The 57,671-nt window shown below is 70.6% G+C and carries 38 protein-coding genes, 1 tRNA gene, 3 rRNA genes and 1 pseudogene (2 of these 43 cut by a window edge); 14 read left to right on the top strand and 29 right to left on the bottom strand.

Annotated features, from left to right (window positions below; genetic code table 11):
• The 3 genes from ACLIN4_RS26075 to ACLIN4_RS26065 all read right to left on the bottom strand — a co-directional run.
• On the bottom strand, positions 1-942 hold the beginning of the coding sequence (locus ACLIN4_RS26075) for a DNA translocase FtsK (protein WP_382086450.1). 1,758 nt of this gene lie to the left of the window's left edge; only the first 942 of its 2,700 coding nucleotides appear in the window; the start codon lies at positions 940-942; its stop codon lies beyond the left edge, outside the window.
• A gap of 156 nt (positions 943-1,098) precedes the next feature.
• Positions 1,099-1,773: a response regulator gene (locus tag ACLIN4_RS26070; protein WP_107479812.1), complete on the bottom strand. Its 675-nt coding sequence runs from the start codon at positions 1,771-1,773 to the stop codon at positions 1,099-1,101.
• A 465-nt stretch (positions 1,774-2,238) separates the two neighbouring features.
• Complete coding sequence (locus ACLIN4_RS26065) at positions 2,239-7,710, bottom strand: HAMP domain-containing protein (RefSeq protein ID WP_289908795.1); 5,472 nt, start codon at positions 7,708-7,710, stop codon at positions 2,239-2,241.
• A 393-nt stretch (positions 7,711-8,103) separates the two neighbouring features.
• Here ACLIN4_RS26065 and ACLIN4_RS26060 point away from each other — a divergent pair, with 393 nt between their 5' ends.
• On the top strand, positions 8,104-10,857 hold the full coding sequence (locus tag ACLIN4_RS26060; protein WP_100045192.1) for a SpoIIE family protein phosphatase: 2,754 nt from the start codon (positions 8,104-8,106) through the stop codon (positions 10,855-10,857).
• A gap of 57 nt (positions 10,858-10,914) precedes the next feature.
• Here the strand turns inward: ACLIN4_RS26060 and ACLIN4_RS26055 are convergent.
• The 8 genes from ACLIN4_RS26055 to thyX form a co-directional block, all read right to left on the bottom strand.
• Positions 10,915-10,990 (bottom strand) — tRNA-Thr (locus ACLIN4_RS26055).
• A gap of 77 nt (positions 10,991-11,067) precedes the next feature.
• Positions 11,068-11,730, bottom strand: coding sequence for a DegT/DnrJ/EryC1/StrS family aminotransferase (locus ACLIN4_RS26050; RefSeq protein WP_257101846.1), 663 nt, complete (start codon positions 11,728-11,730; stop codon positions 11,068-11,070).
• A 114-nt stretch (positions 11,731-11,844) separates the two neighbouring features.
• A 5S ribosomal RNA gene (rrf, locus tag ACLIN4_RS26045) occupies positions 11,845-11,961 on the bottom strand.
• An 87-nt stretch (positions 11,962-12,048) separates the two neighbouring features.
• Positions 12,049-15,170: ribosomal RNA gene (locus ACLIN4_RS26040) — 23S ribosomal RNA — on the bottom strand.
• 307 nt (positions 15,171-15,477) lie between these two features.
• Positions 15,478-17,005 (bottom strand): 16S ribosomal RNA (locus ACLIN4_RS26035).
• The 16S, 23S and 5S rRNA genes sit together here, the layout of an rRNA operon.
• Positions 17,006-17,495: 490 nt before the next feature.
• Entirely contained in the window at positions 17,496-19,181 is a 1,686-nt protein-coding gene (locus tag ACLIN4_RS26030) for a ribonuclease J (protein WP_107480384.1), read from the bottom strand.
• A 153-nt stretch (positions 19,182-19,334) separates the two neighbouring features.
• Positions 19,335-20,234: a 4-hydroxy-tetrahydrodipicolinate synthase gene (gene dapA / locus ACLIN4_RS26025; RefSeq protein ID WP_100049675.1), complete on the bottom strand. Its 900-nt coding sequence runs from the start codon at positions 20,232-20,234 to the stop codon at positions 19,335-19,337.
• Between the two features lie 217 nt (positions 20,235-20,451).
• Complete coding sequence (gene thyX / locus ACLIN4_RS26020) at positions 20,452-21,192, bottom strand: FAD-dependent thymidylate synthase (protein ID WP_100049676.1); 741 nt, start codon at positions 21,190-21,192, stop codon at positions 20,452-20,454.
• A 186-nt stretch (positions 21,193-21,378) separates the two neighbouring features.
• Between thyX and ACLIN4_RS26015 the strand changes: the two genes are divergently transcribed.
• Together ACLIN4_RS26015 and ACLIN4_RS26010 are read left to right on the top strand one after the other, a co-directional pair.
• Positions 21,379-21,618 carry a hypothetical protein gene (locus ACLIN4_RS26015; protein WP_043379205.1) on the top strand — a complete coding sequence of 80 codons (240 nt, stop codon included), beginning with the start codon at positions 21,379-21,381 and terminating at the stop codon, positions 21,616-21,618.
• Between the two features lie 118 nt (positions 21,619-21,736).
• Positions 21,737-22,294, top strand: a complete 558-nt coding sequence (locus ACLIN4_RS26010; RefSeq protein WP_307652016.1) for a hypothetical protein — start codon at positions 21,737-21,739, stop codon at positions 22,292-22,294.
• 100 nt (positions 22,295-22,394) lie between these two features.
• Here ACLIN4_RS26010 and ACLIN4_RS26005 read toward each other — a convergent pair whose 3' ends face one another.
• The 7 genes from ACLIN4_RS26005 to ACLIN4_RS25975 form a co-directional block, all read right to left on the bottom strand.
• A complete protein-coding gene (locus tag ACLIN4_RS26005) occupies positions 22,395-22,850 on the bottom strand; it encodes a tetratricopeptide repeat protein (protein WP_100049786.1) in 456 nt (151 codons plus the stop codon).
• Positions 22,851-22,875: 25 nt separating this feature from the next.
• The gene (gene dapB, locus ACLIN4_RS26000; RefSeq protein ID WP_290014731.1) at positions 22,876-23,628 is read right to left on the bottom strand and encodes a 4-hydroxy-tetrahydrodipicolinate reductase; all 753 of its coding nucleotides are present in this window, start codon (positions 23,626-23,628) and stop codon (positions 22,876-22,878) included.
• Between the two features lie 25 nt (positions 23,629-23,653).
• Positions 23,654-25,033 carry a M16 family metallopeptidase gene (locus ACLIN4_RS25995; protein ID WP_107479006.1) on the bottom strand — a complete coding sequence of 460 codons (1,380 nt, stop codon included), beginning with the start codon at positions 25,031-25,033 and terminating at the stop codon, positions 23,654-23,656.
• Positions 25,030-27,249: a polyribonucleotide nucleotidyltransferase gene (locus ACLIN4_RS25990; RefSeq protein ID WP_290014754.1), complete on the bottom strand. Its 2,220-nt coding sequence runs from the start codon at positions 27,247-27,249 to the stop codon at positions 25,030-25,032. Before ACLIN4_RS25990 ends, ACLIN4_RS25995 begins: the two co-directional genes overlap by 4 nt.
• Before the next feature lie 323 nt (positions 27,250-27,572).
• Positions 27,573-27,860 (bottom strand): 30S ribosomal protein S15, encoded by a 288-nt coding sequence (gene rpsO / locus ACLIN4_RS25985; protein WP_003973291.1) that lies wholly within the window; start codon positions 27,858-27,860, stop codon positions 27,573-27,575.
• A gap of 226 nt (positions 27,861-28,086) precedes the next feature.
• The gene (locus ACLIN4_RS25980; RefSeq protein ID WP_290014734.1) at positions 28,087-28,359 is read right to left on the bottom strand and encodes a hypothetical protein; all 273 of its coding nucleotides are present in this window, start codon (positions 28,357-28,359) and stop codon (positions 28,087-28,089) included.
• Between the two features lie 90 nt (positions 28,360-28,449).
• Complete coding sequence (locus tag ACLIN4_RS25975; RefSeq protein ID WP_290014735.1) at positions 28,450-29,451, bottom strand: PQQ-binding-like beta-propeller repeat protein; 1,002 nt, start codon at positions 29,449-29,451, stop codon at positions 28,450-28,452.
• Between the two features lie 286 nt (positions 29,452-29,737).
• Between ACLIN4_RS25975 and ACLIN4_RS25970 the strand changes: the two genes are divergently transcribed.
• The gene (locus tag ACLIN4_RS25970; protein WP_107479008.1) at positions 29,738-30,034 is read left to right on the top strand and encodes a DUF397 domain-containing protein; all 297 of its coding nucleotides are present in this window, start codon (positions 29,738-29,740) and stop codon (positions 30,032-30,034) included.
• Positions 30,035-30,062: 28 nt separating this feature from the next.
• On the opposite strand, the gene ACLIN4_RS25965 is transcribed toward ACLIN4_RS25970, so the two are convergent.
• Positions 30,063-31,523 (bottom strand): PQQ-binding-like beta-propeller repeat protein, encoded by a 1,461-nt coding sequence (locus ACLIN4_RS25965; protein ID WP_290014737.1) that lies wholly within the window; start codon positions 31,521-31,523, stop codon positions 30,063-30,065.
• A 552-nt stretch (positions 31,524-32,075) separates the two neighbouring features.
• On the opposite strand from ACLIN4_RS25965, the pseudogene ACLIN4_RS25960 reads away from it, so the two are divergent.
• From ACLIN4_RS25960 to ACLIN4_RS25930, 7 genes and pseudogenes are all read left to right on the top strand, one after another.
• Positions 32,076-32,207 (top strand): annotated as a pseudogene (locus ACLIN4_RS25960) (SCO5717 family growth-regulating ATPase); the annotation flags it as partial.
• 600 nt (positions 32,208-32,807) lie between these two features.
• Positions 32,808-35,522, top strand: a complete 2,715-nt coding sequence (locus tag ACLIN4_RS25955; RefSeq protein ID WP_411576784.1) for a MinD/ParA family ATP-binding protein — start codon at positions 32,808-32,810, stop codon at positions 35,520-35,522.
• A gap of 377 nt (positions 35,523-35,899) precedes the next feature.
• Positions 35,900-37,768 carry an ABC transporter substrate-binding protein gene (locus ACLIN4_RS25950; protein WP_411576281.1) on the top strand — a complete coding sequence of 623 codons (1,869 nt, stop codon included), beginning with the start codon at positions 35,900-35,902 and terminating at the stop codon, positions 37,766-37,768.
• Positions 37,761-38,810, top strand: a complete 1,050-nt coding sequence (locus ACLIN4_RS25945; RefSeq protein ID WP_411576280.1) for an ABC transporter permease — start codon at positions 37,761-37,763, stop codon at positions 38,808-38,810. The genes ACLIN4_RS25950 and ACLIN4_RS25945 overlap by 8 nt, the downstream gene beginning before the upstream one ends.
• Positions 38,807-39,766, top strand: a complete 960-nt coding sequence (locus ACLIN4_RS25940; RefSeq protein ID WP_411576279.1) for an ABC transporter permease — start codon at positions 38,807-38,809, stop codon at positions 39,764-39,766. The genes ACLIN4_RS25945 and ACLIN4_RS25940 overlap by 4 nt, the downstream gene beginning before the upstream one ends.
• Complete coding sequence (locus ACLIN4_RS25935; protein WP_107479012.1) at positions 39,763-40,797, top strand: ABC transporter ATP-binding protein; 1,035 nt, start codon at positions 39,763-39,765, stop codon at positions 40,795-40,797. The genes ACLIN4_RS25940 and ACLIN4_RS25935 overlap by 4 nt, the downstream gene beginning before the upstream one ends.
• Positions 40,794-41,834, top strand: a complete 1,041-nt coding sequence (locus ACLIN4_RS25930; protein ID WP_290014742.1) for an ABC transporter ATP-binding protein — start codon at positions 40,794-40,796, stop codon at positions 41,832-41,834. The genes ACLIN4_RS25935 and ACLIN4_RS25930 overlap by 4 nt, the downstream gene beginning before the upstream one ends.
• A 173-nt stretch (positions 41,835-42,007) precedes the next feature.
• Here the strand turns inward: ACLIN4_RS25930 and ACLIN4_RS25925 are convergent, their stop codons facing one another.
• The 9 genes from ACLIN4_RS25925 to rimP all read right to left on the bottom strand — a co-directional run bounded on the left by ACLIN4_RS25925 (position 42,008) and on the right by rimP (position 54,233).
• Positions 42,008-42,964, bottom strand: coding sequence for a bifunctional riboflavin kinase/FAD synthetase (locus ACLIN4_RS25925; protein WP_100047836.1), 957 nt, complete (start codon positions 42,962-42,964; stop codon positions 42,008-42,010).
• Between the two features lie 158 nt (positions 42,965-43,122).
• A complete protein-coding gene (locus ACLIN4_RS25920; protein WP_411576278.1) occupies positions 43,123-46,935 on the bottom strand; it encodes a trypsin-like peptidase domain-containing protein in 3,813 nt (1,270 codons plus the stop codon).
• 254 nt (positions 46,936-47,189) lie between these two features.
• Positions 47,190-48,095 (bottom strand): tRNA pseudouridine(55) synthase TruB, encoded by a 906-nt coding sequence (gene truB, locus ACLIN4_RS25915; RefSeq protein WP_269956740.1) that lies wholly within the window; start codon positions 48,093-48,095, stop codon positions 47,190-47,192.
• The gene (rbfA, locus tag ACLIN4_RS25910; RefSeq protein ID WP_100047834.1) at positions 48,092-48,562 is read right to left on the bottom strand and encodes a 30S ribosome-binding factor RbfA; all 471 of its coding nucleotides are present in this window, start codon (positions 48,560-48,562) and stop codon (positions 48,092-48,094) included. Before rbfA ends, truB begins: the two co-directional genes overlap by 4 nt.
• 39 nt (positions 48,563-48,601) lie before the next feature.
• The gene (locus ACLIN4_RS25905; RefSeq protein ID WP_043379255.1) at positions 48,602-48,895 is read right to left on the bottom strand and encodes a DUF503 domain-containing protein; all 294 of its coding nucleotides are present in this window, start codon (positions 48,893-48,895) and stop codon (positions 48,602-48,604) included.
• Positions 48,896-49,047: 152 nt separating this feature from the next.
• A complete protein-coding gene (infB, locus tag ACLIN4_RS25900; RefSeq protein WP_100047833.1) occupies positions 49,048-52,122 on the bottom strand; it encodes a translation initiation factor IF-2 in 3,075 nt (1,024 codons plus the stop codon).
• Between the two features lie 174 nt (positions 52,123-52,296).
• On the bottom strand, positions 52,297-52,578 hold the full coding sequence (locus ACLIN4_RS25895; protein WP_100047832.1) for a YlxR family protein: 282 nt from the start codon (positions 52,576-52,578) through the stop codon (positions 52,297-52,299).
• A 102-nt stretch (positions 52,579-52,680) separates the two neighbouring features.
• Positions 52,681-53,691 carry a transcription termination factor NusA gene (nusA, locus tag ACLIN4_RS25890; RefSeq protein ID WP_100047831.1) on the bottom strand — a complete coding sequence of 337 codons (1,011 nt, stop codon included), beginning with the start codon at positions 53,689-53,691 and terminating at the stop codon, positions 52,681-52,683.
• Between the two features lie 2 nt (positions 53,692-53,693).
• Positions 53,694-54,233, bottom strand: a complete 540-nt coding sequence (rimP, locus tag ACLIN4_RS25885) for a ribosome maturation factor RimP (protein ID WP_411576277.1) — start codon at positions 54,231-54,233, stop codon at positions 53,694-53,696.
• Between the two features lie 253 nt (positions 54,234-54,486).
• Between rimP and ACLIN4_RS25880 the strand changes: the two genes are divergently transcribed.
• The 3 genes from ACLIN4_RS25880 to ACLIN4_RS25870 are packed head-to-tail and all read left to right on the top strand — an operon-like array spanning position 54,487 to position 56,450.
• Positions 54,487-55,020 (top strand): hypothetical protein, encoded by a 534-nt coding sequence (locus tag ACLIN4_RS25880; RefSeq protein ID WP_382088165.1) that lies wholly within the window; start codon positions 54,487-54,489, stop codon positions 55,018-55,020.
• Positions 55,017-55,508 (top strand): DUF4439 domain-containing protein, encoded by a 492-nt coding sequence (locus ACLIN4_RS25875; RefSeq protein ID WP_100047828.1) that lies wholly within the window; start codon positions 55,017-55,019, stop codon positions 55,506-55,508. The genes ACLIN4_RS25880 and ACLIN4_RS25875 overlap by 4 nt, the downstream gene beginning before the upstream one ends.
• Positions 55,509-55,547: 39 nt before the next feature.
• Positions 55,548-56,450, top strand: coding sequence for an aminoglycoside phosphotransferase family protein (locus tag ACLIN4_RS25870; RefSeq protein ID WP_107480405.1), 903 nt, complete (start codon positions 55,548-55,550; stop codon positions 56,448-56,450).
• A 664-nt stretch (positions 56,451-57,114) separates the two neighbouring features.
• Here ACLIN4_RS25870 and ACLIN4_RS25865 read toward each other — a convergent pair.
• On the bottom strand, positions 57,115-57,671 hold the end of the coding sequence (locus ACLIN4_RS25865; protein WP_100046239.1) for a proline--tRNA ligase. Its footprint extends 1,147 nt past the window's final position; 557 of the gene's 1,704 nt are visible here — the last part of the coding sequence; the start codon falls outside the window, past its right edge; its stop codon occupies positions 57,115-57,117.

The raw sequence follows: 57,671 nt of genomic DNA, 5'->3' as shown, positions 1-57,671 counted from the left end.
GTCCATCGGCCGGTTCATCTCGGGCTGCGGCACGGCGGACCGCCGGGGCCTGCGGCGCCGGGCGAGCGCCTCCTGCTCCGTCCCATCGGGGTCGTACGGCTCGGCGGCCGGCCCGCCCCGCTTGCGTGACCGCGCGGGCAGCGCCTCGCGCCACTGCTCGTCGTACCGCTCGTCGTCCTCCGGGAACCCGTCGGCCTCCGGGTCGCGTACGAGGCCGAGCCGCACGCCGAGCTGCCGCAGCCGCTGCGGAACGGCGTTGACCGGGGTGGCCGTGACGACCAGCAGCCCGAAGACGGTGAGCAGCACGAGCAGCGGCACGGCGAGGACGTCCGTCATCGTGTAGGACAGCGGCGTCGCCGCGCCCCAGCCGATGAGGCCGCCGGCGTCCCTTATGGCGTGCATGCCGTCGCCGCGGGCCGGCGAGCCGCAGGCGATGTGCACCTGGCCGAGGACGCCGACGACGAGCGCGGACAGACCGATCACGATCCGGCCGTTGGCCTCGGGTTTCTCCGGGTGCCGGATCAGGCGTACGGCGATGGCGCCGAGCAGGATCGGGACCAGCAGGTCCAGCCGGCCGAAGGCGCCGGTGACGAGGATCTCGACGAGGTCGCCGACGGGACCCTTGAGGTCGGCCCAGGTGCCCGCAGCCACGATCAGACAGATGCCGAGCAGCAGCAGGGCGACGCCGTCCTTGCGGTGCGCCGGGTCGAGGTTCTTCGCGCCCTGCCCTATGCCGCGGAAGACGGCACCGACGGCGTGCGCGATGCCCAGCCAGAGGGCGCGTACGACCCGGTAGACGCCTCCCGTCGGACTGGGCGCCGCTTTGGGGGCGGGCTTCTTCGCCGGGGCCTTCTTGGCAGGGGCCTTCTTCGCCGGACCCTTCGCGGGAGCGGCCGCCTTCTTCGCGGGCTGCTTCTTGGCTGCGGAGGGACGTGAGGCCATAGGTGTGAGGTTACCGGGGGAGGCGGCGGTCGACACGTGTGCCCACCGCTTCACCCGTTCGTGTCGCCTCCGCGTGAGAACGGAACTGACGCCTCCGGTATTGCCCCTGACGCGCCCTCATGGCTCGTGCTCCGCCGAGGGCGCCACCGGCCGCGCTCAGTTGACCGCGGCCTGCCCTCCGGACGAGCCGGGCTCCAGGGCGTCCAGCGCCCGCCGCAGTCCGGTGAGCTTGCGCTCCAGATGGGCCGCCGTCGCCACCGCCGCCGCGTCCGTCGACTCGTCACCCAGCTGCTTGGAGAGCGCCTCGGCCTGCTCCTCGACGGCCGCAAGCCGCGCCGACAGCTCGGCGAGCAGCCCTGCCGGCTCCTTGGCCTCGCCCGCCGTCTCCTTGCCGCCGCCCTCCAACTGGAGCCGCAGCAGCGCCGCCTGCTCGCGCAGCTGGCAGTTCTTCATGTAGAGCTCGACGAAGACGGAGACCTTCGCGCGCAGCACCCACGGGTCGAACGGCTTGGAGATGTAGTCCACCGCGCCCGCCGCGTACCCGCGGAAGGTGTGGTGCGGGCCGTGGTTGATCGCGGTGAGGAAGATGATCGGGATGTCCCGGGTCCGCTCCCGTCGCTTGATGTGGGCGGCGGTCTCGAAACCGTCCATGCCCGGCATCTGGACGTCCAGCAGAATGACCGCGAAGTCGTCCGTGAGCAGTGCTTTGAGCGCTTCCTCCCCGGACGATGCCCGCACCAGCGTCTGATCGAGCGCCGAGAGGATCGCCTCCAGCGCCAGCAGATTCTCCGGCCGGTCATCGACCAGGAGGATCTTGGCCTTCTGCACCATGGCCCGCCCTCCTCGCCCCGGCGTGGGGCCTCCCCTGTCCGCAGGACTTGGGGCAGCGCCGCCGGGGGCCACCCCAGGGGACGACTCCCTTGCGCCGCCCGTCCTTGTGCCGGTCATCGTAGCCGCACCCCGCCTGTCGCCACACCCTGTCACCGCGATGTCACTGTGCACGTAGCAGAAACGCGGCGGGGGACCAGAAGGTTCCCCGAATCCCGCGCTTCTACACGGCTCCGGGCACACTGAGTCAGCGACTCCGCGCGAACACCGAAGCTTCCCGCCACGTGCGTACACCCACGTTCGCACACCGTCCGAACGCGCCGTGCGGACGGTACCCGTTCACGCCGCGGCCCGTCCTGCGACACGCCTCCAAGAGGCCGCACTCCGGCCGACACCGGAGAGCGTGCCCGAACGTACCGCGGGCACGGTGCCCGGACGTACCGCTCCGTGCCCGCGGGGACCCGGCCCTCACTCCTCCCGCATCCACTGCTGCATCACCGTCAGCAGGTGATCGGGGTCGACCGGCTTCGTCACGTAGTCGGACGCTCCCGACTCGATGGCCTTCTCCCGGTCGCCCTTCATCGCCTTCGCGGTCAGCGCGATGATCGGCAGACCGGCGAACTGGGGCATCCGGCGGATCGCCGTGGTCGTCGCGTATCCATCCATCTCGGGCATCATGATGTCCATCAGGACGACCGCCACGTCCTCGTGCTGCTCCAGCACCTCGATGCCCTCGCGCCCGTTCTCGGCGTACAGCACGGACAGGCCGTGCTGCTCCAGCACGCTCGTGAGCGCGAAGACGTTGCGGATGTCGTCGTCGACGATCAGCACCTTCTGCCCGCCGAACCGGATGCCGCGGCTCGACTGCGGGGCCGCGTCCGACTCGACTGACGGCTGCTGCTGCGAGCCGGCCCCCTCCTCGGCCTCCGACGCGGCGCGGCGACGGCGCCGGAACAGCGCGGCGGCACCGTTCTGGGAGTCCTGGTACGACTGCACCTCGGCGGGCAGCTCGGTCTGCGCGCCCGGCAGCGCGACGTCTGCGCCCGGCGTGGCGAGCACCCCGCCGGGCTCCAGCGCCGGAAGGGGCTGCTGGTAGCCGTGCGCGGGCAGCTCGCTCGGGTGCAGCGGCAGGTACAGCGTGAACGTCGATCCTCGGCCCGGCTCGCTCTGCGCGTGGATCTCGCCGCCCAGCAGCTGCGCGATCTCCCGCGAGATGGACAGCCCTAGGCCCGTACCACCGTACTTGCGGCTGGTGGTGCCGTCGGCCTGCTTGAACGCCTCGAAGATCACCCGCATCTTGCTGGCCGCGATGCCGATGCCGGTGTCGCTCACCGAGAACGCGATGAGTTCCGCGTCGGGTTCGGTCATCGAACCGGCCTCCAGCAACTGCTCCCGGATGGCCTGCGGAACGTCGTCCCGGGCCGGCCTGATGACCAGCTCGACCGCTCCGGAGTCGGTGAACTTCACCGCGTTGGACAGCAGGTTGCGCAGCACCTGGAGCAGCCGCTGCTCGTCGGTGTGCAGCGTGGCGGGCAGCTCCGGCGACACCCGCACCGACAGGTCCAGGCCCTTCTCCGCGGTCAGCGGCCGGAAGGTGGCCTCCACATAGTCGACGAGCTGGACCAGCGCGATCCGCGTCGGGGAGACGTCCATCTTGCCCGCCTCGACCTTCGACAGGTCCAGGATGTCGTTGATGAGCTGGAGCAGGTCGGAGCCGGCCCCGTGGATCGTCTCGGCGAACTCGACCTGCTTCGGCGAGAGGTTGGCGTCCGCGTTGTCGGCGAGCAGCTTGGCCAGGATCAGCAGCGAGTTGAGCGGCGTACGCAGCTCGTGCGACATGTTGGCCAGGAACTCGCTCTTGTAGCGCATGGAGACCGCGAGTTGCTCCGCTCGCTCCTCCAGGACCTGCCGCGCCTCCTCGATCTCGGTGTTCTTCACCTCGATGTCGCGGTTCTGCTGCGCCAGCAGCTCGGCCTTCTCCTCCAGTTCGGCGTTGGACGACTGCAGCGCCTTCTGCCGCTGCTCCAGCTCCTCGGAACGCTCGCGCAGTTGCTCGGTCAGCTCCTGCGACTGCTTCAGCAGCACCTCCGTCTTGGTGTTGACGGAGATGGTGTTGACGCTGGTCGCGATCATCTCGGCGATCTGGTTGAGGAAGTCCTTCTGGATCTGCGTGAACGGGGTGAAGGAGGCCAGCTCGATGACGCCGAGCACCTGCCCCTCGAACAGCACCGGCAGGACGATCACCTGGGCGGGCGGGGCCTCACCGAGCCCGGAGGAGATCTTCAGGTAGCCGCTCGGCGCGTTCTCCACGAGGATCGTGCGCTTCTCCTGGGCGGCCGTGCCGACCAGCGCCTCACCCGGCCGGAACGAGGTGGGCATGGAGCCCATCGAGTAGCCGTACGACCCGAGCATGCGCAGTTCGTACTCGTCGCCCTCGGCGCCGGCGTGCTCCTGGCCGTCGGCGTGCGGCATCGCGAGGAAGAACGCGCCGTGCTGCGCGGAGACCACCGGGGTCAGCTCGCTCATGATCAGCGAGGCCACGTCCTGGAGGTCCCGGCGGCCCTGCATCAGGCCGGAGATGCGGGCCAGATTGCCCTTGAGCCAGTCCTGCTCCTTGTTGGCGATCGTGGTGTCGCGCAGGTTGGCGATCATCTTGTTGATGTAGTCCTGGAGTTCCTGGATCTCCCCGGACGCGTCCACATCGATCTTCAGGTTCAGGTCGCCGCGCGTCACCGCGGTCGCCACGCGCGCGATGGCACGCACCTGCCGGGTCAGGTTCCCGGCCATCTCGTTCACGGACTCCGTCAGGTCCCGCCAGGTGCCGTCGACGTCACGCACGCGTGCCTGACCGCCGAGCTGCCCCTCGGTGCCCACCTCGCGGGCCACGCGGGTGACCTCCTCGGCGAACGACGACAGCTGGTCGACCATCGTGTTGATGGTCGTCTTCAGCTCCAGGATCTCGCCGCGGGCGTCGATGTCGATCTTCTTGGTGAGGTCGCCCTTGGCGATGGCCGTCGTCACCATGGCGATGTTGCGCACCTGACCGGTCAGGTTGGACGCCATCTGGTTCACCGACTCGGTGAGATCCTTCCAGGTGCCCGCCACGCCCGGCACGTGCGCCTGACCGCCCAGGATGCCGTCCGTGCCCACCTCGCGGGCCACCTTGGTGACCTGGTCGGCGAACGAACTCAGCGTCTTGACCATGGTGTTGAAGGTGTCGGCGAGCTGCGCGACCTCACCGCGCGCCTCGATCGTCACCGTCCGCGTCAGGTCGCCGTTGGCGACGGCCGCGGCAACCTGGGAAATGTTCCTCACCTGAACGGTGAGGTTCTTCGCCATCAGGTTGACGTTGTCGCTGAGGTCCTTCCAGATGCCCACCACGCCGGGCACGTGCGCCTGGCCGCCGAGGATGCCCTCCGTACCCACCTCGCGGGCCACCCGCGTGACCTGCTCGGCGAACGACGACAGCTGGTCGACCATGGTGTTGACGGTGGTGACGAGTTCGAGGATCTCGCCCTTGGCGTCGACGGTGATCTTCTTCGACAGGTCGCCCTTGGCGACGGCCGTCGTCACCTCGGCGATGTTCCGCACCTGCATGGTCAGGTTGTTGGCCATGCCGTTCACGGACTGCGTGAGGTCCTTCCAGGTGCCGGAGACACCCTGTACCTCCGCCTGACCGCCGAGGATGCCCTCGGTGCCCACCTCGCGCGCGACGCGGGTGACCTCCTGGGCGAACGACGACAGCTGGTCCACCATCGTGTTCAGCGTGTTCTTCAGCTCCAGGATCTCCCCGCGCGCGTCCACGGTGATCTTCTGGGACAGGTCACCACGGGCCACCGCCGTCGCGACCTGCGCGATGTTGCGCACCTGCGCGGTCAGGTTCCCGGCCATGCCGTTCACCGAGTCGGTCAGGTCGCGCCACACACCGGCCACACCGGGCACCTGCGCCTGACCGCCCAGGCGGCCCTCCGTACCCACCTCGCGGGCCACCCGCGTGACCTGCTCCGCGAAGCTCGACAGCTGGTCCACCATCGTGTTGATGGTGTTCTTCAGCTCCAGGATCTCGCCGCGCGCGTCGACGTCGATCTTCTGGGACAGGTCACCCCGGGCGACCGCCGTCGTCACCTGGGCGATGTTCCTCACCTGTCCGGTGAGGTTGGACGCCATCGAGTTGACGGAGTCCGTCAGCTCCTTCCACGTGCCCGACACCCCGTCGACCCGCGCCTGACCGCCCAGGCGGCCCTCCGTGCCCACGTCCCGGGCCATCCGCGTCACCTGGTCGGCGAAGGACGACAGCTGGTCCACCATCGTGTTCACGGTGTTCTTCAGCTGGAGCATCTCGCCGGAGACGTCCACGGTGACCTTCTGCGACAGGTCACCGTTGGCCACCGCCGTCGTCACCTGGGCGATGTTCCTCACCTGACCGGTGAGGTTGCGGAACGCCGTGTTGACCGAGTCCGTCAGGTCCTTCCACGTCCCCGCCGCCCCGGGCACCTGCGCCTGGCCGCCCAGCTCACCCTCGACACCGACCTCCCGGGCCACCCGCGTGACCTCGGCACCGAAGGCGGACAGCTGGTCCACCATCGTGTTGACGGTGTTCTTCAGCTCCAGCATCTCGCCGGCCACGTCCACGGTGACCTTCTGCGACAGGTCACCGCTGGCCACCGCCGTCGTCACCGCGGCGATGTCCCGCACCTGAGTGGTCAGGTTCCGGAAGACCGTGTTGACCGAGTCCGTCAGGTCCTTCCAGATCCCCGCCGCACCCGGCACGTTCGCCTGACCGCCCAGCTGACCCTCGCCACCGGTCTCGTTGGCCACCCGCGTGACCTCGTCCGCGAAGATCCGCAGCGTCTCGGTCATCTGGTTGATCGTCTCGGCGAGCTGCGCGACCTCACCGCGCGCCGGAACCGTCACCTTCTTCGACAGGTCGCCGTTGGCGACCGCCGTCGTCACGTGGGAGATCTCCCGCACCTGGGCCGTCAGGTTCCCGGCCATGGTGTTGACGGAGTCGGTCAGCTCCTTCCACACCCCGGCCACGCCCGGCACCTGCGCCTGACCGCCCAGGGCGCCCTCGGTGCCCACCTCCCGGGCGACGCGCGTCACCTCGGAGGAGAACGCGGAGAGCTGGTCCACCATCGTGTTGACGGTGTTCTTCAGCTCCAGCATCTCGCCGGCCACGTGCACCGTGACCTTCCGGGACAGATCACCCTTGGCCACCGCCGTCGTCACCAGCGCGATGTCACGCACCTGAGCGGTGAGCCGGTACGCCATCGTGTTGACGGAGTCCGTGAGGTCCTTCCAGGAACCGGACATACCCCGCACCCGGGCCTGCCCGCCGAGCTTGCCCTCGGTGCCGACCTCGCTGGCGACCCGCGTGACCTCGTCCGTGAACGTCGACAACTGGTCGACCAGGTTGTTCACGGTCCGGCCGACCTTCAGGAACTCACCGCGCAGCGGCTGCCCGGTGCCCTCCGCCGTCTGCGTCCGCAGATCCATCCGCGGCGACAGATCACCGTCCGCCACCGCCGACAGCACCCGGCTGACCTCGGAGACCGGTCGTACGAGGTCGTCGACCAGCGCGTTCGAGTTGTCGATCGCGGCCGCCCAGGACCCCTCACAGGCGCCCGTCTCGAGCCGCTCCGTGAGTTTTCCCTCACGCCCGACCACGCGCCGCACCCGGGCCAGCTCACCCGTGAGGTGCAGATTGCGGTCGGCCACCTCGTTGAAGACCGCCGCGATCTCCGACATCACGCCGTCGCCGGACACCGTGAGCCGCTTGCGGAAGTTACCCTCCCGCATCGCCACCAGGGCCGCCAGCAACCGGTTCAGCGCGGCCGTGTCCACCGTCGTACTGCCACCCCGCGATTTGCCCTGGTTACTCAGGGACTGTCCGCCTTTCGCGCGCGCCTTAGTGCCCCGCGTCGCTGCGCCAGACTCCACTGTGTCCCTCCCGCAGGGGTCGACCGTTACTGCTGTGCCCGGCCGCCACCGCTCGGCGGACCGGTTACTGCCGCGTACTTCCTGTGCTGCCGGACGCGGTCCGCACGGATTCGCCGGACCGCTCCGAGGCTGCTGCCCGCCGCACAGGGTGCGCATTCAGCCTGCCCAGACCTTCACTGGAAGCCTGCCCAGTGTTTCACCCCGGCCGAACCAGGCCATAACAGTTCGGCAGCTTCGCACATCGTCCGCACACCCTCTGGGCGGAAACACTGCAGACCGGCATCCGCATGGACGGCGAAGGTAAGTAACCTTGCATGCGGCTGTCCAGCCACGCCGGTCCGTCCGGCCTGGGCGGTGGCACGGAGACGAGCGGGCATCGGAGGGGCGGCCGGAATGACCACCGGACTGATCCCGGGGGAGCAGCCCCCGGATCCCGGGCCGACGGGTGGACTGCCGCAGCAGCGGCGCGAGCCGGTCGGCCATGAGGCCGTGCACGGGGAGAGAGGGTCGAGGAGTTCTGTGATCACCGCGCGCGCGGCCGCCAGCTTCGAGCCCGTCGGACGATCGGTGGCGAGCGCCCGGTCCTTCGTCCGCGACACCCTGCAGGGCTGGGGCCATGCCGACATCGTCGACGACGCCGTGGTGCTCACCAGCGAGCTGGTGACCAACGCCGTGGTGCACGCCGGCACCACCGCCGACGTCGTGTGCCTGCGCAGCGACGACGGCGTCCGGATCGAGGTGGCCGACCACTACCCCGAGCGCGAGGTCCCGCTCCAGGGCTCCCCCGCCACCATGGGCAGCCTCGACCGCGAGGGCGGCCGCGGACTCCAGCTGTGCGCGGCCCTGGCCGACCGCTGGGGCGTCGAGTACACGCCCACGCTGAAGAACGTCTGGTTCCACCTCCACCTGCCCGAGCGCCCGGTCGGCACCCGCGCCGCCGGCCCCTCCCTCCCCGCCGACCTGCTCCCGCTCGCCGACGGCCGCGTCCGCGTCGCCGTCGTCCAGATCGACCGCACCGGCGCCGTCACGTCCTGGAACGAGGACGCCGAGGAGCTGTTCGGCTACGCCGCCGAGCAGGTCGTGGGCAAGCCGCTGACCGACCTCGCCGCCTGGCCGCACACCCCGGGCACCAGCACCGGCATCGCCGAGGCGCTCCAGCTGTCCCGCTGGGAGGGCAGCTACGGCATAAGGGGCGCCAACGGCCGCGTCACCCCGGTCTACGCCTCCCACCTCCGCGTCCGCGACGCGGGCGGCGAGCCCTCCACGGTCTGCCTCCTCGTCCGCGACCACGAACGCGCCGTCCTCCAGACCCCGTTGCGCGTACCGGCCTCCGACCCCGGAGCCTCCTCCGAGGGCCAGAGCACCGACCCCTTCGAGGTGTTCATCGGCTCCCCCGCCCCGGACGACCTCGACGGCCTCCTCCAGCGCACGGTCGAGCGCGCCCGCGACATGCTCGACGCCGACGCCGCCTTCCTGCTCCTGGCGACCGACGACGAGACGGAGTTGGAGGTCCGCGCCTCCACCGGCCTGCCCTCCGCCCGCCAGCGCTTCGCCCGCGTCCCCGTCGAAGCCGGCCCGGGCCGCTACGGCTCCGCGCGCATGCCCGCCGTCCACGACGACCTGGCCGCGGTCCCCGGCGCCGTCCCACTGCTCAACGGCACCGGCATGCGCTCGGTCGTCACCGTCCCGCTCAAGGTCGAAGGCCGCCTGACCGGCTCCCTCGGCGTCGCGGCCGAGGCCGCCGGCCGGTACTCCAACGAGGAGGCGCTGCGCCTCCAGTTCGCCGCCGACCGCATCGCACTGGCCGTCGAGTCCGCCCGCCTGGGCGAGCTGGAGCGCCTGCGCCGCGGCTCGCTGAGCTTCCTCGTCGAAGCCTCCGACCTCCTCGCCGGCACTCTGGACCGCGACCAGACCCTGGCCCTGATGGCCCAGATGACGGTCCCGACCCTGGCCACCTGGTGCGCCGTCTACACGATCGCCGACCAGGCCTCGGAGCCCTACCTCTCCTACGTCCTGCACGAGGACGAGGAACTCATCGACGGCATCAAGTCCCTGCTCTCGAAGATCGCCCCGCCCGACCCGGTGCCCACCCCCGGCGCCCGTGTCTGGTCGGCACCCGGCGAGCTGGCCCACCAGGCCGCACTCCGCACCTCCATGCGCGACCTGGGCCTCAACACCGGTACGACGCCCCAGTTGAACACCGGCATCGGCCCGACGCTGGCCACGGCGGCCGCGGTGGGCGGCGAGACCGTGGTCCTCCCCCTGGTCGCCCGCAACCGCGTCATCGGCATGCTCACGCTCGGCAAGCCGACCGACGAGCACTTCCGCCAGGAGATCCTGGAACTCGCCGAGGACCTGTCCCGCAGGGCCGCCCTGGCCCTGGACAACGCCCGCCTGTACTCGGAGCGCACGGCCATCAGCCAGTCCCTCCAGCGCAGCCTGCTGCCCCCGGAACTCCCCGTCATCGACGGCGTCGAGGTCGAGGTCATCTACCGCGCGGCCGGCGAGGGCAACGAGGTCGGCGGCGACTTCTACGACCTCTTCCCCATCAGCGACGACGCGTACGGCTTCGCCATCGGCGACGTCTGCGGTACGGGACCGAACGCGGCGGCCGTCACGGGCCTGGCCCGGCACGCGCTGCGCCTGCTCGCCCGTGAGGGCCTGAGCGGCCCGGCGGTCCTGGAGCGCCTCAACTCCGCGATCCTCGACGAGGGCGCCCGCAGCCGCTTCCTCACCCTCCTGTACGGCGAGTTGCGCCCGCAGGAGGACGGCGGCGCCGAGCTGAAGGTGGTCTGCGCCGGCCACCCCCTCCCCCTCCGCCTGCGCCAGGACGGCACGGTGGAGCCCGCCGCCGAGCCCCAGCCGCTCCTCGGCGTCATCGAGGACCTGGAACTCTACGAGCAGACGGTCACTCTCGACCCGGGCGACGTCCTGCTCTGCGTCACGGACGGCGTCACCGAACGTCGGGAGGGCACACGCATGCTGGGCGACGACGGCCTCGCCGACGTCCTCACCACCTGCACGGGGCTGACTGCGGGCGCGGTCGCGGCCCGCATCATGCGCGCGGTGGAACGCTTCGCGTCGGACGCTCCGTCCGACGACATGGCGATTCTGGCGATGCGCGTCCCGGAGCCGCACGCGGACTGACCCGCGCGTCCCCGGGCATGCGAAAGGCCCCGCCCAATCGGGCGGGGCCTTTCGCTGTGGAGCCCCCAAACGGAATCGAACCGTTGACCTTCTCCTTACCATGGAGACGCTCTGCCGACTGAGCTATAGGGGCCTGTCGCTTTCGAGGTTTCCCTCGCGGCAACGGAATAGATCATACCCCGAACAGACCGGTGCTCCCAACCACGCCTTTCAGAAGGCCGGCTGGAGCAGCCCACCCAAGGCATTGCAGGCGGACACGATCCGCTGCATGTCCCGCTTGGTCAACGCCGCGTCGACGGGCAGGGCGAGCGTCTCGTCGGCGGCCCGCTCGGTCTCCGGCAGCGACACGCACCGGCGGAAGCCAGGCATCCGGTGCACGGGCGTCTTCACCGGGACTCGACACTCGACTCCGCGCCCCCGCACGGCACGGGCGAAAGCGTCGCGGTCCGGCCGTCCGTTGCCCGGCACCCGCACGACGTACTGCTGATAGGTGTGCCCGTCCCCCCAGTCCGGCGTGCGCACCCCCTTCAGCTTTCCGTCCAGATAGGCCGCCCGCTGCCGACGCTGCGCTATCTCGTCGTACGGCGCCTCGGACTCGCCCTGCTCCAGCACCAGCAGTCCGTGCCGCTGACCGACCGCGTGCAGCGGCGCCATGTCCGCCGGCCGTCCGAATCGGTGCACCACGACGACGGCCGCGGTGCGGGGGGTCAGCGCCGCGTCCACCGCCGAGGCGTCCAGGCAGTACGTGGCGGGATCTATGTCGGCGAAGACCGGCAGAGCGCCGACCAGGGCGACGGCCTCGGCGACTTCCACATTCCCGAAGGCAGGTACGACGACCTCGTCGCCGACTCCTACGCCGGCGGCCCTGAGCATTGCTGCGGTACCCATACGGCCGATGCTCGTAGCGCAACGTGAACTTCAAGTGACGGACAACAAAAAAGGGTTGGACCCGGAACCGAAGTTCGGGGTCCAACCCTTCTAATAATTGTTCGGCGGCGTCCTACTCTCCCACAGGGTCCCCCCTGCAGTACCATCGGCGCTGTAAGGCTTAGCTTCCGGGTTCGGAATGTAACCGGGCGTTTCCCCTACGCTATGACCACCGAAACACTATGAAACTGACAACCGCACCGTCCGTGACCATGGACGGGGTCGTTCGTGGTTTCAGAACCAACACAGTGGACGCGAGCAACTGAGGACAAGCCCTCGGCCTATTAGTACCAGTCAACTCCACCGGTTACCCGGCTTCCATATCTGGCCTATCAACCCAGTCGTCTACTGGGAGCCTTACCCCATCAAGTGGGTGGGAGTCCTCATCTCGAAGCAGGCTTCCCGCTTAGATGCTTTCAGCGGTTATCCCTCCCGAACGTAGCCAACCAGCCATGCCCTTGGCAGAACAACTGGCACACCAGAGGTTCGTCCGTCCCGGTCCTCTCGTACTAGGGACAGCCCTTCTCAAGACTCCTACGCGCACAGCGGATAGGGACCGAACTGTCTCACGACGTTCTAAACCCAGCTCGCGTACCGCTTTAATGGGCGAACAGCCCAACCCTTGGGACCGACTCCAGCCCCAGGATGCGACGAGCCGACATCGAGGTGCCAAACCATCCCGTCGATATGGACTCTTGGGGAAGATCAGCCTGTTATCCCCGGGGTACCTTTTATCCGTTGAGCGACGGCGCTTCCACAAGCCACCGCCGGATCACTAGTCCCGACTTTCGTCCCTGCTCGACCCGTCGGTCTCACAGTCAAGCTCCCTTGTGCACTTACACTCAACACCTGATTGCCAACCAGGCTGAGGGAACCTTTGGGCGCCTCCGTTACTCTTTAGGAGGCAACCGCCCCAGTTAAACTACCCATCAGACACTGTCCCTGATCCGGATCACGGACCCAGGTTAGACATCCAGCACGACCAGACTGGTATTTCAACGACGACTCCACCCACACTGGCGTGCGAGCTTCAAAGTCTCCCAGCTATCCTACACAAGCCGAACCGAACACCAATATCAAACTGTAGTAAAGGTCCCGGGGTCTTTCCGTCCTGCTGCGCGAAACGAGCATCTATACTCGTAGTGCAATTTCACCGGGCCTATGGTTGAGACAGTCGAGAAGTCGTTACGCCATTCGTGCAGGTCGGAACTTACCCGACAAGGAATTTCGCTACCTTAGGATGGTTATAGTTACCACCGCCGTTTACTGGCGCTTAAGTTCTCAGCTTCGCCTGGACGAATCCAAGCTAACCGGTCCCCTTAACGTTCCAGCACCGGGCAGGCGTCAGTCCGTATACATCGCCTTACGGCTTCGCACGGACCTGTGTTTTTAGTAAACAGTCGCTTCTCGCTGGTCTCTGCGGCCACCCCCAGCTCACGGAGAAAATCCGATCACCAGACGTGGCCCCCCTTCTCCCGAAGTTACGGGGGCATTTTGCCGAGTTCCTTAACCATAGTTCACCCGAACGCCTCGGTATTCTCTACCTGACCACCTGAGTCGGTTTAGGGTACGGGCCGCCATGAAACTCGCTAGAGGCTTTTCTCGACAGCATAGGATCATCCACTTCACCACAATCGGCTCGGCATCAGGTCTCAGACTATTGCCAGGCGGATTTACCTACCTGACGTCCTACACCCTTACCCCGGGACAACCACCGCCCGGGATGGACTACCTTCCTGCGTCACCCCATCACTCACCTACTAACCGCTTGGTTCAGCGGCTCCACCACTCCCCTCAACTCCGAAGAGATCAGGGCGGCTTCACGGCCTTAGCATCACGATGCTCGATGTTTGACGCTTCACAGCGGGTACCGGAATATCAACCGGTTATCCATCGACTACGCCTGTCGGCCTCGCCTTAGGTCCCGACTTACCCTGGGCAGATCAGCTTGACCCAGGAACCCTTAGTCAATCGGCGCAAACGTTTCTCACGTTTGTATCGCTACTCATGCCTGCATTCTCACTCGTGAACCGTCCACAACTGCCTTCCGGCGCTGCTTCACCCGGCACACGACGCTCCCCTACCCATCACAGCCGGCGTTGGCCGTATTGCTGCAATGACACGACTTCGGCGGTACGCTTGAGCCCCGCTACATTGTCGGCGCGGAATCACTAGACCAGTGAGCTATTACGCACTCTTTCAAGGGTGGCTGCTTCTAAGCCAACCTCCTGGTTGTCTGTGCGACTCCACATCCTTTCCCACTTAGCGTACGCTTAGGGGCCTTAGTCGATGCTCTGGGCTGTTTCCCTCTCGACCATGGAGCTTATCCCCCACAGTCTCACTGCCGCGCTCTCACTTACCGGCATTCGGAGTTTGGCTAAGGTCAGTAACCCGGTAGGGCCCATCGCCTATCCAGTGCTCTACCTCCGGCAAGAAACACACGACGCTGCACCTAAATGCATTTCGGGGAGAACCAGCTATCACGGAGTTTGATTGGCCTTTCACCCCTAACCACAGGTCATCCCCCAGGTTTTCAACCCTGGTGGGTTCGGTCCTCCACGAAGTCTTACCTCCGCTTCAACCTGCCCATGGCTAGATCACTCCGCTTCGGGTCTTGAGCGTGCTACTAAAATCGCCCTGTTCGGACTCGCTTTCGCTACGGCTACCCCACCCGGGTTAACCTCGCAACACACCGCAAACTCGCAGGCTCATTCTTCAAAAGGCACGCAGTCACGAGGATGGAGCAAGCTCCATCCCGACGCTCCCACGGCTTGTAGGCACACGGTTTCAGGTACTATTTCACTCCGCTCCCGCGGTACTTTTCACCATTCCCTCACGGTACTATCCGCTATCGGTCACCAGGGAATATTTAGGCTTAGCGGGTGGTCCCGCCAGATTCACACGGGATTTCTCGGGCCCCGTGCTACTTGGGTGTCTCTCAAGCAAGCCGCTGACGTTTCGACTACGGGGGTCTTACCCTCTACGCCGGACCTTTCGCATGTCCTTCGCCTACATCAACGGTTTCTGACTCGCCCTACGGCCGGCAGACCGTAGAAGAGAGATCCCACAACCCCGCACACGCAACCCCTGCCGGGTCTCACACGTATACGGTTTGGCCTCATCCAGTTTCGCTCGCCACTACTCCCGGAATCACGGTTGTTTTCTCTTCCTGCGGGTACTGAGATGTTTCACTTCCCCGCGTTCCCTCCACACTGCCTATGTGTTCAGCAGCGGGTGACAGCCCATGACGACTGCCGGGTTTCCCCATTCGGAAACCCCCGGATCAAAGCCTGGTTGACGACTCCCCGGGGACTATCGTGGCCTCCCACGTCCTTCATCGGTTCCTGGTGCCAAGGCATCCACCGTGCGCCCTTAAAAACTTGGCCACAGATGCTCGCGTCCACTGTGCAGTTCTCAAACAACGACCAACCACCCATCACAACCCACCGAAGCAGATCTTTACCGGGGCCGGCACTGAAGGAAGTTCATTCCCTCAGACACCCAACAGCGTGCCCGGCCCAGTCCCGTCCGGTGATCATGCGTTCCACGCTCCGAAGAGCAGTACTAGCAGCCACCGGCCCGTGCCTGAACCGAGTAGTCAACGTTCCACCCATGAGCAACCAGTGCGAGACGTTCGCTCGCATGCTGGCCTCTGACCTCGCCCCGAAGGACTCGGTAAGAAGTGCTCCTTAGAAAGGAGGTGATCCAGCCGCACCTTCCGGTACGGCTACCTTGTTACGACTTCGTCCCAATCGCCAGTCCCACCTTCGACAGCTCCCTCCCACAAGGGGTTGGGCCACCGGCTTCGGGTGTTACCGACTTTCGTGACGTGACGGGCGGTGTGTACAAGGCCCGGGAACGTATTCACCGCAGCAATGCTGATCTGCGATTACTAGCGACTCCGACTTCATGGGGTCGAGTTGCAGACCCCAATCCGAACTGAGACCGGCTTTTTGAGATTCGCTCCACCTCGCGGTATCGCAGCTCATTGTACCGGCCATTGTAGCACGTGTGCAGCCCAAGACATAAGGGGCATGATGACTTGACGTCGTCCCCACCTTCCTCCGAGTTGACCCCGGCGGTCTCCCGTGAGTCCCCAGCACCACAAGGGCCTGCTGGCAACACGGGACAAGGGTTGCGCTCGTTGCGGGACTTAACCCAACATCTCACGACACGAGCTGACGACAGCCATGCACCACCTGTACACCGACCACAAGGGGGACCCTGTCTCCAGGGTTTTCCGGTGTATGTCAAGCCTTGGTAAGGTTCTTCGCGTTGCGTCGAATTAAGCCACATGCTCCGCCGCTTGTGCGGGCCCCCGTCAATTCCTTTGAGTTTTAGCCTTGCGGCCGTACTCCCCAGGCGGGGCACTTAATGCGTTAGCTGCGGCACGGACAACGTGGAATGTTGCCCACACCTAGTGCCCACCGTTTACGGCGTGGACTACCAGGGTATCTAATCCTGTTCGCTCCCCACGCTTTCGCTCCTCAGCGTCAGTATCGGCCCAGAGATCCGCCTTCGCCACCGGTGTTCCTCCTGATATCTGCGCATTTCACCGCTACACCAGGAATTCCGATCTCCCCTACCGAACTCTAGCCTGCCCGTATCGACTGCAGACCCGGGGTTAAGCCCCGGGCTTTCACAACCGACGTGACAAGCCGCCTACGAGCTCTTTACGCCCAATAATTCCGGACAACGCTTGCGCCCTACGTATTACCGCGGCTGCTGGCACGTAGTTAGCCGGCGCTTCTTCTGCAGGTACCGTCACTTTCGCTTCTTCCCTGCTGAAAGAGGTTTACAACCCGAAGGCCGTCATCCCTCACGCGGCGTCGCTGCATCAGGCTTTCGCCCATTGTGCAATATTCCCCACTGCTGCCTCCCGTAGGAGTCTGGGCCGTGTCTCAGTCCCAGTGTGGCCGGTCGCCCTCTCAGGCCGGCTACCCGTCGTCGCCTTGGTGAGCCATTACCTCACCAACTAGCTGATAGGCCGCGGGCTCATCCTGCACCGCCGGAGCTTTCGAACCTCGCAGATGCCTGCGAGGGTCAGTATCCGGTATTAGACCCCGTTTCCAGGGCTTGTCCCAGAGTGCAGGGCAGATTGCCCACGTGTTACTCACCCGTTCGCCACTAATCCCCACCCGAAGGTGGTTCATCGTTCGACTTGCATGTGTTAAGCACGCCGCCAGCGTTCGTCCTGAGCCAGGATCAAACTCTCCGTGAATGTTTACCGGTAATCCGGTGCACACACACGAGAGCGGAACGCCGGGAGGAATAGTCCCGACGTTCACAGCGTCCTCGCTGTGTTTTTCAAAGGAACCTCAACCCGATCGAACCGATCAGGTCGGGGTATCAACATATCTGGCGTTGACTTTTGGCACGCTGTTGAGTTCTCAAGGAACGGTCGCTTCCTTTGTACTCACCCTCTCGGGCTTTCCTCCGGGCGCTTCCCTTCGGTCTTGCGTTTCCGACTCTATCAGATCTTTCCGATCCGATTTCCTCGGTGCTTTCCAGGTTCTCGCTTTCGCGTTTCCCTTTCCGGCGGTTCCGACTTTATCAGAGATTCTGAGTCGGGATTTCCACCCCCGGGGTCCCCTCCACAAAGTGGTCGGGTGCCCGTCCGAGCGGAGATGTAAACGTACTGGAGCGGGGCGCCTCGATGCAAATCGAGGCGCCCCGCTCCTGGTTGACGCTGCCGGAGACCCGACGGTCCGTCAGACCTCCACCACCACGGGGAGGATCATCGGCCGGCGCCGGTAGGTGTCCGAGACCCACTTGCCGAGGGTCCTGCGCACCAGCTGCTGGAGCTGGTGCGGCTCGACGACTCCGTCCTGGGCCGAGCGTTCCAGTACTTCGACGACCTTGGGGAGCACCGCGGCGAAGGCCGAGTCCTCGATACCCGAACCGCGGGCCTGGACGTGCGGCCCGCCGGTGATCTTGCCGGTGGACGAGTCCATGACCACGAAGACCGAGATGATGCCCTCGTCGCCGAGGATCTTGCGGTCCTTCAGGGCCGGCTCGCCCACATCGCCGACCGACAGGCCGTCGACGTAGACGTATCCGGCCTGGACCTTGCCGGAGATCTTCGCCTTGCCCTCGACGAGGTCGACGACGACTCCGTCCTCGGCGATGACGATGCGGTCGTGGGGGACTCCGGTGAGGGCGCCGAGTTCGGCGTTGGCGCGCAGGTGGCGCCATTCGCCGTGGACCGGCATCAGGTTCCTGGGGCGGCAGATGTTGTAGAAGTACAGCAGCTCGCCGGCCGAGGCGTGGCCCGAGACGTGGACCTTGGCGTTGCCCTTGTGGACGACGTTGGCGCCCCAGCGGGTCAGGCCGTTGATCACGCGGTAGACCGCGTTCTCGTTGCCCGGGATGAGGGAGGACGCCAGGATCACCGTGTCGCCCTGGACGATGCGGATCTGGTGGTCCCGGTTGGCCATGCGGGAGAGCGCGGCCATCGGTTCGCCCTGGGAGCCCGTGCAGACGAGGACGACTTCGCTGTCGGGGAGGTCGTCCAGCGTCTTGACGTCCACGACCAGACCCGGCGGGACCCTCAGGTAACCGAGGTCCCGGGCGATGCCCATGTTGCGGACCATGGAACGGCCGACGAAGGCGACCCGGCGGCCGTACTCGTGGGCCGCGTCCAGGATCTGCTGGATGCGGTGGACGTGGCTGGCGAAGCTCGCCACGATGATCCGCTTGCGCGCACCGGCGAAGACCGTGCGCAGCACGTTCGAGATGTCGCGCTCGGGCGGGACGAAGCCCGGGACCTCGGCGTTCGTCGAGTCGGAGAGGAGGAGGTCGATGCCCTCCTCGCTCAGGCGCGCGAAGGCGTGCAGGTCCGTGAGCCGGCCGTCCAGCGGCAGCTGGTCCATCTTGAAGTCGCCGGTGTGGACGGCCATGCCCGCGGGGGTGCGGATGGCGACGGCCAGGGCGTCCGGGATGGAGTGGTTGACCGCGACGAACTCGCAGTCGAAGGGGCCGATGCGTTCGCGGTGCCCCTCCGCCACCTCGAGGGTGTACGGGCGGATGCGGTGCTCCTGGAGCTTGGCCTCGATGAGGGCGAGGGTCAGCTTGGAGCCGATCAGCGGGATGTCCGGCTTCTCGCGGAGGAGGTAGGGGACGCCGCCGATGTGGTCCTCGTGGCCATGGGTGAGGACGATGCCCTCGATGTCGTCGAGGCGGTCCCGGATGGACGAGAAGTCCGGCAGGATCAGGTCGATTCCGGGCTGCTCCTCCTCGGGGAAGAGCACTCCGCAGTCGACGATCAGCAGACGGCCGTCGTACTCGAAGACCGTCATGTTGCGGCCGATCTCGCCGAGGCCGCCGAGGGGCGTGACCCGGAGGCCGCCCTTCGGGAGCACAGGGGGACGGCCCAGTTCAGGGTGCGGATGACTCAAAAGACTCTCCTCACCACACACGCCACGTACCGGTGGGCACGTGGCGCGCGTGACGTTCGTGCAGAAGCAGTTGTCGTAAGGGGGTGCGGGCACCGGTGCCCGCCTATTCAGTTGTGAAGTCCGTCCGGTCGTGCGGTGGTGCGAAGTCTGTTGTCAGAGCTGTACCCCGCCGGCGGCAAGATCGATCTTGAGCTGCTCGGTCTCCTCGGGCGTGAGGCCGACCATGGGGGCGCGCAGCGGTCCCGCGGGCAGCCCCTGGAGGGCGAGCGCGGCCTTGGTGGTCATGACGCCCTGGGTTCGGAACATGCCGGTGAAGACGGGGAGCAGCTTCTGGTGGATCTCCAGTGCCTTCTGCACGTCGCCCGCGACGTGCGCGTCCACCATCGCCCGCAGTTCCGGGGTGACGACGTGGCCGACGACCGAGACGAAGCCGACGGCGCCCACGGAGAGCAGCGGCAGGTTCAGCATGTCGTCGCCGGAGTACCAGGCGAGGCCGGAGCGGGCGATGGCCCAGCTGGCGCGGCCGAGATCGCCCTTGGCGTCCTTGTTGGCGACGATGCGCGGGTGCTCGGCGAGGCGGACCAGCGTCTCGGTGTTGATCGGGACGCCGCTGCGGCCGGGGATGTCGTACAGCATGACCGGCAGCGTCGAGGCGTCGGCGATGGCCGTGAAGTGCTGGTACAGGCCCTCCTGCGGGGGCTTGTTGTAGTACGGCGTGACGAGCAGCAGGCCGTGTGCGCCGGTGCGCTCGGCGGCGCGGGCCAGCTCGATGCTGTGCTGGGTGTTGTTCGTACCCACTCCGGCGACCACGTGGGCCCGGTCGCCGACGGCCTCCAGGACGGCTCGTACGAGGTCCGCTTTCTCCGCGTCGCTGGTGGTGGGGGACTCGCCGGTGGTGCCGTTGACGATCAGGCCGTCGTTGCCTGCGTCCACCAGGTGGGCGGCGAGCCGCTGCGCGCCGTCGAGGTCGAGTGCGCCGTCCGCCGTGAAGGGCGTGACCATGGCGGTGAGGACCCTCCCGAAGGGGGTCTGCGGAGTGGAGGTCGGAGCCATGGGTTACACGCTACTCGTTGCTCAGGGCGGGGTCTGCCCTCGGGGGAGGCGGCGGACCGGGAGAGAGGTGGAGCCCGGCACTGCCTGCTCGGGGGTTCAAGCAGTGCCGGGTCCCTTTGATCAGGCTAGATGAACTTCTTAGAACGCCGCAATACGGACACTTCGGGCGGCTGATGCGCACATGTGTGTTCGCGGCGCGTCAGAGGTTCGTCAGTGGCTACGGCGCCACGCGGCCGTTGGCGTTGAAGGCGGCGTACGTGAGCGGCATGAGCCGGGCCCACTCCTGCTCCATCTTCTCGCCGACCATCTCGATCTCGCGCTGCGGGAAGGAGGGCACCTTCGCCAGCTCGTGCTGGGTGCGCAGGCCGAGGAAGTGCATCAGCGAGCGGGCGTTGCAGGTGGCGTACATCGACGAGTAGAGGCCGACAGGGAGCACCGAGCGGGCCACCTCGCGGGCGACGCCGGCGGCGAGCATCTCCTGGTACGTGCGGTATGCCTGGCGGTAGGAGTCCTCCATGGACCGGCTGACCAGGTCGTGCTGCTCGGGGGTGCCCTCGACGAAGACGTACTTGCCCGGGCGGCCCTGCTGGACCAGCTTGCGGTCCTGCCCGGGCACGTAGAAGACCGGCTGGAGCTCCCGGTAGCGGCCCGACTCCTCGTTGTAGGACCAGCCGACGCGGTGCCGCATGAACTCGCGGAAGACGAAGATCGGGGCGCTGACGAAGAAGGTCATCGAGTTGTGCTCGAACGGGCTGCCGTGCCGGTCCCGCATGAGGTAGTTGATCAGGCCCTTGGAGCGCTCGGGGTCCTTCTGCAACTCGTCCAGGGACTGCTCCCCGAGGGTCGAGACGCGAGCGGCGAACAGCACGTCGGAGTCGGTCGCACTGCTCTTGACCAGCTCGACGGTGACGTCGTTGCGCAGGTCGATCTTGAAATCGTCGGCGGGGATGTCGGTCACGGGTGGAGGGCCTTCCCATCTTGTCGCTTGGCGAGGCCACTCTACGGCCCGCCGAATGGGGCGTTCGGTGCCGTGCCGCGATGAAATCGGTGAAACAGGGCACCCGCGGGGGCGTTCGTTCGTCTGTATGAGTAACAGCACCCGACACAGCGGTGCACTCAGTCCCCGAAAGGAGACACAGCCTCCATGATCCGCCGGCGTGAACCCGTGCCGTTCGCCTTCGTCGCCGAAGCCGACAGGTTCCGCAGCAATGTCACACCCCCGCCCCGGGAGCGGGCGTCCTTCGGCCAGCTGGCCGGGCGCTGGCTGCTCGGTCTCACCGTCGTCGCCGGCATCGTGGGTTCCCTCGTGATCGGGATGCCCGCGCTCTCGGCCGATCAGCCGTCCCCGCACAAGCAGCCGTCGCAGGCCTCCGAAGGGCGTTAGCCACGGCTCCGGGCCGGCGGCCCTGCCTCCATCCGGGGACCCGAGGGTGGTGACCGGAGACACAGGTCGGTAGCCTCACCGGGCACAGCACCTGCCATGGAACGAGTGAGGACCAGCCGTGCCCCTGCCCTTCCTGACGGCCGACCGCGCCTTCGACGCCACCGACGACGTCGCGCTGCCGCACGACGACCGCGACCTCTGGCGCCGGCCCTACCGGCCGGGGCCGTGGCGCGTGGGGGTGGCGGCGCTGATGCTGCTGCTCGCCTCGTTCGTCCTGTTCGCGGCGGTCATCATCGCGGCGACGGACTCGCTGTCCGCCGCCGGGGTGGTCTTCGGCATCGCGCTGGTCGTGATCGTCTGTGCCCTGCGGCTGCTGCGCACGGGGGCGTGGGTGAGCGCGCACGGGGTGCGTCACGTGAGCTTCCTCAGCACGCGCACGGTGGCCTGGCAGCAGGTCGCCAGCGTGCGGACCGTGCAGCAGCCGGTGCGCTGGCTCGGGCTGCCGCGGACCGTGCAGGGGCAGGCGTTGCTCCTGGTCCGGCAGGGCGGCCGGTCCGGAGAGACCTTTCCTCCGCTGCTGACCACGCACAACGCCGATTTCCTGGCGCGGGAGGAAGCCTTCGACCGGGCGGCCGACGCCGTGGAGGCATGGGCCGACGAGTACCGGCGGGGCTGAGCCCCGGAGACGGCGAAGGGCCGGGGCCCGGACCGCAGTGCGGTCCGGGCCCCGGCCCTTCGGTCTTTCCCGGGCCCTTCGGTTTCTCCCGTCGGTCCGGTCAGGCCGTCTCGACGGGCTTGCCGTCGTGCAGGGCGATCGCCCGCTGCATCGCCTTGCGGGCGCGCGGGGTGTCACGGGCGTCGTGGTAGGCGACGGCCAGCCGGAACCAGGTGCGCCAGTCTCCGGGGGCGTCCTCCGTCTCGGCCTTGCGCACGGCGAAGACCGCGTCGGCCGAGTCGCGGTCGACGCGGCCGCTGGGGGTGCGCTTCAGCTCGTCGACGGGCAGTCCGCCCTCGGCGTCGAGTTCGGCGGCGAGGGCGTTGGCCTTGCGGACGAACTGGGTGTTCTTCCAGAGGAACCACACGCCGATCACCGGCAGGATCAGCACCGCGATGCCGAAGGTGACGGTGAGGGGCGTGCCGGTGCCGATGAGCAGGACACCGCGGCTGCCGACCAGGACGAAGTAGACCACCAGGACGGCGGCCGTGATGACGTAGGAGATTTTCGCGCGCATGAGGGGCTGTGGCTCGGTCCGGGTCTCAGTTCAGGTCCAGGAAGTGTTCCAGGCCGAAGGTGAGGCCCGGCGTGGTCACCACCCGGCGGGCGCCCAGCAGGATGCCCGGCATGAAACTGCTGTGGTGCAGGGAGTCGTGCCGGACGGTGAGGGTCTCGCCCTCGGCTCCGAGCAGGACCTCCTGGTGGGCGAGCAGGCCGCGCAGGCGGACCGCGTGGACCGGGACGCCGTCCACGTTCGCACCGCGGGCGCCGTCCAGGGCGGTGGCAGTGGCGTCGGGCGCCGGGGCGGCGCCTGCCTTCTGCCGGGCCTCGGCGATCAGCTGGGCGGTGCGGGTGGCGGTGCCGCTGGGGGCGTCGACCTTGTTCGGGTGGTGCAGCTCGACGACCTCGACGGACTCGAAGTACGGGGCGGCGATCTGCGCGAACTTCATGGTCAGTACGGCGCCGATGGAGAAGTTGGGCGCGATGAGCACGCCCGTCTCCGGGGAGGCGTCGAGCCAGGAGTTCAGCCGCGTGAGACGCTCGTCGGTCCAGCCGGTGGTGCCGACGACGGCGTGGATGCCGTGGCGTACGCAGAAGTCGAGGTTGTCCATCACCGAGTCGGGGGTGGTCAGCTCGACGGCGACCTGGGCGCCGGCCTCGGTCAGCGTGTCCAGGCTGTCGCCCCGGCCGAGGGCGGCGACCAGCTCCATGTCCTCGGCGGCCTCGACGGCCCGTACCGCCTCGGAGCCGATCCGGCCCTTGGCACCGAGGACGGCCACGCGCAGCTTGCTCATGTTCTTCGCTTCCTTACCGGGAGTGTCAGGCGACGGCGTCGTGCAGCCGGGACGCCTGCTTGTCCTTCAGCGGGCCGATGACCGACAGGGACGGTCGGCGGCCCAGGACGTCGCGGGCCACGGCGCGGACGTCGTCCGGCGTGACCGAGGCTATCCGGGCCAGCATGTCGTCGACGGACATCTGCTCGCCCCAGCACAGTTCGCTCTTGCCGATACGGTTCATCAGCGCGCCGGTGTCCTCCAGACCGAGGACCGTGGAGCCCCGCAGCTGGCCGATCGCGCGGCCGATCTCGTCGTCGCTCAGGCCGTGCTCGGCGACGTGGTCGAGTTCGTCGCGGCAGATCTTCAGCACGTCGTGCACTTGGGAGGGCCGGCAGCCCGCGTACACGCCGAACAGGCCGCAGTCGGCGAAGCCCGAGGTGTACGAGTACACGCTGTAGGCCAGACCGCGCTTCTCGCGGACCTCCTGGAACAGGCGCGAGGACATGCCGCCGCCGAGGGCGGTGTTGAGGACGCCCATGGCCCAGCGGCGCTCGTCGGTGCGGGCCAGACCCGGCACGCCGAGGATGACGTGGGCCTGCTCGGTCTTGCGGCCGATCAGCTCGACGCGGCCGGCGGCCCGGACGGTGCGCCGCCCGTCGCGCGGGGCGATGGGCTCGGCCACCGGGTCCCGGAAGGCACCGGCCTTCTCGAAGGCGGCGCGGACCTGGCGTACGACCTTGTTGTGGTCGACGTTGCCGGCCGCGGCGACCACCAGGTGGGTGGGGTCGTAGTGCTTCTTGTAGAAGCGGCGGATGCGGTCGGCGGTGAGGGCGTTGACCGTGTCGACGGTGCCGAGGACGGGGCGGCCCAGTGCGTTGTCGCCGAACATGGTGTGCGCGAACAGGTCGTGCACGCAGTCGCCGGCGTCGTCCTCGGTCATCGCGATCTCTTCGAGGATCGCGCCGCGCTCGACGTCCACGTCCTCCTCGCGGATGAGGGAGCCGGTCAGCATGTCGCAGACCACGTCGATGGCGAGCGGCAGGTCGGTGTCGAGCACGCGTGCGTAGTAGCACGTGTACTCCTTCGCCGTGAACGCGTTCATCTCGCCGCCGACCGCGTCGATGGCGGAGGAGATGTCCAGGGCGCTGCGCCGCCGGGTGCCCTTGAAGAGCAGGTGCTCCAGGTAGTGGGTGGCGCCGTTCAGGGCCGGGGTCTCGTCGCGGGAGCCGACGTGGGCCCAGATGCCGAAGGTCGCCGAGCGGACCGAGGGCAGGGTCTCGGTGACGATGCGCAGGCCGCCCGGGAGGGTGGTCTTGCGGACCGTGCCGATGCCGTGTTCGCCCTTGATCAGGGTTTGGGTACGGGCGACGGCCCGCGCCTCCGAGGAGGTGCGGGCCGTCGCCCTGGAGCCACGGGACGTCACTGGTCGGCGTCGTCCTTCTTCTCTTCGTCGCCCTCTTCGCCCTCGATCACGGGGATCAGGGAGAGCTTGCCGCGGGAGTCGATCTCGGCGATCTCGACCTGGACCTTCTGGCCCACGCCGAGGACGTCCTCGACGTTCTCCACGCGCTTGCCGCCGGCCAGCTTGCGGATCTGCGAGATGTGCAGCAGACCGTCCTTGCCGGGCAGCAGGGAGACGAACGCGCCGAAGGTCGTCGTCTTCACGACGGTGCCCAGGTAGCGCTCGCCGACCTCGGGCATGGTCGGGTTGGCGATGCCGTTGATCGTGGCGCGCGCGGCCTCGGCGGCCGGGCCGTCGGCGGCACCGATGTAGATGGTGCCGTCGTCCTCGATCGTGATGTCGGCGCCCGTGTCCTCCTGGATCTGGTTGATCATCTTGCCCTTGGGGCCGATGACCTCACCGATCTTGTCGACGGGGATCTTCACGGTGATGATCCGCGGCGCGTTCGGGGACATCTCGTCCGGCGTGTCGATCGCTTCCATCATCACGTCGAGGATGTGGAGGCGGGCGTCACGGGCCTGCTTGAGGGCGGCGGCCAGGACGGAGGCGGGGATGCCGTCCAGCTTGGTGTCGAGCTGGAGGGCGGTCACGAACTCCTTGGTGCCGGCGACCTTGAAGTCCATGTCGCCGAAGGCGTCCTCCGCACCGAGGATGTCGGTGAGGGTGACGTAGTGCGTCTCGCCCTCGATCTCCTGGGAGATCAGGCCCATGGCGATACCGGCGACGGGGGCCTTCAGCGGCACACCGGCGTTCAGCAGCGACATGGTGGAGGCGCAGACCGAGCCCATGGACGTCGAGCCGTTGGAGCCGAGGGCCTCGGACACCTGACGGATCGCGTACGGGAACTCCTCGCGCGTCGGCAGCACCGGCACGAGCGCGCGCTCGGCCAGGGCGCCGTGGCCGATCTCGCGGCGCTTCGGGGAGCCGACGCGGCCGGTCTCACCGGTGGAGTAGGGCGGGAAGTTGTAGTTGTGCATGTAGCGCTTGCGGGTCACCGGGGAGAGGGTGTCCAGCTGCTGCTCCATGCGGAGCATGTTCAGGGTGGTGACGCCCAGGATCTGGGTCTCGCCACGCTCGAACAGCGCCGAGCCGTGCACGCGCGGGATGGCCTCGACCTCGGCGGCCAGGGTGCGGATGTCGGTGACACCGCGGCCGTCGATGCGCTTCTTCTCCTTGATGACGCGCTCACGGACCAGGGCCTTGGTCAGCGAGCGGTACGCGGCGGAGATCTCCTTCTCGCGGCCCTCGAACTGCGGGAGCAGCTTCTCGGCGGCGAGCGCCTTGACGCGGTCCAGCTCGGCCTCGCGCTCCTGCTTGCCGGCGATGGTGAGCGCCTGGGCCAGCTCGGGCTTGACGGCGGCGGTGAGCGCCTCGAGGACGTCGTCCTGGTAGTCCAGGAAGATCGGGAACTCGCCGGTCGGCTTCGCGGCCTTGGCGGCGAGGTCGGCCTGCGCGCGGCAGAGCACCTTGATGAAGGGCTTCGCGGCGTCCAGACCGGCGGCGACGATCTCCTCGGTGGGCGCCTCGGCGCCGCCCTCGACGAGCTTGATGGTCTTCTCGGTGGCCTCGGCCTCGACCATCATGATCGCGACGTCGCCGTCCTCCAGGGTGCGGCCCGCGACGACCATGTCGAAGACGGCGTCCTCGAGCTCGGTGTGCGTCGGGAACGCCACCCACTGGCCGCGGATCAGCGCGACGCGGACGCCGCCGATCGGGCCGGAGAAGGGCAGGCCGGCCAGCTGCGTGGACGCGGAGGCGGCGTTGATCGCCACGACGTCGTACAGGTGGTCGGGGTTGAGGGCCATGATCGTCGCGACGACCTGGATCTCGTTGCGCAGGCCCTTCTTGAAGGACGGGCGCAGCGGGCGGTCGATCAGGCGGCAGGTGAGGATCGCGTCCTCGGAGGGCCGGCCCTCCCGGCGGAAGAAGCTGCCGGGGATCTTGCCGGCCGAGTACATCCGCTCCTCGACGTCCACCGTGAGGGGGAAGAAGTCGAGCTGGTCCTTGGGGTTCTTCGAGGCGGTGGTGGCCGACAGCACCATGGTGTCGTCGTCCAGGTAGGCCACGGCGCTGCCGGCGGCCTGACGGGCCAGGCGGCCCGTCTCGAAGCGGATGGTGCGGGTGCCGAAGGCGCCGTTGTCGATGACGGCCTCGGCGTAGTGGGTCTCGTTCTCCACCAGCGGTTTCTCCATTACGTGTCGTCTTTTGTCCCTCCCGCCCGTGTGGCGGGGGAACGGGGCGGAGAAGCGCTCATCCGGTGCGGGCCGGTCTTCGATCGAAGCACCCGGGGTGCTGTCCCCGGGGGCCACTACCGAGGACCGGCGGCGGCGAGGCGCGCTTCTCCTCGTTCGTTGCGCGCGTTCTGCGCGCGCGTTTCGTTCGTTGTCGTGCGTCGTGCGTCTTGTGTTCTGTTACCACACTACAAAGCGGCGGCGACAGTGCGCACGTACAGCAAAGGGAGCGGCCCCCGAACGATGGGAACCGCTCCCTTCACGGCGTCCTAGCGGGCGCCCGCCGCACCGCGGCGGATGCCGAGGCGCTCGACCAGCGCGCGGAAGCGCTGGATGTCCTTCTTGGCGAGGTACTGCAGCAGCCGGCGACGCTGGCCGACCAGGATCAGCAGACCACGACGGGAGTGGTGGTCGTGCTTGTGGGTCTTGAGGTGCTCCGTCAGGTCGGAGATGCGACGGGACAGCAGAGCGACCTGGACCTCGGGGGAGCCGGTGTCGCCCTCCTTGGTACCGAACTCGGTGATGATCTGCTTCTTCACTGCGGCGTCGAGCGACACGCGTACTCCTCTGGTCTGTGAGTGGCCACCGAGTGCCCCCGGTCTACGTCTCGGGGGATCTTCCATGACTCGGAAGGCGGGGATCCGCTGGGCGCGACCTCCAGGGCTCGAGGCTCCGGGGGCGCGTACACAAACGGCCGTCACACAGCGTACCAGCCTGGGCGGACGCGCCCGAGCTGGGCCCCGAGCCGTGCGCTCCGGCCCGGGTCACCGCCGCGTACGCCGCTCAGCCCGCGCTCTCCACACCCACCGCCACCTGGTCGAACTCACCGACCTCGCCCTCGGTGGCGGGACCCGCGACGGTGCGCGCGGCGAAGAACACACGTCCGTGCTCGTACAGGATGTCATTGAGTGCCGGGTCGTCGAGCGCGTGGACCTCATGGCCCCCGGCGAAGAGCAGCAGGACGGTCTCCTTCCGGGAGGCCGGGTCGAGGGCCACGACGGCGTCGGGGGCGAGGCCGGTGCCCGGACGGAAGGCGATCAGCTCGTCCCCGCTCATGCGAAGGGGGTGCATCTCGCCACCGGCGGGTGCGTCGAACTTCTCCGCGGGCCGGCCGGTGGCCAGGTCGAAGGCGACGATGTGGTCCTCCTACGAGAGGTAGAGCCGATCGCCGCCGACGACGATCGCACCGCAGCTCTCGATCACGGCGCTGAAGGTCCGGTCGCAGTCGAGGACCTGGTGGTCCCGGTCGAGCCGGATGGTCGCGCGGCGCTCGCCCCGCTCGTCGAGCGAGATCAGGTCGGTGACGACGTAGTCGCCGGCGGCGACGGCGATGACGGCCGGTGAGGCGGAGACCAGGTAGACGTCCTTCACTCCCCGCGCCACCCGGTACGTCCACTGGGCCTCGCCCGTGCGCGGATCGACCTTCTCCACCCGGTAGGCGGGAGCCGCCGAGTCACCGCAGGACAGGAGGGCGAGCAGCCCGCGTCCGCCGGCGAAGCCCTTGTCCTCGCAGGCCGAGGGCGCGCCGTCCGCCCACAGGCGCTTCCCGCCGGTCAGCTCGTACGCGGCCGAGCCCTGTCCCCAGGCGACGGCGACCGTGCCGTCCGTCATCGTGACGTTGACGGCCAGGGAGGTGCCGGCGCCGGGAAGCTCCGTGTCCCACAGTTTCTCTCCGGTGTCGATGTCCACCACCGCGAGCCGGTCGCAGGGGAGGGTGAGGGGGTCCGTGACCGGGCCGTCTCCCCCGCCGGCGTAGGCGACGGCGGTACGGCCGTCCGCGCTGACGTGCCGGGTCACGGCGCAGAGCGGACCGGGGAGGGGAAGGTCCCAGGCGGGCGTGGACGTCTCGGGCGCGCCGAGCCGGAAGCCCTTGAGTCCGCTGCCGAAGCCCTTCGCGAAGACCGTGTCCGTCGCCCAGGTGCCCATCGCCGGGACGTTCTGCCCCACGGTACGGAGGGTCTCGGTGGAGGACACGGCCATCCTGCCCTCCGGTGACGACGGCCGGGTCTCGACGGTCTCCCGGATCTCGTCCGGTGCCTGACGGGCGGCCACCGGGCGGCCGTCCGACGCGGAGTCGTCACCCGCGCCTCCCGGTCCGTACGCCCACAGCCCGGCTGCCGGCGCCACGAGCACGAGGGCCGCCGTCACGCCGACGACGGCCCTGGGGCGTCCGGCGCCCCGGGGCGGGGGCGTTGTACGGGGAGGGCGGGGCCCGGAACTCACTGCGGACACCTTTCGGCCTGGGAAGTCGAGGGCGCGGGGGCGGGCAGTGGGGAGGACGCACGGCGGGGCGGAGCGCGGGAAGGGAGAAGCGGGGCGGGGAAGGCGGCGTCACCCCGCCGGGGGTACATCCGCGAACCGCTGATCAGGGACAACGGCAGCAAGTAGGGTAGCCGCACAGCTCGTTGGCACAGCAGGAAGGACCGGACCCGCGATGGCCGATGCCGAGGACCTCGAACTCAAGGCGCGCAAGGAGCGGGAGAGGGACGAGCTCTACTCCCTCGACATCTCCGGTGTGGAATGGCACAGCGCTCCCGGCACCGAGGAGCACGAGGAGCGGGTCGAGATCGCCTACCTGCCCGCCGGCGCCGTCGCCATGCGGTCGTCGCTCGACCCGGACACCGTGCTGCGGTACACGGAGGCGGAGTGGCGGGCGTTCGTGCTGGGGGCGCGGGACGGGGAGTTCGATCTGGAGCCGGCGCCGCAGGACGGTGACGCCGGACCGCGGTGACGTGCGGGCGGAGGGGTGCCGGTGAGCCTCAGGGCTTCTCCGCCGCGCCGCTTCCGATGCCCAGGACCAGGTAGAGCCACTGCTTCTTCTGTTCGCCCGAGGGACCGTTCGCGGACTTGACTCCGAAGAAGATCCGGCCGTTCTGCACGACGATGTCGTTCTCGTTCATCAGCGTCATCGTCTCGGCCTCGGCCGGGAGGCCGAAATAGAAGTACGGGATCTCCTTGTCCGTGTCCGGGTCGAGCGCGACCAGCGCGTTCGGTGAGATGTGGTCGTTGCTCAGGCGCAGGGCGAGGAGTTGGTCGCCGCTCATCCGCACCGGCTGGAGCAGGGACCCCGGGCCGGAGTCGAACTTCTTCGTCGTGTTGCCCGTCTCCAGGTCGAAGCCGATGATCCAGTTGGAGACCTGCTTCTCGAGCTGGTCCTTGCTGCGGATGAAGACCTGGCCCGAGCCGACGGCGATGGTCGGGCAGTCGTCGATGACCAGGTAGTCCGTGTAGGAGCAGTCGGCGACGTACGCGCCGTTGCGCAGGCTGATCGTGGCGCGGTTGCGGCCCTTGTCGTCGAGGGACAGCAGATCGGTGATCTCGGTGTCGCCGCCGGCCACGGCGAGGACCGGGGGCTCGGTGGACGGCACGCTGAGGTCGCGGATGCCCTCGGCCGCGGTGTACGTCCACAGCGTCCGGCCCGTGTCCGGGTCCACCTTGCGCACCTTGTAGCCGACGTTCTGCCAGGAGGTGTCCTGCACGCTCTTGTCGGTGCTCCAGCACATCTGACGGATCAGCAGTGCCCGCCCGCCGGCCGCTCCGATGTCCTGGCAGGGGTCGGTGGCCGTGGTCGCCCACCGGCTCGTGCCCTTCGCCATGTCGTATCCGATGGTGCCGCCGCCCCAGGTCACGGCTACCGTGCCGGGCGCCAGCGTCACGCTCGGCCGGTCCTGGCTGTCGCTGCCCGTCGCGAAGCCCGTACCGGGGCCGGCCGCGGAGTAGGAGAAGCGGTCCTCCCAGACCAGGCGGCCGTCGTCCAGGTCGACGAAGGCGACCTGGTTGCAGAAGGCGTCCTCCTCCCGGTCGTTCGCCCGGAAGAGCACGGCGGTGCGGTTGTCGCCGGTGACATGGTGCGTGTAGCCGCAGATCGGGCCGTCGAGTCCGAGCCGCCACTCCTCCTCGCCCGGCGCGACGTCGGTGCCGATGCGCATGCCGACGAGGGTCTTGTTGATGCCCTTGGCGAGGATGCGGTCCGTGGCCCACATGCCCGGCATCTCCACGCGCTCCCCGGGGTTCATGTCGTCCACGGAGAACCGGAAGGCCATCTCGCCCACGGTGCTCGCGGGTTGCTTCTCGACCGTCTCCCGTACGTCGAGGGGACCCTGGGCTTCCGTGGCCCGCTTGTCGTCCTGGGACGCGCCCTTGCCGTCCCCGCCGCCCCACAGGAGCCAGCCGCCGGTGCCCAACCCCGCGGCGACTACGACCGCGAGCAGGGCGGTCAACGCCTTACGTGCCTTACGTGCCTTACGCGCCTTACGTCCGGGGGCCCCTTCCCGGGTCTCCGCGGTCGGTGGCGGCTGGGGCATGGAGGGGGGCGGGCCGAAGCTCACGCGTGGGTCCTCTTCCTGGTGATGGGATTTCCCGCCTGGGGATGGCGACGAGCGTCCCTACTATGCCGGTGCCTTGATCACTCGTGGCACCGGAGGGCCCGGAGCCGTCGACTCCGGCCGCGATGCGCCGCGATTCCGGCCGAGTTCTGTCCGACTTGTTCACGGATGTCGTGTGGCGGATGCACGGATTCGGAAACGAGGTACGGCACTTCGGGGCAGGCTGTGACGCAATGGGCGGATGCTGAGGTGAGGACGGGGCTGCCGGGGTGGGGCGTGTGGTGATTAGGCTGGGTCCCGGCGCGACGCCAGACCCGTGGACCGGGCGTCGGCGTCGTACGGGGAGGGCCGACGATCGGACGACCTCGTTTCACTTCGGACAACGTCGGACGACAAAAACGGTCGCCCCAGCACGGCACGAGGGGCTCGACCACACCAGGAGGAACTGTGAGCAGCGATCGGGACGGGATCCGCGGGGGCTGGGCGACACCCGGCGATGACCAACCCGACGCGGAGTCCGCAGTCGAGACGACGGGCGAGTTCACCATCGACTACGCCCCGCCCGCCTGGTACACGCAGAACGCTTCGAGCGACTCGGGGCGGGGGCAGGGTCAAGGGGCCGGGCCTGCGGGGGGTTCGGGTTCCGGTTCGTCTTCCGGCGCCGCCACTCCTTCCGTCCCGCCCGCGCCTCGTGGGCCGGTTCCGCCGCTGCCGGGGCTGACTCCCCCGCCGCACGCGACTCCGTCCAACGGTCCGTCCTCCTTCCCGGCTCCCTCGCCGGGGGCGCCCTTCACTCCGCCGCCGCCCGCTCCGGGGACCGCGTTCACGCCGCCTCCGCCGCCGGGGCCGGGTGCGCCCTTCACTCCGCCCGCGCCTCCGGCCGGGGGGCCTGCCGGGGTCCCCAAGCTGCCGGTCGGGAGCGGGTTCGAGCCGCAGCCGCCGCAGCCTCAGGTACGGGAGGAGTCCGCACCCGAGCCGGAATCGCCGGCGCGGTCCGAGCCGGAGGCCGTGAACGCCCCGGCGCCCGCTGCGGATCCGGCCTCTCCCACCGCCGTACCGGCGTTTCCGGCCGGTGGGTTCCAGCTCCAGGCACCCGCTCCCCCAACGGCCGAGGAACCCCAGGCGGAGCCCGAGCCGGAGGCGGAACCCGGTAACGGCGACCTGGAGAGCGGCGCCACCATGCGTTTCTCCTCCGCCGCCCTGAAGCGGGAGATCGCCGAGCGCGCCGCGGCGGACGACGCCGGGCAGGACGACGAGCGGCCGGAAGCAGCGGCCGACGAACCCGAGGCCGGCGTCGGGGACGATGCCCCGGCCCTTGCCGGGAACGTCGGTGCGGACGCGCCGGACGACGCCGACGAGGCGCTGGCGGTGGCGGTGGCGGTGGCGGACGACGCCGTGGAGCCCGAGCGCACCGACGATTCCCGACTCGGCGACGCCGACGGGCAGGACGACGTGCGGGACGAGGACGGTACGGACGCGGAGGACGAGGAGGACGCGGACGAGGAGGACGCGGACGAGGACGAGGACGAGGAGGGTACGGCCGATGCGGCCGGACCGTCCGGCCTGGCCGACGTGAGCGCCGTGCGCGGTGATGACGACGGGAACGACGGGGACGACTCCGTGCTTGCGGCTCCGGCTCCGCACGTTGAGCCCGAGGACGGCGTCCCGGCTGAGGACGGGCCCGAGGACGCGGGGCCCGAGCCTCAGGACGCCCGGCCGTCGGCGACGGACGCCGTGACGCCCGTCGGCGAGCCGGCGGACGCCGTTCCGGCCGACCCCGCTCCCGAGGACGCCGTTCCGGCCGACGCACCGCCCGCGGCGCAGGCCTCGGTACCGCCGCTGCCTCCGTCGTACCCGCCCGTCGCCCCCGCCCCGGCGCACCAGTGGCCCGCACAGCCGCAGCCCGCCCCCGCCGCTCCGGAGCAGCCGGGCGGGCCGGCGCAGCAGCCTCCGTTCCAGCCGCAGGCGCCCCAGCCGGCGCCCGCCGCGTGGAACCCGCCGCCGGCCACCGCGCCGACAGCACCGACAGCACCGACACCGCCGGACCGGACACCCCCGCAGCCCGCGCCGCAGCCGGGCTACGGCTTCCCGCAGCCGGACGCCCCGGCTCCGGCGGCACCGCAGCCGCCGGTCCAGCAGCCGGGCGGCGCTCCCGGTCCCGCGGTCGGCCCCACCGCCGGCTACGGGTTCCCGCACCCTGGCGCGCCCGCGCCCCAGCCCCCGGCACAGCCCGGCGGTTACGGCTTCCCGCAGGCACCCGCACCGCACGGGCAGCCGCAGGAGCCGCAGCAGGTCTCCCCGCAGCCCCAGCCCGGCATGCCCCAGCCCCAGACCCAGCCCGGCGTGCCGCAACAGGGCCGGCCGCAGGGTGCCGCGCAGCCCCCGGCGGCCGCGCCCCACGCCGCCCAGCCGGGATTCGCCCCGCACGTACCGCCGGCCCAGCCGACGGCCCAGCCCATGCCCCAGCCGGGTCAGGCCGCACAGACCCCGCCGGTCCCGTCGACCCAGCAGCCGTACCAGGCGCCGCCCGCGCCTCAGCCGGGGCAGCCCGGACAGCCCGGACAGCAGGACCCGTCCCAGCAGCCTCCCCAGGCGCAGCCGCCCCACCAGCAGCCCGCCGACCCCCGTCTGGGCGCCGCCTGGCCGCAGCCCATGCAGCACGACCAGCGGCAGCCCACCAACCCGGGCGCCGCGCCGCTCGGTTACACGGCGGCCGTGGAACTGTCGTCGGACCGGCTGCTCAACAACAAGAAGCAGAAGGCGAAGAGCAGCCGCCCGGCGGCCGGCGGCTCGCGCTTCAAGCTGGGCGGCAAGAAGGAGGAGGCCGAGCGGCAGCGGAAGCTGGAGCTGATCCGCACCCCGGTGCTCTCCTGCTACCGCATCGCGGTCATCAGCCTCAAGGGCGGTGTCGGCAAGACGACCACCACCACCGCGCTCGGCTCGACTCTCGCCACCGAGCGGCAGGACAAGATCCTCGCGATCGACGCGAACCCTGACGCCGGTACGCTCGGCCGCCGCGTGCGCCGCGAGACCGGTGCGACCATCCGCGACCTCGTCCAGGCGATCCCGTACCTCAACTCGTACATGGACATCCGGCGGTTCACCTCCCAGGCCGCCTCCGGGCTGGAGATCATCGCCAACGACGTCGACCCGGCCGTGTCCACGACCTTCAACGACGAGGACTACCGGCGCGCGATCGACGTGCTGGGCAAGCAGTACCCGATCATCCTCACCGACTCGGGAACCGGTCTGCTCTACAGCGCCATGCGCGGTGTGCTCGACCTCGCCGACCAGCTCATCATCATCTCGACGCCGTCCGTGGACGGTGCGAGCAGCGCCAGTACGACGCTGGACTGGCTCTCCGCGCACGGGTACGCCGACCTCGTGTCCCGTTCCCTCACCGTCATCTCCGGAGTGCGCGAGACCGGAAAGATGATCAAGGTGGACGACATCGTCGCGCACTTCCAGACGCGGTGCCGGGGTGTGGTCGTGGTCCCGTTCGACGAGCACCTGGCCGCCGGTGCCGAGGTGGACCTCGACATGATGCGGCCGAAGGTGCGGGAGGCGTACTTCAACCTGGCGGCGATGGTGGCCGAGGACTTCGTCCGTCACCAGCAGTCCCACGGGCTGTGGACGTCCGACGGCAACCCGCCGCCGGTCGCGGCCCCGCCGATGCCCGGCCAGCACCACCAGCCGCAGCCGCCGGTGCCAGGTCAGCAGCCCATGCCGGACCAGCCCGGCGTCCCCGGCCGGCCGGGCCAGTACGCCCAGCCCGGCCAGGCCCACCCGGGGCAGCCGTACCCCGGCCAGCCGTATCCCGGCCAGCCGTACCCGCAGCAGCCCGGTTACGGGTATCCGCAGCCCGGACAGACGCCTCCCCCGCCGCAGCAGTAGGCCCGCCGGCCTCCGGACGCCCGCGTCGTCAACCCGACGGCGCGGGCGTTCGCGCGTTCACAGCCTTCGCAGGCAGAACCGGGGGGACTCGGCCGCCACGCTCTCACCAGGAAGGCGCCAGAGGTCTGCGCCAATGAGAGTGATCCTTCGGTCAACTCCCTGTTTCCGCAGGCCACATGGGGTTTGACGCACCGTTGACGCGTGCAGACTGCCGCTGATAGACACACACTTCATTCCGTCGGCGTCACCCCGCCGAGCACGTTCCGGCCATTCGCAGTTCGCTCCAACCTGTTCACAACTGTTCACACCTGTTCAAGCCCGCCTCACGCGGGGGCGTACGGCGCCTCCCGCGTGCGATGACGTGAGGTCAGGGAGACATGAGCACACACGATCAGCACGGCAGTGGACGTACCGGCCCTCGTCCGAGAAGGGCGCGGCTGCTCGCCGCCGCGGGCGCCGCGGGGCTCCTCCTCGCGTCGGGAGCCGTCACCCCGTCGGCCCCGGCCGCGCGGGCCGCGGACGGCGACCAGGGGCAGAAGAAGGTACTCACCGTCGCCGTGGCGCAGAGTGTCGACTCGCTCAGTCCCTTCCTGGCGGTACGGCTGCTCAGCACCAGCATCCACCGGCTGACCTACGAGTACCTGACGAACTACGACCCCAAGGACAACCACGTCATCCCCGGCCTGGCCACCGAGTGGAAGTCGTCACCGGACAAACTGACGTGGACGTACACGATCCGCTCCGACTCCAAGTGGTCGGACGGGGAGCAGGCCACCGCCGAGGACGCGGCCTGGACGTTCAACAAGATGATGACGGACGACGGTGCCGCCACCGCCAACGGCAGCTTCGTCACCAACTTCGAGAAGGTCACCGCGCCCAGCCCGACCCAGTTGGTGATCCGGCTGAAGAAGCCGCAGGCCACGATGACCGCGCTGGACGTGCCGATCGTCCCCAAGCACGTGTGGGAGAAGGTCGGGGACTTCTCGAAGTTCAACAACGACAAGACCTTCCCGGTCGTCGGGAACGGGCCCTTCGTCCTCACCGGCTACAAGCCCGACAGCTACGTCCGGCTGGCGGCGAACAAGGACTTCTGGCGGGGCGCGCCGAAGTTCGACGAGCTGGTGTTCCGCTACTACAAGGACCAGGACGCCGCCGTCGCCGCCCTGCGCAAGGGCGAGGTGTCGTTCGTCGCCGGCTCGCCGTCGCTGACGCCCGCCCAGGCCGCCTCCCTCAAGGAGGACGGGAACATCCACGTGAACGACGCTCCCGGCCGCCGCTTCTACGCCCTCGCCACCAACCCGGGCGCCCGTGCCAAGGACGGCACGGAGATCGGTGACGGCCACCCGTCGCTGCTGGACCAGCGGGTGCGGCACGCGCTGTTCATGGCGGTGGACCGCAAGGCGATCGTCGACAAGGTGTTCCAGGGCCACGCGGTCGAGGGCGAGGGCTACATCCCGCCGCGCTTCTCGCAGTACTTCTTCGAGCCGTCGGCCGAGCAGGAACTGGCCTACGACCCGGCGGAGGCGGCGCGGCTGCTCGACGAGGCGGGATACCGCGAGAATGCCGACGGCAAGCGGGTCGGCAAGGACGGCGAGCCGCTGAACTACCGCGTCCTGTGCCACGTCACCGACCCGAACGACAAGGCGGTCGGCAAGTACCTGCAGGAGTGGTGGGGCGAGCTCGGCATCTCGATGACCCTGGACTGCCGGGACAACGTCACCGACCCGTGGCTGGCCGGCGAGTACGACCTGGCCTTCGACGGCTGGTCCGTCAACCCGGACCCGGACTTCGTGCTGTCCATCCACACCTGCGCGGCGCTGCCGGCGACGCCGAAGGACACCGGCGCCACCGACAACTTCATCTGCGACGAGAAGTACGACGAGCTCTACGCGCGGCAGCTCGGCGAGTACGACGCCGGCAAGCGGACGGAGATCGTCAAGCAGATGCAGTCCCGGCTGTACGACCTGGGCTACATGAACGTGATGGCGTACCCGAACGCGGTCGAGGCCTACCGCAAGGACCACATCGAGTCGATCACCACCATGCCGTCCTCGGCGGGCAACATCTACGGGCAGGACGGCTACTGGAGCTGGTGGTCGGCCGTCCCTGCGGACTCCGGCGGCTCCTCCGGCGGTTCGTCGTCGACCGGGGTGGTGATCGGGGTCGCCGCGGGTGGCGTCGTCCTCGTCGGGCTCGCCGTGCTCTTCGCCGTCCGCCGCCGGGCGTCGGCGGACGAACGTGAGTGAGGTGGCGTCCGCTCCGGCCGGTCCCGCGCCGGCCGGCGGCGGTACCACCGGCCCGTCCCGTGGGCGACGCGCGTATCCGCGGTACGTGGCGGGCAAGCTGGCCGGAGCGGTCGTCTCCCTGTTCGCCGTCCTGGTCACCAGCTTCTTCCTGTTCCGGATGATCCCCGGCGACCCGGTGAAGTTCATGACCGGCGGCCGTCCGGTGTCGGCCGAGCAGATCGCCGTCTACCGACGGGAGTTCGGGCTGGACCTGCCGCTGTGGCGGCAGTTCACGGAGTACTGCGGCAAGGCGCTGACCGGGGACCTGGGCACGTCGTACCAGTTCCGCGCGCCCGTCGTCGACAAGATCACGGAGGCGTTGCCGAACACGCTGCTGCTCACCGGTACGGCCTTCGTGCTGTACACCGCGCTGGGCGCGTTCCTCGGCACCCGCTCGGCGTGGCGGCACGGCCGTCTCGGCGACCGGCTGAACACGGGGCTGGCGCTGACCCTGTACTCCGTCCCGTCCTTCTGGCTGGGCCTGCTGCTCATCATCGTCCTGTCGGTGGGGGTGGACCCGATCCCGGGCCTGTTCCCCACCGGGGGCATGGAGTCGGGCGGCGAGGAGGGGTTCGCCTACGTCGTCGATGTCGCCCACCACCTCGTGCTCCCGGTGGTGACGCTGGTCGCGGTGGAGTACGGGCAGACGCTGCTGGTCACGCGGTCGGCGCTGCTGGACGAGATGGGCAGCGACTATCTGACGACGGCTCGGGCCAAGGGCCTGCGGGACGACCTCGTACGGCGCAGGCACGCCGTGCCGAACGCGCTGCTGCCGACCGTGACGCTGGTCTTCGTCAACCTCGGCCGGACGGTGGCCGGTGTCATCCTCGTCGAGACGGTCTTCTCCTGGCCGGGGCTGGGCGGGCTGTTCTACCAGGCGCTCAGCGTGCCCGATCTGCCGCTCGTGCAGGGGCTGTTCTTCGTCTTCGCCGCGGCGGTGATCCTGATGAACACCCTGGCCGATCTGCTGTATCCGCTGTTCGATCCGAGGGTGGGCCGATGAGCGCCGAGAAGGACGGGGCCACCGCGAGCGACGCGAACGCCGGGACCACCGAGGGACCGGCGGCGCCCGGTCCGCGCGCGCTCGCCCGGCGGCGGCGCCGGGCCTCCGTCGCGCGTTTCTGGCGGGAGTTCCGCAGGCACCGCGCGGGCGTGGTCGGACTGGCGGCACTGCTGCTGTTCGTGCTCGTCGCGCTGACCGCGCCGCTGACCGTCGGGTCGGACGTGGAGAGCGTGACCGACGCGCCGGGCCGGCCGCTGGAGAGCCCGAACGGACAGTTCCCGCTGGGCACCGACCAGTTCGGGCGGAGCCTGCTCGGCCTGCTCATCTGGGGCTCTCGCGTCTCGCTGCTCGTCGGGCTGCTCGCCGCCGCGCTGTCCGTGACGATCGGCGCCCTCATCGGGATCACGGCCGGGCACTTCCGCGGCTGGTACGCCACGGTGATGATGCGGATCACGGACTGGTTCCTGGTGATGCCGACGCTGGTGCTCGCCATCGTGCTTGCGACGGTCCTGTCCCGTTCGCTCGGCACGATCGTGCTGGCGATCGGCGTGACCACCTGGCCCACCACGGCCCGGCTGGTGCGGGCGCAGACACTGGCGGTGGAGTCCAGACCGTACATCGAACGCGCGAAGGCGCTCGGGGGCGGGCACTGGCACATCATGTCCCGGCACGTTCTGCCCAACGTCATGCCGTTGGTGCTGGCCCAGACGACCCTGATCATCTCCTCGGCGATCCTGGCCGAGGCGACCCTGGCCTTCCTCGGGCTCGGTGATCCGACGGTCGTGTCCTGGGGCGGGCTGCTGCAGGACGCGCGGGAGGCGGGGTCGGTCAGTTCCGGCGACTGGTGGTACCTGGTGCCGCCGGGCGTCGGGATCGCGGCGGTGGCGCTGGCGTTCACGCTGTGCGGACGCGCGGTGGAGGCCGTGCTCAATCCCAGGCTGGGGGTGTCCCGTTGAGTCTGCTCGAGGTCCGCGACCTGAGGGTGACGTATCCCGGAGGCGCGGCGGCCGTGCGCGGGGCCGGCCTGACCCTGGCGGCCGGCGAGAAGCTCGGTGTCGCGGGCGAGTCCGGCTGCGGCAAGTCCACCCTGGCGCTGGCGCTGCTGCGGCTGCTGCCGGCCGGGGCCCGGGTCGGCGGGGAGATCCTGCTGGACGGTGAGGACGTACTGGCGATGAAGTGGGGCCGGGTGCGGGCGGTGCGCTGGGCGGGGGCGTCGATCGTCTTCCAGGGCGCCATGCACTCGCTGAACGCCGTGCACCGCGTCGGGGACCAGATCGCCGAGCCGATCCTGCTGCACCGCGGGGCCACACCGGCCGGCGCGCGCAAGCGGACCGGTGAGCTGCTGGAGCAGGTCGGCCTTCCGGCGGCGCGGGCGCGGGCCTACCCGCACGAGCTGTCCGGCGGACAGCGCCAGCGCGTGATGATCGCGATGGCGCTGGCCTGCGACCCGCGTCTGATCGTCGCCGACGAGCCCACCACGGCACTCGACGTGATGATCCAGGCGCAGATCCTGCGGCTGATCGAGGGCCTGGTCGGCGAGCAGGACGTCGGCCTGATCATGATCAGTCACGACCTCGCCGTACTGGCCGACACCTGCGACCGGCTCGCGGTGATGTACGCGGGCCGGGTCGTGGAGGAGGGCCCGGCCCGGCAGGTCTACGAGGACGCCCTGCACCCCTACGGCCGGGCGCTGTCGGCGGCCTTCCCGAGGATCGGGGACCCGGGCTCCCGGTTCGCGCCGCGCGGGCTGCCGGGTGACCCGCCCGACCCGGCGGCGGTGCCGTCGGGGTGCGCCTTCCACCCCAGGTGTCCGGTCGCACTGGACGTCTGCGCCACCGACGACCAGCCGTTGCGGGAGGCGGGCGCGGACCGGCGGGCGGCCTGCGTCCACGTGGGTTCCGACGCCGGCACACCGCCCCCGGGGAACGGGGCGTCCGGCGGGACACCGTCGGCGCGGGACGAGGAAGTGAGGAGCCGCACCTCATGACGAGCACCACGCCCGAACTGCTGAGCGTCCAGGGGCTGCACGTCGCCTTCCCCGGCCGGGGCGGCTCGCCGCCCGCCCGGGCCGTGGACGGGGTCGATCTCGACGTCCGGCGGGGCGAGATCGTCGCGCTGGTCGGGGAGTCGGGCTGCGGCAAGACGACGCTCGCCCGGAGCCTGCTCGGCCTCGTCCGGCCGACCGGGGGCCGCGTCGTCTTCGACGGCGTGCCGCTCGAACACTCCGCCCGCGCGCTGAAGGCGTACCGCAAGCGGGCCCAGCTGGTCCTCCAGGACCCGAGCGGCTCGCTGAATCCCCGGCACACGGTGTACGACATCGTCGCCGAGGGCCTGCGTATCCACCGTCACCCGGGGGACGAGCGGACGGCGGTGGCCGAGGCCCTGGCCCGTGCCGGGCTGCGCCCGCCGGAGCGCTTCTTCCTGCGGTACCCCCACGAACTGTCCGGCGGTCAGCGCCAGCGGGTGGTCATCGCGGGCGCGCTGGTCCTGGAGCCGGAGTTCCTGGTCGCCGACGAGCCGGTGGCGTCCCTCGACGCGTCGGTGCGCGGGGAGATCCTGGCGCTGCTGCTGCGGCTGCGTACCGAGCTGGGCCTGTCCGCGCTGGTGGTGACCCACGACCTGGGGCTGGCGTGGAACATCGCCGACCGGGTCGCGGTGATGTACCTCGGCCGTATCGTCGAGACCGGTGCGGTGGAGCAGGTGCTGACGGCGCCCCGGCACCCGTACACCCAGGCCCTGCTGTCCGTCCTGCCGGAGGCACCGGGCAGCCCCGTCGTGCTGGCCGGCGAACCGCCCGACCCCTCGCGCATCCCCGCCGGCTGCCGCTTCCACGTCCGCTGTCAGGTACTGGCCGGGGGCGAAGCCGCACGCGCCGGGGTCGCCGACGCCTGCCGGAACGGGAACCTGGAGATCCTGCACGGCGGCGGCGATTCCCAGGTCGCCTGCCACTGGGCGCGGGCCCGGGCGGTCGAGGCGACGGCCGGGGGTGAGACCGGGGGCGGGGCGGCCGTGCGGCCGGGCTGACGCGCGCCCCTGGACGGGCACTCGGTGCGCCGTACGGCGGGCGCGGTGCCGCGGCTGTCGTGGGCGGGCGTCGGACGCGGCCCGCCCCGCGCGTGCGGCGGGTCACGTGGTGTCGGCCCTGGAGTGGCACGGCGGTGCCCCGCGCCCTGCGGGGCCGGCCGCTGCCGTCGTTCTCAGTGGCGACCGGTGTACGCCGCGATGATCTCCCGGCACTTCTCGACGTCCTCGCCCATCTGGTCCAGCAGCGCGTCCAGCGTGTCGAACTTCGCCTGCCCCCGTACGAAGGCCAGGAAGTCGACGGCGACGTGCAGGCCGTACAGGTCGAGGCCCACGCGGTCGATCGCGTACGCCTCCACCGTGCGCTCGGTGCCCTCGAACTGCGGGTTGGTGCCGACGGAGACCGCGGCCGGCATGATCTCGCCCTGGGCGTGCAGCAGGCCGGCGTAGACGCCGTCGGCCGGGACGGCGGTGTGCGGGAGGGTCTCGACGTTGGCGGTGGGGAAGCCCAGCTCACGTCCGCGCTGGGCGCCCCGGACGACGACGCCCTCGACGCGGTGCGGCCGGCCGAGGATCTCCGCGGCACCCCCGACGTCGCCCTCGGCGACCAGGCGGCGGGTCAGGGTGGAGGAGAACGGCTCGCCGCCGCCCGCCTCACCGGTCACGTACAGGTCCACGACCTCGACCTCGAAGTCGTAGACCTTGCCCTGCTCGGTGAGGAAGTCGACGTTCCCGGCGGCCTTGTGGCCGAAGCGGAAGTTGGGGCCCTCGACGACCGCCTTGGCGCGCAGCCTGTCGACCAGGACCTTGACCACGAAGTCGGCCGCGGACAGCTTCGAGAACTCGGTGGTGAAGGGCAGGATCAGTACGGCGTCCACGCCCAGGTCCGCCATCAGTTCGGCGCGCCGGTGGTGCGGAGCGAGCAGCGGCGGGTGGCTGCCGGGGCGGACGACCTCGCTGGGGTGCGGGTCGAAGGTGACGACGACCGCGGGGACGCCCAGGTCACGGGCGCGGTCGACGGCGTGCTTGATGATCAGCTGGTGCCCCCGGTGGACACCGTCGTAGGAGCCGATGGTGACGACGCTGCGTCCCCAGTCCTCGGGGATGTCCTCCAAGCCACGCCAGCGCTGCACTGTGTCTGCTCCTTGTCGCAAACTCGTCGGAGTCGATGCCTCTTACGCAGCTCTAAGAGTGCCATGCCGCCCGTCTCGTGCCCGCATCGGCATGGGGGCTGTGACCGGGTGCACGCCGCTCGGTGCGGGCCGGGAGACGCCGTGCGGGCCGGGGCCGGTCAGGCGGGGACCCGGTCGCCCGCCAGGCCCTCGATGGTGCGGCGTGCGCTGGGGCCCACCAGCGCGGCCCAGTCCTGGGGTGCGTCGGCCAGCCAGTCGGTCACGCGAGCGGCGAAACCCGGCAGGTGGCGGGCCAGGTCGACCAGGCCCCGGTCGAAGCGGGTGGCGCCGTCCGGGGTGCGCACGAGGAGCCGGCCGGTGCGGTGGACCAGGGCGCGCTGGCCCTCGCCGCCGCACTGGGCGGCCGCGTGCAGCAGCGCGTCGAGCACGGCCGGGGCCTGCTCATGGGTCAGGAGGTGTTCGCGCAGCTCGTGGCGGAGCAGGCCGCGGACCGGGCTTCCGTCGGCGGCGAGGACTTCGGCGAGCGCGGCCCGCACCGGCTCCGGACCGGCGTCCAGCAGACCGGTGACCAGGGGGTGGAGCACGGCGCGGGCCGCCGGGTCGTCGTCCAGGCGCCGGTCGACGTAGGCGGCCACGTGCCCGGCGGTCTCGGGTCGCTCCGTGACGGCCTCCCCGACGAGTACGGCCACCCGGTGGGCCAGCGCGGGAGTGGTGGCGTCGGCGAGCCTGCGCAGCGCCTCCCCGGCGTCGGGTCCGCGCAGCCTGGCCCGGAAGGCGTCGAGGACGGGCTCCGGATGGGTCGGCAGGGCGGCGGCCACCGCGCTCGGCGGGAGGTACGGGTCGCCCGCCGCGAACCGGCCGAGGGCCCGCGTGAGGTGGCGATCGCGGCTGCCGGGATCCATGACGAGCAGGGCGAGGGCCCCGCCGTGCAGCGGTTCGTCGGCCGGACCGGCGAGCAGGAGCAGGGCCGCGTGGCGGAGCAGGGTGCGGTCGGCGCCGGTGCGGGCGTGCGGGGCGGTGCGCAGGCCGTGGGTGACCGCCGCCGCCCGCCGCTCCGGCCGCTCGTCGCGCGCCCAGCGTTCGACCGCCCGGCAGAGGGCGGAGGGCTCCTCCTCGGCCAGTACGGCGAGCAGTTCGTCGGCCCGCCGGTGCGTGCTGTCGGCGAGTGCCTCGGTGAGGGTGTCCAGGCCGCGGTGGCGGTGGGTGTGCAGCAGTGCCTGGGCGGCCGTGGCGACGGTGGCGTGCGGGGTCGCGGGGAGCGGCCGGTCGTCGTCGAACCAGCGGACGAGGAGCGGTTGCACGGTCGCGGGGTCGGCGGCGAGCAGCCGGGCGACCGTGTCGAGGTGGCGGGGGCCGGGTTCGCGCGGGGGGCCGTCGGCGAGGACGAGGCGGCGCAGCAGGTCCAGGCGCGTGGCCTCCGGAAGCCGCAGGGCGGCCCAGAAGGCCGGCCCGAACTCCCCCTGCCCGCGGGGTTCTTCGCCGCTCCGCTCCGCGATGCCGTCGGCGAGCAGCCGCAGCACGTCCGTGTAGGGCGTGGCGTCGGGCACGCGGGTCAGCGTCTCGGTGAGCAGTCGGGCGGCCCACCAGGAGTACGGGTCGGCGTCGAGGGCGTTCACCAGCTCCTCGAGGGTCAGGGCGAGTTGGGGGATGCCGTACTGCCGGGCGAGGAGCAGCACGGCTTCGACGACGGGGCCGATGCGGTGGTGCGGCACCGGGAGGGCGTGCGTGTGCCGCGGGGTGCCGCCGCGGTGGACGAGGGCGCGCAGGGCCTCGTCCAGGTCGAGGTGGGTGCCCTGGATCCAGTCGGCGAGTTCCTCGTGGGCGAAGCGGTAGCCGTTGCCGGCGGGTACGAGGATGCCTTCGGCGAGGACGGCCGCCGCCCAGCCGGTGCAGCCGCCGAGCCGCGCCGTGGCCTGCCCCCACGGGAACACCGCCTCGAACGACTCCCGGTCCAGCTCGCCCTGCCCGGGGCCCAGGCTGCGCCGGGCCGCCTCGTGCACCTGTCCGGAGACCTTGGCCGCGAGCCGGCGGCGTACGCCGGTGCCGTGCAGGCCGTTCTCGCGGGCCAGCCGGTCCGCGACGCGCAGGCAGACCAGGTCCAGGTAGGCCGTGAAGACCGCGTCCCGGTCGACGCGGACGGGGGGAGGCGGTCCGGGCAGGGCCCGGTGGACCTCGGCGAGCAGGCGGAGGGTGAGGGGGTGCCGGGCGTCGGGGTCGGCGAGCGCGCCTTCCGGTACCCGGTAGCGTGCGCGCGCCTCACGGGCCTCGTCGTCCGTCAGGTCGCCGAGGCGGACGCAGGGCGGGCTTCCCACGCCGGCCGCCGCGGAGGCCGGCTCGGCGGGCTCCGCTTCGTGCGGGAACTCGGGGGACTGTGCCCCGTGCGGAAGCCCGGTGGGTTCCGTCCCGGAGGACGGCCCTGCGGCGGGTGTCCGGCCCGCGGTGCGGTCGCCGGCGCCGAGGCGGTCGCCGTCGCCGCCCGGCCCGGTGCACGGCTGTGGTGCCACGTCCGGCCAGGAGCGGCCACGGCCGAGGACCGGCGCGGCCGACGCCGACCTGCCCGCTGCGTACAACAGCTCCCGCGGGAACTCCGCCCCCGCCCGCTCCCAGTACTCGGCCCGGCAGGCCACCACCAGCCGGGCCCCCGTCTCCGCCAGCCATGCCGCCGTGCCCTCGGTCCACTCGGGGAGGCGGTGGGCCAGGACGGGCGGCATCTCCTCGGGGCCGTCGAGGAGGAGCAGGAGGGGGCGCCCGGCGGTGTGCGCGAGGTGGGCCAGGCGCTCCGGGGTGATGTCGCCGAGACCGGCGGGGCGGGAGCGGTCGGAGGCGGCCACGATGCGGGCGGCCCGGGCCAGCGCCCTGCGGACCGCGTCCGCCACCGACCTGTCGTCGTCCTGGAGGTCGGCGCCGCGCAGCCACAGGGTGGGCGCGGGCTCCGTGCCCCGGGAGCGGCGGGCGGCGAGGGCGGCCAGCTCGGTCGTACGGCCGCTGCCGGGTGCGCCGACGAGCCCGAGGACACGGGCACGGGCGCGGGGCTCGGTGAAGGCGGTGAACTCCCGGACCACGTCGGCGCGTTCGACCGGCTCCACCGGGCCGGCGCCGTTACACGGTCCGCCGTCGGCACTCGGGCCGCTCCCCACCCCGGCAGGCGCGTCCGCGCCACCTCCCCCCGCCGGCGTCGCCGGTGGGCCGTCCTGCCCGACCTGGGTCGCCGTGAGGGCCAGTACGCCGGCGAGGTTGAGGTCGGCGCCGTAGGCCGGGACCGTCGCCGCGTTCTCGGCGAGCAGGTCGGCGAGGGGTCCGGGGGCGTGCGGCGGCAGGGGGACCGCGAAGCCGACGTCGCTGTGTCCGGAGCTCAGCGCGGTGCCGATGACCCCGAGGACCGCGCCGGTCGTCAGGTCGAGCACCGGTCCGCCGGCCGCGCCGCCGCCCAGCCGCAGGGCGTCCCGGCCCGAGATGCCGACCGCCAGCTCCAGCGCGTCACAGACGCGGTGGAAGCGGTCGGTGGCCGCGTAGTGGACGTCGGTGGTGCCCAGCACGCGGGCCTCCCGCCAGCCGCCGGCGGCGATCCGGACGTACGTCCCGGCCTCGACCCTGTCCCGCGTGGTGACGGGCAGCGGGTGCACACCGAGTCCCCCGGCGCGTACGAGGGCCAGGCCGAGGGTGGGCAGCGGGGTGACGTCGGCGGCGGCCACGACGCGGCGGCGGTCGTCGGCGGTGCTCAGCACGAGCCGGGACAGGCCGTCGACCGCCTCGTGACTGGTGACGACCGTGCCGTGGTGGTCGGCGACGAAGCCGGTGCCGCGGGGGCGGCCCGCGAGGTCGTGGACGCGGACCAGGGCGTCGTCGGGCGGGTGTCCCGTCGAGGGGGTCGACAGGGCCGGTGGTCCGTCGTGCGGGTCCCCGGTGCCGTGTCCGGACCCCCGTACCACTCTGCCGCTTCCCGCCTCCCGGGACCGGTTTCGCGACCCCATCGTCGCACCTCCCCGCCGTACACCCGTGCTGTGTGTTCGACGGTAGGCGCCTGATGATCAGCGGGACAGATCGCTTCGCGAAAGCGCCCCCTTCCACTCCCCCGGTTCACTCCGAGCGCCTGCCCGGACGGGTGAACAGGCGGGGAGGGTTGGATACAACCTAGGGGGTGGGGGAACCGAGGGGGGCCGTGGAGCGGCGGCGGTGGAAGTCCCCGTGGTCGCCGCTCCACGGACAAGCCCTTCGGCGGGCCGGCTCAGCCGAAGACGGCCAGGCTCTTGGCCTTGCCCTTCTGTTCCTCCACGAGCGCGAGGAAGCGGCCCTCCGGGTCGAAGACGGCGACGGCACCGGCGCCCGCGTACTCGTCGGGCATCTCCAGCCGCACGCCGTTGAGGAGGAGCCGGGCGCGCCTGGTGTCCACCTTCCACTGCGGGAAGGCGGCACGGGCCGCGTCCGCGACGGGCATGACGGTCAGCTCCTGCTGGAGCTGGTCCAGCGTCTTGGCGGCGTCCAGCTTGTAGGGGCCGACGCGGGTGCGGCGCAGCGCGGTGAGGTGGCCGCCGACGCCGAGGTCGGCGCCGAGGTCCCGGGCGAGGGCGCGGATGTAGGTGCCGGAGGAGCAGACCACCGAGACCACCAGATCGGTCACGGGGGTGCCGTCCTCGGCGACGGCGTCCCGGACGTCGTACACCGCGAAGGAGGAGACGGTGACGGGGCGGGCGGGGATCTCGAACTCCTCGCCCTCGCGCGCCCGCTTGTAGGAGCGCACGCCGTTGATCTTGATGGCGCTGACCTTGGACGGCACCTGCATGATGTCGCCGGTCAGCTTGGCGACGGCGGCGTCGACGGCGTCCCGGGTGACCTTCGAGGCGTCCAGCGACCTCGTGATCTCGCCCTCGGCGTCGTCGGTCAGCGTCGTCTGCCCGAGCCTGATGGTGCCCAGGTACTCCTTCTCGGTGAGCGCGAGGTGTCCGAGGAGCTTGGTCGCCCGCTCCACACCGAGGACCAGGACGCCCGTCGCCATCGGGTCGAGCGTGCCGGCGTGCCCGACGCGCCGGGTGCGGGCGATGCCCCGCATCTTGGCGACGACGTCGTGCGAGGTGAAGCCCGACGGCTTGTCCACGATGACAAGGCCGTCGGGCGTGGTGTGCTTCTCGGTCATTTAGCGGTGTCGTCCGTCTCGTCGGCCTCGGCGTCCTCGTCGTCCTCGCCCGGCTTGCGGTACGGGTCCGCCTCACCGGCGTACGCGGCGCCCGCGGAGGCTTCGCGCACCTTGGCGTCGGACTGGCGTGCCTTGTCGAGGAGGTCCTCGATGTTCCGGGCGGTGTCCGGGAGGGCGTCCATGACGAAGGCCAGGGTCGGCGTGAACTTCACGCCCGCCGCCTTGCCGACCTCGGAGCGCAGGATGCCCTTGGCGCTCTCCAGGCCGGCGGCCGCGGCCGCCCGCTCCTCGTCGTCCCCGTACACCGTGTAGAAGACGGTCGCCTCCCGCAGGTCACCCGTGACCCGGGTGTCCGTGATGGTGACGTGCGAGCCGAGCCGCGGGTCCTTGATCCCGCGCTGCAGCTTCTGGGCCACCACCTCTCGGATGAGGTCCGCCAGCCTTTTCGCCCGCGCGTTGTCGGCCACTGGTCCGTCTCCCGTTCTTTCTTCTCTGTGTTTCGTGGGTCAGTCGTCTTCGCCGTGGAAGCGCCGCCTGACGGACAGCAGCTCCACCTCGGGCCGGCCGGCCACCAGCCGTTCGCACCGGTCGAGTACGTCACTGAGGTGCCCGGCGTCGCCGGACACCATGGCCAGGCCGATCACGACCCGGCGATGGAGGTTCATGTGATCCACCTCCGCCGCGCTCACCGCGTACTTCCGCTGGAGCTCGGCGACGATCGGGCGGACGACGGAGCGCTTCTCCTTCAGCGAATGTACGTCGCCGAGGAGGAGGTCGAAGGACAGCGTCCCCACATACATGTGCAACCGGTTCACCCGCCGGTCCGGGATCGATGGCCCCGCCATCCACGGGCGGGGACATCAGAACCGTACAACGAACGGCCGGGGCCGATCGACGGATATTGCTCTCCGCCGACCGGCCCCGGACCGGACCGCCTCGGAAGTCGGGGTGCTTACACCCGCGGCTTCTCGCGCATCTCGTACGTCGCGATGACGTCGTCGACCTTGATGTCGTTGAAGTTTCCGAGGTTGATACCGCCCTCGAAGCCTTCGCGGATCTCGGTGACGTCGTCCTTGAAGCGACGCAGACCCTCGATGTTGAGGTTCTCCGCGATGACCTTGCCATCGCGCAGGAGGCGCGCCTTGGTGTTGCGCTTGACCTCGCCGGAGCGGATGAGGACACCCGCGATGTTGCCCAGCTTGGAGGAGCGGAAGACCTCGCGGATCTCCGCCGTACCGAGCTCGACCTCTTCGTACTCCGGCTTGAGCATGCCCTTGAGGGCCGCCTCGATCTCCTCGATCGCCTGGTAGATGACCGAGTAGTACCGGACGTCCACACCCTCGCGCTCGGCCATCTGCTGCGCACGCCCGGCGGCGCGCACGTTGAAGCCGATCACGATGGCGTCGGAGCCCATGGCCAGGTCGATGTCGGACTCCGTGACCGCACCGACGCCGCGGTGCAGGACGCGGATGTCGACCTCTTCGCCGACGTCCAGCTGGAGCAGCGAGGACTCGAGGGCCTCGACCGAACCGGAAGCGTCACCCTTGATGATCAGGTTCAGCTGCTGGACCTCGCCGGCCTTGAGGACCTTGTCCAGGTCCTCCAGCGACACGCGGCGCGTGCGCTTGGCGAACGCGGCGTTGCGCTCACGGGCGGCGCGCTTCTCCGCGATCTGGCGGGCCGTACGGTCCTCCTCGACCACGATGAAGTTGTCACCGGCGCCCGGGACGTTGGTCAGGCCCAGGACCTGGACCGGCGTCGAGGGACCGGCCTCGGCGACGTTGTTGCCGTTGTCGTCGAGCATGGCGCGGACGCGGCCGTAGGCGTCGCCCACCACCATCGTGTCGCCGACCCGCAGGGTGCCTCGCTGGACGAGGACCGTCGCCACGGCACCGCGGCCGCGGTCGAGACGGGACTCGATCGAGATGCCCTGCGCGTCCTGGTTCGGGTTGGCCCGCAGGTCGAGCGAGGCGTCCGCGGTGAGGACCACGGCCTCCAGCAGGGAGTCGATGTGCAGACCCTGCTTGGCGGAGATGTCGACGAACATGGTGTCGCCGCCGTACTCCTCGGCCACCAGGCCGTACTCGGTCAGCTGACCGCGCACCTTGGTCGGGTCGGCGCCCTCGACGTCGATCTTGTTGACCGCGACGACGATCGGGACCTCGGCCGCCTTGGCGTGGTTGAGCGCCTCGACCGTCTGCGGCATGACGCCGTCGTTGGCCGCGACGACCAGGATCGCGATGTCGGTCGACCGGGCACCACGGGCACGCATGGCGGTGAACGCCTCGTGACCCGGGGTGTCGATGAAGGTGATCTTGCGCTCTTCTTCGTTGACCTCGGTCGCGACCTGGTAGGCACCGATGTGCTGGGTGATGCCGCCGGCCTCGCCCGCGATGACGTTCGTCTTGCGGATGGCGTCGAGCAGTCGGGTCTTACCGTGGTCGACGTGACCCATGACGGTCACGACCGGCGGACGGACGACCAGGTCCTCCTCGGAGCCCTCGTCCTCGCCGAACTCCAGGTCGAAGGACTCGAGCAGCTCGCGGTCCTCCTCCTCCGGGCTGACGATCTGAACCGTGTAGTTCATCTCGTCCGCGAGGAGCTGGAGCGTCTCGTCGGAGACGGACTGGGTCGCGGTGACCATCTCGCCGAGGTTCATCATGACCGCGACGAGCGACGCCGGGTTGGCGTTGATCTTCTCCGCGAAGTCGGTGAGCGAAGCACCGCGCGACAGGCGAATGGTCTCGCCGTTGCCGCGAGGCAGCATCACGCCGCCGACCGACGGGGCCTGCATGGCCTCGTACTCCTGGCGCCTCTGCCGCTTCGACTTGCGACCACGACGCGCGGGGCCACCGGGACGACCGAAGGCGCCCTGCGTGCCACCACGGCCACCGGGACCGCCGGGACGGCCGCCGAAGCCGGGACGGCCACCGCCGCCACCGAAGCCGCCGCCACCACCGGGACGACCGGCGAAACCGCCGCCGCCACCGGGACGACCGCCGCCACCGCCGCCGGGACGACCGGCGAAGCCGCCGCCGCCCGGACGACCGCCGCCGCCGGGACGACCGGCACCGCCGGGACCGCGACCGCCGCCACCGGGGCCGGGACGCGGGCCGGCAGCCGGACGCTGCGGCATCATGCCGGGGTTCGGACGCGGGCCGCCGCCGGGACGGGGACCGGCGCCGCCGCCCTGCGGACGCGGCATCGAGCCCGGGCTCGGACGGTTGCCGCCCGGAGCCTGGGGACGGGGACCGCCGCCCTGGCCGGGGGCCTGCGGACGGGGACCGGCGCCGGGGGCACCGGGACCGCCCGGACGCGGGCCGCCCTGCGGACGGGGCGCCTGCGGGCGCGCCATGCCGGCGTTGCCGCCGGACGTGAAGGGGTTGTTGCCCGGACGCGGACCGCCGGGACGGCCGCCGGGACGCTGGCCCGGGGCGCCGGGGCGCTGGCCACCGGGGCGGCCCTGGCCGCCCTGCTGACCCCGGTCCTGACCCGGACCGGACGGACGGGCGCCACCGGGCTTGGGGGCACCGGGACGCGCGCCACCGGGCTTCGGACCGGCCGGAGCCTGGGACGAAGCGGCCGGGGCCGACGGCGGAGCGGTGAACTCCGGGGCGGCCGGGGCCGGACGCGGAGCGGGCTTGGGGCCCGGCGTCGGGCGCGGACCCTGGGACGGCGCCGGCGCGGGGGCCGACGGAGCCTCGGGCTGCTGGGCGGCCGGGGGCTTGGGAGCCGCCGGTGCCGCCGGAGCCGCGGGACCCGGACGGGGCGCAGCCGGGCGGGCCGCCTGCGCCGGGGACGGCGCCGACGGCCTGGGGGCAGCCTTCTTCGGGGCCGCGGGACGACCGGCGGACCGGCCGTTGCCGCCACCCTGCTGGAAGGCGTCTGTCAGCTTGCGTACTACGGGCGCTTCGATCGTCGAAGACGCCGAACGGACGAATTCACCGAGTTCCTGGAGCTTGGCCATGACGACCTTGCTCTCCACACCGAACTCCTTGGCGAGTTCGTATACCCGGACCTTAGCCACTTCGCTCCTCTGAGGTCCGGGTTGCGTCCGGACCGTCGCTAGTTCATGGGCGTACTCATCGCGTACTCATCGAGTGCTCATCGCAATCTCGACCTGCTTTCGACTCGCGAGGTACCAGTCCGCACGGGGTTCCGTGCGGCACGTCTTCCTTAGCACGTTGCCTACATGCTGCTGTCAGCAACCTTGTGCCTGCTCGACGTAGCGGCGCAACGCCTTTACGTCGAGCGGACCCGGGACGCGGAGCGCCCGCGGGAACGCCTTGCGGCGCACTGCCTGGTCGACACAGACCGGCACGGGGTGCACGTACGCACCCCGGCCGGGCAGCGTACCGCGCGGATCGGGGGCACATTCACCCTCGACCGCCACGGTGCGCAGCAGCTCGCTCTTGACCGCTCGCTCCCGGCACCCCACGCAGGTGCGCTCAGGGCATGCTCGGGTACGTGTCCGGCCAGACACTCCTAAGTCTACCTCCCCGGACCGACCTCACCCCTTTGGGGCAAGAATCGAACACACGCCGCACTCAAGACTGTCGTGATCTCAGCGCCGTGCGGCTTGGATCTATTCCCCGTGCCCGCCGGACGACTGGTCCGAGGGCTGCTCGGTGTCCGGGCGGATGTCGATCCGCCAGCCGGTCAGCCGGGCGGCGAGGCGGGCGTTCTGGCCCTCCTTGCCGATGGCCAGCGACAGCTGGTAGTCGGGCACGATCACGCGGGCCGAGCGGGCCGCCAGGTCCACGACCTCCACCTTGGAGACGCGGGCCGGGGAGAGCGCGTTCGCCACCATCTCGGCCGGGTCGTCCGACCAGTCGACGATGTCGATCTTCTCGCCGTTCAGCTCGCCCATGACGTTGCGCACCCGGCCGCCCATCGGGCCGATGCAGGCGCCCTTGGCGTTCAGGCCCGAGCGGGTGGAGCGCACGGCGATCTTGGTGCGGTGGCCGGCCTCGCGGGCGATCGCGGAGATCTCGACGGAACCGTCGGCGATCTCGGGCACCTCCAGGGCGAAGAGCTTCTTCACCAGGTTGGGGTGCGTGCGGGACAGCGTGACGGACGGGCCGCGCACGCCCTTGGCGACGCGGACGACGTACGAACGCAGGCGCGTGCCGTGCGGGTAGGTCTCGCCGGGCACCTGCTCCTGCACCGGCAGGATGGCCTCCAGCTTGCCGATGTCGACCAGCACGTTCTTCGGGTCGCGGCCCTGCTGGACGACGCCGGTGACGATGTCGCCCTCGCGGCCGGCGTACTCACCGAGCGTCGCGTCGTCCTCGGCGTCGCGCAGCCGCTGCAGGATGACCTGCTTGGCGGTGGTGGCGGCGATGCGGCCGAAGTCGGACGGGGTGTCGTCGAACTCGCGGGGCGCCTGGCCCTCCTCGAGGTCGTCCGGGTCCTCCTTCGCCCACACGGTCACGTGTCCGGTGTCCCGGTTGAGCTCCACGCGCGCGTGCCGGCGGCTTCCCTCGGTGCGGTGGTAGGCGATGAGGAGGGCCGACTCGATCGCCTCGACCAGCAGGTCGAAGGAGATCTCCTTCTCCCGGACCAAACCCCGCAGGGCGCTCATGTCGATGTCCACGGCTACGCCTCCTCCTCTTCCGTTGTGTTCATGCTGTTGTTCCCGGAGGCCTTGTCGCCGCCGTCGTCCTTGCGGTTGAACTCGACCTGGACGCGTGCCTTGTCGATGTCGCCGAAGGTGATTCGGCGGGTGGTGGCCTTGCGCCCCTTGACTCCGGGGACCTCGACGTCGAGTCCCTCGTCGTCGACGCCGAGGATGCGGGCGACGAGCTCGCCGCCCTCGTGGAGCTGGAACCGCACCAGGCGGTGCGTGGCGCGCACGAAGTGGCGGTGCTCGGTGAGGGTGCGCTCGGCGCCCGGGGTGCCGACCTCCAGGGTGTACTCCCCGCTGCCCATCGCGTCGGTCTCGTCGAGCTTCGCCGAGAGCGCGCGGCTCACATCGGCGATCCGGTCCAGGTCGGCACCGGTGTCGGAGTCGACGACCACACGCAGCACGCGCTTGCGGCCGACCGAGTCCACCGCGATCTCCTCGAGGTCCAGTCCCTGGGAGGCGACGAGCGGCTCCAGCAGCTCTCGCAGCCTCTCGCTCTGGGTGGTGCTCATCCGGGTGACTCCTCGGCCGCGTGTGCTGTTGTAGGACGGTGCGCGTGTCTGGTCAAAGGGTATCCGGTCCCGGAGGGTGTTGCCGTCCACCCCGGCTCGGCTGTGCCGATGGGTGGTGCCCGGCCGGGGCCCGGGTACCGTGATCACGGGCAGGCCGCACCGCGGGTTCCCGTTCGCGCCGCCCGCCGCTCCGCCGCCGTTTCTGCCCCGCTGTCGCCTCCGTATCCGTACGAGCCCGTCGAGGACGTCTGCCGTGTCGCTTCCCGCATCGCCGCGCCTGCCCTCGGGGCCGCGCAGAAGGAGCCTGCTCGCGTCGGCCGCCGGGGCCGCGCTGCTCGTCGGCTGTTCCGGCGGCTCCGACTCCGGTGGCCGGGGCGGCGAGCCGTCCGCCTCGAAGCAGGCACGCGCGCGTGCGGCGCGGGACAGCGAGTCGCTGGCCGGGCGGTACTCGGCGGTGATCGCCGCACATCCGGGGCTGGCGGAGCGGCTGCGGCCGCTGCGGGAGGAGGTCGTGCGGCACGCGGAGGCGTTCGGTGCCGTGCGGTCCGCCTCCCCGGACGCTTCGCCCTCGGTGTCCGCGCGGGCCGCGGGGCCGGAGGACGGCGTCGGTGCCGTGCCCGCGAGCGAGAAGGACGCCCTGGCCCTGCTCGCCGCCGCCGAGCGGGAGCTGACGGAGCGGCGGACCGGGGCGCTGGCGGGGGTGCCGGGCGAGCTGGCGCGGCTGCTGGCCTCCGTGGCGGCGGCCGGGGCGGCGCACGTGTATCTGCTGACGGAGGGTGACGGGTGAGCGAGGCTGAGGACCGGGAGCTGGACGCCCTCCAGGCGGCGCTGGCGGCGGAGCACGCGGCCGTGTACGGCTACGGGGTCGTCGGCGGGCGCGTCGGCGAGGAACGGCGCGGCGAGGCGCGGACGGCGTACGACGCGCACCGGGCGCGACGGGACGCCCTGGCGCGCGACGTGTCCGATCTCGGCGCGAAGCCGGTCGCGGCGGCGGCCGGGTACGCGCTGCCCTTCGAGGTGCCGGACTCCGCGTCGGCGGTGCGGCTGGCGGCCGAGCTGGAGGACCGGGTGGCCGGTGTCTACTCCGACCTGGTGCGGGCCGCCGACGGCGACCGGCGCGCGGCTGCGGCCGGGGCGCTGCGCGAGGCGGCGGTCCGGGCGGTGCGCTGGCGGGGCGGGAGCGTAGCCTTCCCTGGGCTCGCCGAGCGGGCCGGTTCGTCGGCCGGACAGGGGCCGGCCTCGGGGACCTCGGCCTCGGCGACACCGACTGCGTAACACGTACGGCTGCCCGTACGGGAAGGGAACGGCTCGCGCATGGCTTTCGAACCGCCGCGGCGTCTGGTCAGGGCGCTCGGTGAGACGGCACCGGACGGTGACGACTGGTTGGAGAAGCTGCCCGCGGCGGCCGAGCGGGCCGTGGAGCTGCGCGAGCTGACCGTGGAGCGGGTGCAGGTGCCCGGCGGGCGCAGCAGCCTGGTCGTCCTGGTGCGCAGGTCCGACGGGACGCCGGCGGTGCTGAAGCTGGCCCCGCGCCGGGCGCGGCCGGAGAGTGAGCGGGCCGCGCTCGCCCACTGGAACGGGCTGGGCGCCGTGCAGTTGCTCGACGAGCCGGACGGCGCGGAGGGCGTGCTGCTGCTGGAGCGGCTGCATCCGGACGTGTCGGTGCGGTCGTTGCCCGAGTCGAAGGCGCTGCTGGAGGCCGCGGGGACGCTGCGCCGGCTGTGGGTGGAGCCGCCCGCCGGTCACCCCTTCGAGACCGTGGCGGAGCGGACCGGGCGGCAGGCGGAGGCGATGCGGGCGGGCGCGGTGACCGACCCGGAGGTGGCGCCGCTGGTCGACGCGGCGGTCGCGGTGCGCGGGGAGCTGCTGGCCGGGGCTCCTGAGCAGCGGCTTCTGCACGGCACGTTCCGGCAGAGCAAGGTGCTCGCCGGGGACCGGATGCCATGGCTGGCCGTGGGGCCCGACCCGGTGGTCGGCGAGAGCGCCTTCGATCTGGCGCGGCTGGTGCGGGACCGGGTGGAGGATCTCGTCGCGCAGCCCTCGGGGGCCTCGACGACCCGGCGCCGGATCAAGCGGCTCGCGGAGTCGCTGGAGGTGGATCAGGAGCGGCTGCGGGGGTGGACGCTGTTCCGGGCCGTGGAGTCGGGGGTGCGGGCCCGGCGGGTGGGGCGGGAGCAGGACGCGGAACTGTTGTTGGAGTTCGCGGGCTGGCTGTGAGTCGGCCTCCGGCGGGTGCCTCCGGCGGTGGGGCGGGGTGCCTCCGGCGGTGGGGCGGGGTGCCTCCGGCGGTGGGGCGGGGTGCCTCCGGCGGTGGGGCGGGGTGCCTCCGGCGGTGGGGCGGGGTGCCTCCGGCGGTGGGGCGGGGTGCCTCCGGCAGCCTGTGCGGGTTCGGTGGGGGTGCGGGTAGCGCGTTCGGTTGTGCTGTGGGTCGGGGCCGCGCCGGGGGGTGTCCGTCCTCGGAACGGCGCGGAATCGGTCGGCTACGGGGGTGAACGGCGCGGACGCGCCAACTGCTGCGGGCGGACACCCCCCGACACGTCCCCTTCCCGCCGTACGCGACTTTCCGTGCACGCGGGGTGCGCAACCGCCCGGGCTCCGCGCTATCCCAGCGAGTGCCGCGTAGCTGCGGGCAGTCGTGCCGCTGGGGCGATGGGGGTCCCCCCGCTCGAGCGAAGCCGAGAGTGGGGGAGGGTGGGCGCAGCGGCACCCCGCAGCGCCGGGCCGCGACACCCACCCAACGCCCACGCCGGGTGCGCAGGGAGACGCCGGGCCGTGCCCCCAGCCCGACGCGCACGGGTGCAGACGGAAGCTATGGGCCGCAGCACCCGCCCCCAGGGGGCGACGCGCCAGTGGGGGTGGGCGTGCCCACCCCCGGGGCCCGTCAGCTGGTGAGGCGGGTGATGGCCTCTTCGACCGTTACTTCCTCGCGCTCGCCGGTGCGGCGGTCCTTCAGCTCGACCACGCCCTCGGCGGAGCGGCGGCCGGCGACCAGGATCTGCGGGACGCCGATCAGCTCGGCGTCGGTGAACTTGACGCCCGGGGAGACGCCCGCGCGGTCGTCCACCAGGACGCGGACGCCGGCGGCGGACAGCTTCTCGGAGACCTCCAGGGCCAGCTCGGTCTGCAGGGCCTTGCCGGCGGCGACGACGTGGACGTCGGCCGGGGCGACCTCCTTGGACCAGACGAGGCCCTTCTCGTCGGCGTGCTGCTCCGCGAGGGCCGCCACCGCGCGGGAGACGCCGATGCCGTAGGAGCCCATGGTGACGCGGGCCGGCTTGCCGTTCTGGCCGAGCACGTCGAGCTTGAGGGCGTCGGTGTACTTGCGACCGAGCTGGAAGATGTGGCCGATCTCGATGGCGCGGTCGAGCTTGAGGCCGGTGCCGCACTTCGGGCAGGGGTCGCCCTCCCGGACGACGACCACGTCCACGTACGCGTCGA

The sequence above is a fragment of the Streptomyces mutabilis genome (assembly GCF_046628145.1).
Classification (GTDB): Bacteria; Actinomycetota; Actinomycetes; order Streptomycetales; family Streptomycetaceae; genus Streptomyces; species Streptomyces mutabilis.
The sequence above is the reverse complement of the archived record's forward strand: the minus strand, read 5'-3'. Positions and strand labels throughout refer to the sequence as shown.

Bases quoted from the DNA above. Each gene is read 5' to 3' on its own strand.
- ACLIN4_RS26070 (WP_107479812.1), bottom strand. From the start codon at position 1,773: ATGGTGCAGAAGGCCAAGATCCTCCTGGTCGATGACCGGCCGGAGAAT.
- ACLIN4_RS26060 (WP_100045192.1), top strand. From the start codon at position 8,104: ATGACCACCGGACTGATCCCGGGGGAGCAGCCCCCGGATCCCGGGCCG.
- ACLIN4_RS26050 (WP_257101846.1), bottom strand. From the start codon at position 11,730: ATGCTCAGGGCCGCCGGCGTAGGAGTCGGCGACGAGGTCGTCGTACCT.
- dapA (WP_100049675.1), bottom strand. From the start codon at position 20,234: ATGGCTCCGACCTCCACTCCGCAGACCCCCTTCGGGAGGGTCCTCACC.
- ACLIN4_RS26015 (WP_043379205.1), top strand. From the start codon at position 21,379: ATGATCCGCCGGCGTGAACCCGTGCCGTTCGCCTTCGTCGCCGAAGCC.
- ACLIN4_RS26005 (WP_100049786.1), bottom strand. From the start codon at position 22,850: ATGCGCGCGAAAATCTCCTACGTCATCACGGCCGCCGTCCTGGTGGTC.
- dapB (WP_290014731.1), bottom strand. From the start codon at position 23,628: ATGAGCAAGCTGCGCGTGGCCGTCCTCGGTGCCAAGGGCCGGATCGGC.
- ACLIN4_RS25980 (WP_290014734.1), bottom strand. From the start codon at position 28,359: ATGAGCGGGGACGAGCTGATCGCCTTCCGTCCGGGCACCGGCCTCGCC.
- ACLIN4_RS25970 (WP_107479008.1), top strand. From the start codon at position 29,738: ATGGCCGATGCCGAGGACCTCGAACTCAAGGCGCGCAAGGAGCGGGAG.
- ACLIN4_RS25955 (WP_411576784.1), top strand. From the start codon at position 32,808: ATGCGTTTCTCCTCCGCCGCCCTGAAGCGGGAGATCGCCGAGCGCGCC.
- ACLIN4_RS25950 (WP_411576281.1), top strand. From the start codon at position 35,900: ATGAGCACACACGATCAGCACGGCAGTGGACGTACCGGCCCTCGTCCG.
- ACLIN4_RS25940 (WP_411576279.1), top strand. From the start codon at position 38,807: ATGAGCGCCGAGAAGGACGGGGCCACCGCGAGCGACGCGAACGCCGGG.
- ACLIN4_RS25930 (WP_290014742.1), top strand. From the start codon at position 40,794: ATGACGAGCACCACGCCCGAACTGCTGAGCGTCCAGGGGCTGCACGTC.
- ACLIN4_RS25920 (WP_411576278.1), bottom strand. From the start codon at position 46,935: ATGGGGTCGCGAAACCGGTCCCGGGAGGCGGGAAGCGGCAGAGTGGTA.
- truB (WP_269956740.1), bottom strand. From the start codon at position 48,095: ATGACCGAGAAGCACACCACGCCCGACGGCCTTGTCATCGTGGACAAG.
- ACLIN4_RS25905 (WP_043379255.1), bottom strand. From the start codon at position 48,895: ATGTATGTGGGGACGCTGTCCTTCGACCTCCTCCTCGGCGACGTACAT.
- rimP (WP_411576277.1), bottom strand. From the start codon at position 54,233: ATGAGCACCACCCAGAGCGAGAGGCTGCGAGAGCTGCTGGAGCCGCTC.
- ACLIN4_RS25870 (WP_107480405.1), top strand. From the start codon at position 55,548: ATGGCTTTCGAACCGCCGCGGCGTCTGGTCAGGGCGCTCGGTGAGACG.